Genomic DNA, 57,671 nt, shown 5'->3' on the forward strand with positions numbered 1-57,671 from the left:
GCCCTGGATGACGTTGTAATCCATAAAAGCGATGCTGACGCCGTACAGCGGCAGGTAGTCGAAGACGAGCACCCACAGCAGCGCGGGAAGCAGCAGCACGTACAGCAGCTTGAACTTCCAGATGCGGCGAAATCCGGGCCCCGCCTTCAGCCTCGTTCGTTCCGTCTTGCCGGCGGTCTTGCCCGTCGTCTCTCCGGCGGCCTTGCCGGGGGTTGCGAGCTCCATGCGGTAAGCCTCCTATCCTTCTCTCTGTCTCTCTGCGTATGACGCACCTTCGCTTTGAAAGTGCTTACAGTAGCCAGTTTATCGGATTGGACCGGGCCGGAACACCGGAGCGGAGAACGATATACCCGGTGAAAAGTCGCATTGTGGCAGGGAGATAGAACAGTGGAGTGGCGAGCGGCGCCAAGTGCTTAGCGGCGAGTGGTGCGGACTCAGAAGCCGCTATTTTGCCGAAAACCGCCGATTGCCGCTCGTCTCGGACCACAGGTCCGCTATTCGCGTATGAACGCCTCGTTTCTCGCCTTCGTAGCCGCAATAGCTTCCCAGGATCCGCAACCACGCCGATTATCGTTACTTTCGAGTAAATAACGGATCCTGAGTCCGCTAAGGTTGCGATTGGCTTTGCCGCCAACGCCCGGACGCAATCTCTCCCTACTTCCGCGTTAACGTCGCATGGCCAGCCGGCGGCACGTTCACCTTCACAATCCCTGCACGCGGCGCCCACGCGGAGCGCTCCACCGTTTTCCCCCGGCAATCCCGGATCTCCACTTCCCATTCGCTCTGCTCTCCGGTCGTCTCCACATACACACCGTCGGCGCGCGTGCCGTTGACGAGAATGACCGTCTGCGGCAGCTCGCGGTTCAGCGGAACGATCGTGCGAGGCTGATAGACGGCGGCGAGCAGCTTGGATGCGTTAGACGCGACGACGAGCGGATACAACAATTCCGGTTGATGCGGCTCCAAATGTCCGTCCAGCAGAACGTCCCGGTGTTCCTTCCAGAAGCCGAGCAGATAAGCGACCATCTCCGCATGCGCGGGCGGCAGGCGGTCGAGCCGCACGGATATTTGAGGCACCGCGAACAATACGTTGATCAGCTGCAGCGCCGCGCTCTCGGCCGGCTCGTCGGGATGCTACATGAGCATGTCGGCATGGGCCACCGTCTCGCCGCACAGCAGACGAATATCCAGCGTCCGCAAGCGGTTCTCGACTGCGTCGTTCGGACAGTCCGCCGCCCTGAACATGTTGCCGTACTTGCGCATATAGGGGCCAACATAGGCTTGGCGGAATTCGATCATCACGTCCGGATCGATCGCGGAGAGCCGGTTCATGATGTCCGACATAAGGCGGTCGAGGGCCTCCGGCACGGCATCGAAGTCGCGTCCGTCCCCGAACGCGAGCTCGCGGTCCGCGGGCAGGTTGAAGCTGTCGATGAAGTCGAGCTTGAAGCCGTCGAGCTTCCACTCGCGCATCGCCCGCTCGTAGATCCCGATCAAATATTCGCGTACCTCTGGGAACCGCGGGTCGACGATGCCCCAGCCGCGCTCCTCGACCGTGTACAGCATTTTGCCGCCGAACCGCTCCCATGCCCGGCTGTGCACGCCGACGAACGGCACGGAATACCACAGCATGTACTTCATCCCCAGCGCATGAACGCGCTCGATATGGGCCGCCATGTCCGGCATCTTCTCCGCGCAAGCCTCCCAGTCGCCGCAATACGCGTACCCGCGCTCGTTGTTCGCCGTCTGCCAGCCGTCGTCCGCGATCACCGTCCCACAGCCCAGCGCCGCAGCCTCGCGGCATTGCGTCTCGATCGCTTCGGGCGTCAGATGTTGATGCAGGCTGTACCAGGTCGAGTACATCGGCTCGCGCGCCGCAGCGGGCACCGGCGAAGGGGCATGGCCGGGAAGGCCGCTCCACCATTGCTGCACTTCATTCAGGCTGTCATAGTAAGGCAGCTCGCGCAGGTCCACCCGCAGCGTCGCCTCGTAGCGGTCCAGCGGGGCGCCCGGCTCCTCGAACAGCGTCACCGAGCAGTGGAATTCGGCCGTTTCTTCATGGACGCCCGCCTTGCAGACGACGGGATTCAGCGTATCGGAAAAGGCGAACGTCATGCGGCTCCGTCCATCCCCGCCGAAAAGGCAGACGACGGGCGCAGAGCTCGCGGCATTGCTGCGGTAGCCGGCGAACCAGTCCGGCGACAGCCCGCGGTTCCGGTAGCCGTTCGGATGCCAGACGCCTTGGACGTCGACGATCGGACGCTTCCAGGACAGCCGGATCGCCGGCGGGATGCCCGGACGGTCCGCCGATATTTTCAGATGCACGACTTCGACGCCCGCCTCCTGGACCTCGACGGCAAGCGTGGCGCTGAACCGGTCGTCCGCACCGGTTATACGGTACTCAAGTGTGCTTTTGTTGTGCGTTTGCTGCATCAGACTAGAACCTCCGCTATTTTTAGTTAATAAAACGAGCCGTAACGGCATTGCAGCATGCCCCCGACGCGCTGCGCGCCGACGGCATGCTGGCTCTGTTGCGACCCGGTATCCGCGCGTTGCGTCTTGAGACGTTCAAGCGGCGGCGGATCGCTGCTGTATTACACGTTCGGCATGACCGTCACGTCGTCCACGAGCAGCTGCACGGGCGTCGTACCCGCTCCCTTGACCGAAAACCCGATGCCGCCTGCGGTCAGCGAAGCGTCCGTGAACGTGGTCACCGTCGCGCCGTCAATCGACAGCTTGAACGCGCTGCCGTCTACCCTGATCTCATAAGCATGATGCCCCGTCATATCGAAGCCCGGAATGACGCTGCCGATATCGACGGTCGTCCCCACCTGAGCCGGCGTCGAGGAGCCCGCATACTTCCACAGCTCGACGGTATCCGTATTCTTGAACTCCATGAAGTAGTAGTTCGTGCTCGAGGAATACCGGAACAACGCCCGGAACCGGTCGGACTCGGCGCCGAAGGACAAGGTATAATTCTGCGCGCTGTATGGGAGGACGGACGTCTTGGTCACGGCCCGCTGGGGACCGGTCGATGTCGTCGTGCCCTTCAGCACGGCCGCCTGCCCGGTGCCCTGAATCTCCCAGGCCGTGCTGCCGAACAGATCCCAATTGCCGAGGCCCCCGGCAAACGTATCCTGGAACAGCGGCTCGGTGGTAACGGTGACCGTGGCGGTCGCCGTAAAGGCACCGTCCTCCGTCGTCGCGGTAATAACGGCGCTGCCCGGCGCGACGCCCGTCACCGTGCCGCTGGCGCTTACCGTGGCGACGGATGGGGAGTTCGAGCTCCACAGCACCTTCTTGTTCGATGCGTTCGCGGGCGAGACGACCGCGGTCAGCGTGGCGGTTTTCCCCGCACCTACCGTCAGCGTCGAAGCGCCGAGCGCTACGCCGGATACCGGCACCTGCACGGTCGGATCGCTGGCTGTGATCGTCCAGTTGCCGAAGTCGTAGGTCAGCCGTTCATTGCCCTCGGTTGCCGTAAACGTCGTCGAGCCGCGTTCCTGCTGCAGCCATGGCGTATCGAACAGCTTGAACGACGCATAGTCGATCGGCTGGCCGTTCACCTTGTGCGTGCCGGCATAGGCGCCGGAAGCACGATCGAAGGTGATGTCCAGCGTATCGCCGCTCAGATTCGTGTAGATCAGCCGCGGATTGCTCTCGTCGATATGCGAGCTGTCGACCGTCGTGCCTGTCAGTACGGCATTTTTAAACGCCGCAAAGTCTGCATATTCGGAGGTGCCCGCCGTCTCCAGCACCCAACCGTTTTTGTCCGCCTGGCTGCGCAGGATGTTGTAGCTGTAGGACAGCTGCGCGGTCGGATGGAGCTGCGTCGTCGTCTTCACCTTGTTGGACGGATCGGTCGGCGACTGCGTATACCAGGCGTACGGCTTGATCATCTTGAAGGCGAAGTACATCGGACCTGTCTTGACGAACACCCAGCCGCCCTGCTCTTCCTTCGCGAGGATCGACCCTGTATCCGGGAACATGGCGTTCAGGTAGTTGTCGGTCGCGCCGGCGCCGCTCAGCGATTTGTAGACGCCTACCGCCGTTTTGCCGTCCTGCATGATCCGGTGATTCTCGATCTGATCGTAGTTGCCGATCGGGCTGTTGCCCTGGTCTGCATTAATTCGAAACAGGCTGTCCGGCTTGTCGGACTGCCAGCGCAGCACCGCCTGCATGTTCTCGATCCAGTTGTCGACCCGGTTGTACGTCACCTCAGTGGCAAGACCCCAGGTCGGCTTCACGTAAGCTTGACGGTATACGTTCATGGCGCGCCCGCTGGAATTTTGCAGATTCGTTTTGCGGGACTCGTAATCCTTGTCGGTCTTCTGCCCGATCCGAACCGCCATCGCGGGCGGCGAATAGCTCATCGAAGGCGCGAGCACCATCCCGACGTACTCCAGGAACGGCCGATAGGCTGCCGGCACGCCCGCGTCCGTGTCGCCGAATCCCTGCTGGGCGCGGTGCGCGCCGAAGTACATCCAGGACAACAGCGTATGGTCCGCGCCTCTCCAGGTCGGGTCGTTGGCCGAGGTAGCGTCTCCCTTGGACCGGCTCGTGCTGGAGATGAAGTTGCCGTCGATCCAGTCGTTCGCCCACTCGAACCACATGACATCCATCGCCATCTTGACCTTTTGCTTGAAGTCCGGTTCGTCCGAATACTGGTAGAGCGCGTTCAGGCAAAAATACGTCATAAACGTATACTCCGGACTCTCGTACTCCGCCCAGCCGCCGCGTACCGCCGCATCGAGCATCTCCTCGATGTTGGCTCGGTTCGCGCTCTTCAGCGCCGCGCCGGACGCGCCGTTCAGGTCGACGACGTCGGGCAGCAGCTGGCCGACCAGATAGCCCGCCGTATAGTTGCTCATCCGCAGGTTCTCGGTCTGCGGCAGCTTCGCGTACGCGTAACCCGCGAAGTAGCTTTTCACGTGGCCGATCATCGTGCTGTCCATCTTGTCTTTGGCGAGCAAGTAGGCGTACATTTTGCTGACTGTCTTGTACTGCTCCCAGTCGTAGGTTTGGAACATCGTGTCGAGCTTCTGCAGGTTGACGGCGACATTCTGACTGTCCACGAGCTGCGCCGCGATCTGCGCGATGTTGGTCACGCCGCCCATCTCGGACATCGATTTGGTTTTGTTCCAGATCCACTGCTTGCGCGTCTCGACCGTGCCCGGGAACGGCGCGTAGTTGGTGTCCGCCGGCGGAACCTCGCCCACCATGACATGGTCGAACTTCGTCGTGCTGAGCCTGTTGGCGTCATGGCTCGTCAGCGCCAGGCCGATGTATACCGTTTCGGGCAGGTTGACGGCCTCTCTCTTAACGAGATTCCAGGCGACTCCGTCAGAAGACTCGTAGCCGCTGATAACATTGCCGACGCGGGTCAACTTCACCCAGTAAGGCGCCGGGGACTTGGTGCCGGACGTCAGCACCGTGGCCCCTCCTTGCGTCAGGCGATCCTCGAAAATGACCCCGTTCGTCGGCGATACCGCCATCAACGCATGCGGGGATTGGCTCGTAATATTGGCTCTGATCATGACGCCCGCCTTGGTCCAGGCGACGGTATTGGTCATCTCGCCCACGCGCGCCACGATCTGGCCGTCTCCCGTCCACGGCCGGTACACGTAGTGAAACGCGTCGTCCGTGCCCCAGATATCGACGCCCGAAGCGCTCACCGTGAACGATTCGTCCGCCGCCGCATAGCTCGCGCTGCCCGGCACGTTGACGGTGCCGACATCGCGGTCGCCGAACGGCTCCGGCAATCCCGATGCAGACGGGTTGGTCGTTACCGCCAGCGCGGCGCTCTGGGCTGAGGCGTTGCCGGCCGCGTCACGCGCCTTGACCGTGTATTGATAGGTCTTTTTCGGGGTGAGGCCGATGACGCTATAGCTCGTCGCGGTTCCGGGCGCGGAGCCGGCGAGCTGGCCGTCCTGATAAACGTCGTAGCGGTTCACGCCGACGTTATCCGTCGAAGCCGTCCACGAGAGGCTGACGCTCGTATCGGTCTTGGAAGCCGCGGCGAGGCCGGTCGGCGACGACGGCGCCTCGGTGTCCAGGCCGACGTCGTGCGTTGCCTCGTACAGGGCCAGATCGTCGACGACGATGGCTTCGTCGGTGCCGCCGGTATTGACCCGTACGCCAAAGGCGATCTTGATCGAGCTGACGAGTCGTTGCCCGCCGTTCGGCACGATCTGGAACCGGTAGGATGCGATATCGTGATCGTTAACCGTCTTCAGTTCGTTCGGCGTCGTATTGAGATAAGCCGCCGTCCCCGTGATCGTTTGCTTGTCGGGCACCGGAAACCGCGGGACCAGCACGTTGTCGTAGTTGCCGAATTGCAGCTGGCTGTAAATATCCGCATTGACCGGCTTGTCGCTCGCCGCGCTGCGTCGGAGCCGGTATTCGTATACGAACTCCACCGGCTCCGTCCCGGTTGGCAGCGAGTAGATCGCGTTGATCCGCGATAGGAGCGCTCCGCTCGACAGTTGATAGTAAAAGTAGCTGCCGGCGTTCGAGCCCAGCGAAGCATCGCGGAACTCGACCGCGTTGTTGCCGTTCACCTGCACCACGGACTGCGAAGTCCCCGCTATGTTCGCATCGTACACAAACGGGCTGACGCCGCTGTCGAACCCCGTATCCATATCCTGCTTCAACCAATCGACCAGTACCTCTTCTTCGCCGCTTGCGGCAGCCTTGCCTGTGGCCGGCCAATAGCCCAGCGCGAGCGCGCAGAGCAGCAAGCTGCAGACGGCTTTTCGGGCGATGGCGGCCCATGGGTTCGTTGTTAGGCTCATTTGTTCGGATAACCTCCTTCTGAATGGGTGTTACCGATTGCCGGGAAAGCGCTTACGTATAATGGCGGAAGCTGCTGGCTTTATCACCGCCCGGGGGCATAGAGGAAGAAAGTTCCTCTATGCGCAGTTTTCGAGCTGTCAGCTGGGGCATAGAGGAAGAAAGTTCCTCTATGTGGCGCTAGCGGTCCATCGGCGGGGGGTATAGAGGAAGAAAGTTCCTCTATCGCCTCCCAAACCAGCCACCTAGGGCCTGATAGAGAAAAAAAGTTCCTCTATGCGCAGCTTTCGAGCCTCTCGCCGGGGGCATAGAGGAAGAAAGTTCCTTTATGCCCATCTTTCGAGCTCCTGCCGGGGGCATAGAGGAAGAAAGTTCCGCTATTCTCCCCCGAGCGGCCCCGTGGCTTGGTTTGCGCTAATGCTGCTCCACGCGCAAGTTTAACCAGAACCGCCGTTCCTCCTGCGGGGCCAGCGAGATGCAGTTGCCGTGGCGCATACAATCTTCGATATCCGAGTACCATGATGTCGACGGTTCGAGCGCCACCGTGTACAATTCGTCGTCGGTGTTCGACCAGTATCGAAGGCACGGGAAGACGCGGTGGTCCCATTCCAGCGTCAGCTTCACGTTCAGCGCCGGCTGATAGATGCCCGCATAGCCCTCCTCCAGATTGTTCAGCGGCATGTAGCAGGTCTCGCCGTCCGAAGCTGGCGGGTCGACCACTCTCAGGTCCTTCTTTTTCCCGCTCGGCAAGCTTACCGCTTCCACAGGCTCTGCGAAGCTTGCGGCCGAAGCTTCCCGATCGCGCTCGTATCGCAGCACGTTAAACGCGCGACAGCCCTTCGGCAGCAGCACCTCGGCCCTTTCGCTCACCAGCGGGCTGCCGAATGCCGGATGATGCGTCCATATAAAATGGACGTCATCGCGCCCGACGTTGACGACGCGCTCGGCGATGCGCAGAACGCTGTCGCCCGCCGCCAGCGAGATCGTTTTTTCCACGGCCAGCGGCGCAAAAGGCAGCGTCAAACGACAGCGCAGCGTCACGCGCGATCCGCCTTCTTCCTCGATGGCGTACGTCCAAGGCACGCCGGCCGATTCGCCCTCCCGGTCCCGTCCAACCTCCAGCCGGCCCTCGTCGAACGAAGCCCGGTTCGGCAAAATTTCCTGCCAGCCGCCCGGATAGCCTTCGGCGTAATGCCTCAGTCTGTTTTTCCTCAAATCCCTCCCTTCGCAGAGCGACAAGCCGGCCCTCGTCTTCATCAACAGCTGCAAATTCAGCGGCTTGTAAATCAGCTCCCAAATATCGGTGCCCTTGCCTACCAGAATTACGGCGCTCAGCCATTCGTTCTCCAGCCTCACCCCCTCGATGCCGTTTACCGCGACGGTCGTCGCGACGCAAGGACCTTTCATCCGGCTGTGCCTCCTTGGCGCCCTTCTCTTCCATTCAAATTTGGAGGGAATCCGGCACGAGCCGCTGCCGAATCCCCTTCCCATTGCGCGACTGCTTCGCAGTCGAATTCCCCGATGCCTACCGCTCCCGACGCCTTACTTCTTCTGCGCCAGGAAAGCATCAATCTGCTTTTGCAGCTCAACCTGGATCTTCTTGGCGTTGGCCGCGCCTTCCTTCTTCAGCGAAGCCCATGTGCTGTCCGGATCGGTGACGCCGTCGAACAGCGAGTTGTAGTACTTGGCCTCCGTCGCGTTGTAGAGCGAGATCTCGTTCATGACCGGGGTCGGATCGAACGAGAAGCCGGTGAGGATGCTCGGCGTCAGGTTGGCGGCGTCCTTGTTGAACTGGTAGTGCTTGATCGTCTCTTCGTCGAAACCGGCGTTCAGGCGGTCCGTCGTCGGATTCCAAACCCATGCGTACGGGAAATACGAATAGTCGGTGCCGATCTGCTTGTACTGGTCCTCGCCGACCGCTTCGTAGTTTTTGCCTTCGATGCCGTAGGCGAGCAGGTCGTAGTTTTCCTTCTGCGCGGTCCAGTTGAGGAACATCATGGCGCGCTCTTTGTTTTTGCTCACCTTCGGGATCGCCTGGAAGTTTGCCTGCTTGAAGTTGGTGATGTTCGCGCCCTTCTCCATCTTCATGAAGGTGACCGCCTCCAGCTCCGCGCCGGGTACGTTCTTGGCGAGCGCCGTGTTCAGGCTGGACGGCACGCCGAATTCGTTGTATACGGCCGCCCCTACCTTGCCGGAGTTGATGACCGAGTCGATGTCCTTGAGCGCCAGCACGTCCGGGTGGATCAGGCCGTCCGTGTACAGCTTTCTGGCGTCCTGAACCCAGGACCAGATCGTAGGCTCCATCTCGTCGAACAGGTTGTAAACCTTGCCGTCGTTGTTCTTGTAGTAGAGCACGAGGCTCTGGCCGAGCGCGTCGGAACGGATGAACTGCGGGTACTCCATGTATTCCCGGAATGCGCCCCAGGCCTGGTCCGTCGAAGCGCCTTGACCGTACGCGAGCAGCGGGATGACGTCTTTTTCGTTTTCCTTGACCTTGTAGGCGTATTGGATCAGTTCGTCGTAGGTTTTGATCGGCTGCAGCCCGTACTTCTCGCGCAAGTCCTTGCGGACGAGATACGTCCGGCCGGCCAGGTGCGTGTTGCCCAGAGGCAGGCCGTAAATCTTGCCCTGGAACTTGTTGGCGTCGAACATCTGCTGCGAACGCACCTTGATCGCGTCCTGCCCGTACTGCTGCAGCAGATCGTCCATCGGCTCGTAGTAGCCCGCGCTGATCATCTGCTCCATATGGAGCCACGGCGCGTCGAAAATCAAATCGACATTTTCGCCCGATGCGAGCATGACCTGCGTCTTCTGCGCGAGATCCGACCAGGGCACGAACACCAGGTCGAGCTTGACGTTGATATTGTCGGCCATGCGCTTCTCGGCTTCCTTGATAATGACGTCCATGTCCGCAGGCCGGTCGCCCGGCATGACGATCTTAAGCGTCACCGGATCCAGCTTGGTCGCCTTGCTCCCTTCGGATGCGGCAGCGGACGAGGCCGGGGCGGTGGACGAAGCGCTGCCGGCGCCCCCCGCATTCGAGTCGTTCGATTTGGAGCTGCAGCCGGCGAGGGTAGCCGCGAAGGCCGAGGCGACCATGAGCGCGGTCAGGCTTTTTCTGGTTTTCATTGCTGTGACCTCCTAGAGTGGTGGTGATCTATTCTCAACCGGATGTCTCCGAATCAAGACTAACCTTTCAGCGCGCCGATTGTAATGCCCTTGACGAAATATCGCTGAATAAACGGATACAGCAGGAAAATCGGTCCGATCGTGACGCATACGGTCGCCAGCTGGACGCTGTACGTCGGCAGCGGCTGTCCGTAGTTCGTCTGGCTGCCGCCGACATAAGCGCCGATGTTGATGTTGGAGATGAGCTGGCGGATCATGATCTGCAGCGGATGCAGCTTGTAATCGTCGATGAACAGGAGCGCGAGGAAAAAGTCGTTCCAGTATTGCAGCGCGTAGAATAGGCCTACGGTCGCGATGACCGGCTTCGAGATCGGCAGGATGATGCCGAAGAAGATGCGCAGATCGTTCGCGCCGTCCACGGTCGCGGCTTCGTTGATCTCGTAGGGCAGCGTCCGGAAAAACGACACCATGATGAAGGCGAAGAAGGGGTTCAGCAGGTACGGCAGAATGAGCGCCCAGAGCGTATCCTTCAGATGCAGCCAGTTGGCGATCAGAATGTAGAAGCCGACCAGCCCCGCGCCGAAAATCATCGTGAAATAGGTCAGGAAGGACAGCGCGCTGCGGTACTTCACTTTCGGATGCGCGAGCACGTAGGCGTACATGGCCGTGATCAGCACGGCGAGCACGGTGCCGGCTACCGTGACGGTCGTCGAGACCATGTAGCTGCTGGCCACCTGCTTGCCGCGGAATAAGAACTCGTAGGCGCCGGTGGAGAAAATTTTAGGGATCAGCTGATAGCCGTAACGCTTGATCGCGGACTCGTCGGCGAACGAGTTGATCGCCACGATCCAGAAGGGCAGCAGACAGACGAGCGCGAACAGCCCGGTGAAGGCGTAGATGAAGCCCACGAACGCCTTTTCCGACGGGGAGCGGTCCGCCTTGATCTTCATGGCCTTGCCGGCTCGGCCAAGCTTGCCGGATGGGGCCTGGGTGATGGAGCTTTCCATGCGTGATTGCCGCCTTTCTATCGGAAAAATCCGGAGTTTAAAATAAGCTGGAGTCTTTGTCGATCCGTCTGGCGATGGCGTTAAAGATCACGATCGTCACGAGCCCCATCACCGACTGGTACATAATGATGGCCGAGGACTTGCTGAAGTCGCCCAACTGACGTAGCGCCCGGTACGAGTACGTATCGATGACGTCCGTCGTCGGATACAGCGGCGCGGTGTCGCCGACGATGCCGTAGATCATGCCGAAGTCGCCGTAGAAGATCCGTCCGACGCCGAGCAGCGCGAGCACGATGAGCACGTTGCGGATGAGCGGTATGGTAATGTGGATAATCTGCTGGAACCTGGTCGCCCCGTCGATCTTGGCGCTCTCGTAGTACTCGCCCGAGATGCCCGTGATTGCCGCGAGGAAGATGATCGAATAGTAACCGGCGAATTTCCACACATAGATGAATGTCAGCACGCCCGGCCAGATGCCCGGCTTCAGATACCAGTTCTGCGGATCCATCCCGTTGTCGATCAGCAAGCTGTTCAGGATGCCGTCCGTCGTATTGAGGAAGGCGAACGTCATCATGCTGACGACCAGCCATGAGATGAAGTAGGGCAGGAAAATGAGCGACTGCGCGATCTTTTTATAAAGCCGGCTCTGAATCTCGTTCAGGAAGATCGCCAGAAGCAGCGCGATGCCGAGGCCGCAGACGATAAACAGTCCGTTCAGAAACACCGTGTTGAACGTCACCTTGTACCAGTCGCTGCTCATGAAGAAAAATTTGAAATTGTCGAAGCCGACCCACTCGCTCCCCCATAGTCCGTCGGCGAGCCGGTATTTTTTGAACGCGATCAGGTGGCCCGCCATGGGCACGTAGGCGAACACGATCAGAAACAACAGACCGGGCAGCGCGAGCACGTATAAATATTTGTTGCGTACGATTTCTCTTACGATGGGCACCTTGAATCCCTTCTCCTCTCCTGCTGGCTGCGTTTGATTGGCGATGTCCCAAGAATAGGGCGCGCCGGAGCGGTCTGTATAGTTCTCGTTCGGGAAGTCGGGCGGAAGCGGCGTGCTGCATGCGGAAAAAGCCCGCGGCGGCGCGGGTTCGTCAAGGTGCTGAATCCGGAAATCGGGTTCGCAAACGGGAAATCGGACCGGAAATCCGAGCCGTTCGAGCTTAAATCTGTACCGCATCCGTACCGAATCTTTAGAAAACCTTTAGAAGTCTCCCCCCTCGCGCCTTATTTTTGACGGTTAAGCTGAAGACCGACAAACAGAAGGAGGTCGAGCGGAAATGGGACTGTTCAACGAGGAGAGCCGCGCGTTCGCGCGCAAGTTCATGGAGAATCCGGGGCAGGTCGGCAGTCTTGTGCCGAGCTCCGCTCGCCTGGCGCGGGCCATGGCCGGGGAGATCGATTGGGGCAAAGCGCGAGCCGTGGCGGAGCTCGGATCGGGGACGGGCGCGATCACGCGGGAGATCGCGAGGCGGCGGGAGCCCGGCACGAGCATCTATCTGTTCGAAAAGGACGCCGAGATGCGGCGGCGGCTCCGCGAACGCTACCCGGACTTCCGCTGCTTCAGCGACGCGGCCGGCATGGCGGATACGCTGAGACGCGACGGGAGCGGCGGGCTGGACGCCATCGTGAGCGGCCTGCCGTTCTTCAACTTTCCGCAGCCGCTGCGGGACCGGCTGCTCGCGCAGATCGTCGATTCGCTGAAGCCCGGCGGCCTGTTCGTAGCTTTCCAGTATTCGCTCCAGATGCGCGGACAGCTGGCCCGGCGGCTTGCGATCCTGCGCATCCGCTTCGTGCCGCTCAATCTGCCGCCGGCGTTCGTCTATGTGTGCCGCAAAAAAGATGACGGCGATGAGTAGCCTTCCGTTCCTCCCTTATATCGAGCAATTCGGCTACGCCGCGCTGTTCTTCGCGCTGTGGCTCGGCATGATCAGCCTGCCGATCCCGAACGAAGCGATCGTCGTCGCGGGAGGCGCGGCCGCGGGCACGGGCCTGCTCGCTCCGCTGCCGGCGCTGGCCTTCACGGCGCTCGGCATTGCCTCGGGGTTGACCTTTAGCTATTATATGGGAAGAATCGCCGGTCCCGCCGTGCTCGGGCGGTTCGCGCGCGGCGGGCGGCGGGCGAAGTATGCGGCTGCCGCGCGCGGAATGATCGCGCGGCACGGCAGCCTCGCGCTTTGCTTCAGCTACTTCCTGCCGGTCGTCCGCCATCTGCTGCCGTTCACGGCTGGCGTGAGCCGCATGCCTTACCGCCGCTTCGCCCTGTACGCCTATCCCGCGGGCGCGCTCTGGACCTGTCTCTACTTCGCTTCGGGGCTTGCCCTGGGCGGGCAGGCCGGACGGATCGTCGGCTTCGCGCAGCGGCATGGTCCGCAGGCGCTGTGGCTGGCGTTTGCGCTGACGGCGTCGTACGTCATCATCAGGAGAGGAATGCCGGCCCATGAATAACGGCACGATACTGGTCGTGGACGACGACCCGGAGATCCGGGACGTCGTCCACGTATATTTGCGCAACGAAGGCTACCGCGTGCTGGAAGCGGAGGACGGCGCGCAGGCGCTCGAGGCGTTCGGCAGCGAGCCGGTCAAGCTCGTCATTCTGGACGTCATGATGCCGCGGATGGACGGCATCGAGACGTGCATCGCGCTGCGCAAGCGGTCCAACGTCCCGATCATCATGCTGTCGGCCAAGGAAGCCGACATCGACGTGATCGCGGGCCTGTCCATCGGCGCGGACGACTATGTGGCCAAGCCGTTCAGCCCGCTCGCGCTCATGGCGCGCGTGCGCGCCCAACTGCGCCGGCAGAGCATCGGGACCGGCAAAGAGCAGGCGTCCGTGATCGAGATCCATGATCTGACGCTCGATATTCCGCAGCACCGGGCGACGCTGCGGGGCGAGGAGCTCTCGCTCACGCCGCTGGAATTCGCCATTCTGGAGCTGCTGGCCACGCACCGGGGCCAGGTGTTCCACGCGGACCAGATCTACGAGCGCGTCTGGAAGGAAGCCCGCGGCTTCAGCGACAATACCGTCATGGTGCACATCCGCAACATCCGCGACAAGCTGGGGGATCATCCGCGGGATTCCCGTTATATCAAGACGGTGTGGGGTGTCGGCTATAAAATCGAAAAGTGACCGGCTGGCCCGGCTGATCGGCATCGGCAGCATCCGCATCCGGCTGCTCTGGACGTTCGCGGCCAGCATCGCGGCGGGCCTGGCCGCCGCCTATCTCGTGCCGCTCCTCCTTCCGCGCGTCCCGCACTACGGCGTCTTTGCCGTCCCTCTGTCGTTCACGCTATTCGCCGCCGGCTTCCTCGGCGCCTTCTACGGGCTGACGCGCGGCAGCATTCGCTACCTGCTGCGGCTGAAGGACGACCTCGACGCGATGGCCGGCGGCGATCTTGCGCACCGCCTCGATGCCGGACGACGCGACGAGCTAGGCTACGTAGCCGGCTACATCAACGCCATGGCCGAGCAGCTCGAGACCCGGATCCGGGCGGAGCGGCAGAGCGAACAGGCCAAGCTCGAGCTGATCACGGGCATCTCTCACGGCCTGCGCACGCCGCTCACGAGCATGCTGGGCTACCTGGAGTTGCTGCGCGGGCGTGCTTACCGGGACGAGGAGGAGCGCGAGCGCTTCCTCGCCAACACGTACAGCAAGGCGGTCCAGCTCAAAAGCCGCATCGACGACTTGTTCGACTATACGCGGCTGTCCGCCAGCGAAGCCCGTCTGCAGCCGGCCCGGATCGACCTGCGGGAGCTCGTCCGGCAGCTGCTCGCCGAATTCGAGCCGCTCGCCGCCGAGCAGGGACTGTCGGTGGCGGCTCGTCTGCCCGCGGACGGCCTGGAGCTGACGCTCGATCCCGGTCTCGTGAGCCGCGCGATCGACAACCTGCTGACCAACGCCCTGAAGTATGCCGACAAGCCCGGCATCGTGCGCTTGCGGCTGGCGGCAGCGGACGGCCGGGCGGTGCTCGAGGTCGAGAACCGGGGCGCGCCGATCGGACCGGAGCAGGAGGCGCGGCTGTTCGAGCGCTTCTACAAGGCGGATGCGGCGCGCAGTCCGGCGTCTTCCGTTGGCGGACCGGGCGGCGCGGGACTCGGCCTGTCCATCGCCCGCGAGATCGCGCGGCTGCACGGCGGCCGGCTCGGGCTGACGTACCGCGACGGCAACTATCGCTTCGCGCTCGAGCTGCCGATGGACTGAGCGCGCAGGCGTCCCGCCATGGCGAATCGCGCGCAAAGAGGCCGAACGTCAAGTCGCCCCTGCGACTCCGCGTCCGGCCTCCTCCCTTGCTCTCACAGCGCCGTGTCCCTGTACTGGCTCGGCGTCAATCCCGTCGCTTTTTTGAAAATCGTAAAAAAGTGGCTCTTGGTCTGGAACCCGGCTCGCTCTCCGATATCGGTAACCGTCCAGTCCGTCGTCGCGAGCAGCTCCTTCACCTTGGCGATGCGCTCCTGCAAAATATATTCGGACAGCGTCACGTCGAGCGATTCCTTGAACAGCTGCCTCACATGCCGCGAAGAGAGCGAGACGTGCTCGGCGATCTCCTCGACGGTGAGCATCGGGTCGTGCAGATGGTTGCGCACGTAGTCCACGATGTCCGTCACGATCTCGTCCCGGCGGCTCGCGCCCTTCTTGCTGCTCAGCTCCTCAATGATGACGAGCAGCTCGCGCTCGAGCCAGGCCCGTACGCCCGCCAGCGTGTCGAAGGACGCGAGGATGCTCTCGATCCCCTCGATCGACGCCACCGAAGGCAGCTTGTTGAACGTCTTGAACAGCGTGTACAGCATAAGCGACAGCTGAATCTTGCTCTGCGCGTAATGCATCGTCTGCATGTGGGCGAACAATCGGTCGAGACCCGCCGCCGTATCTTCGGGCTTGCCCATGCGCACGCTTTTGATCAGCTCGTCGAGCAGCTGATCGTCCGGCAGCGGCTGCACGCTACGCATATAATTTTCAAAATCCCGCTCCACATAAATCTTGTCTTCGCCGGAAACGAACTTCAGCATCGTCAACTCGAGAATGTGCTGGTACGCCCCCCGGATATCGTCGCCGAACGCCCGCGCCTCGCTGACGGCGACCGTCACCCGAATCTGCGTCCACCGGTCGATCTGCGCCTTGACTTCCTCGAGCAGCCCGGTCAGACGCTCCGTCGACATGCCGTCCCCGGAGAGCAGCAGGACGACATGATCGCTTCCCAGATCGACCCCCTCGGCGGCTCCGTCCCGGCGCAAAATCTCCTCCGCGATATTGCCCATCGCATACTTCATCAGCTTCCGGGAGGCGAACTCGTACTTGTCCTTGAACGCGCTGTACCCGTCGATGCGGATCGCACCGATATACAGCTCGCCGTACGCGAACAGCCCCGAGTGCTCCCGCAAATACTGCTCAACAGGCGGGATCAGCTTGCCTTGCAGAATCCATTGACGCAGGTATTCCGTCTTGATGACGTCCCGGTGCTCCCGCATCGAAGAATCGAGCGCCACCATCCGGTTCTCGAGCAGCTCGATGCCGTATCGGATCACACTGTGCTCCGTCAGCGGCTCGCCCGTCTGCCCGCGCTGCAATGAGGAGCCGAGCTTGGTTTCCAGCTGGCTCGCCAATTGGGAGAACGGCCTGTAGGCGCGCCTCGAATTCCAGAACAGGATGGCAAGGAGCAGCGCCACGAGCCCTGCCAGCACGACCATCAGCTTCGTCCGGAACGCGTAAAAGTCCGCGTTGATGCCTTCCAGCTTGGCCATCTGATACAAGGTCCAGCCCTGCGGCTCGATCCGGGCGTACTGTACGGACCAGGATTCGCGATCGTAGCGCTGCTTGAAGCTGCCCGAAGCGTCTTCCGCACGCGACGCCAGCTCCTTGTACAAGCCTTCGTTCGAAGCCGCGGACGTCTCCGCAGCGGCAGTCGCACGATCCGCCTCGTCCGGACCGAGCATCATCCGTCCTTCATCGTCGAGCATAAAGGAGATGAATCCGGCGGCCTTATTTTCCTTGAGCAAATACTGCTTCATCAGCGCGTCGTCCAGGAGCAGCACCAAATATCCGTAGGAGGGCTGACCGGAAGGCACGGTCGGAATCATCAGGGCGAGCGAACGCTCCCCGTCGACGCGATGGACGAAGAAGCGCTGGTACGCTTTGGCCGGCGCCTTGGCCAGCCGCAATATATCCTGGTCCGCGAACTCGGCGAACGAAGTAATGCCGTACGCGATGTCGATTACGTGCCCGGTGCGCATATTGAGCAGGTACGCGTTTTTGAGAAACGGCTCGGTCGTCCTGTACTTGGCCGCGGCGGCGATCGCCTCGATCTCGCGATCCTGCGTCTCGACGTCCGCGGTCATCCAGGCCTGCACGCTCTTGTCGGCGTACATGGTGAACCCGTATGCGATCAGCTTGTCGAGGATAAACTCGGCGTTGTCCCTGGAGTGCGCAAGCTCGGTCTTGTTCACCTTGTCGATCTGGTTGAGCGCATAGTTCGAGAACTGCCGGGTCATGAAAAACACGACGGGCACGGAGACGAGGACGAACAGCAGGCACGAGCCCAGGAAAATCCGGATATGCGTCCTTCTCGGCATCAGCTTCTTCATCGACGTTCAGTCTCCCCCGCGCGCTGGTCCATTCATTTTGCCAATGAACCCTTGTTCTTTTAGAACATTATCGCATGAAAAACAAACATTACAATCCCCCTAAAAGTCGTCCTTCCACGCAAAAAAGACTTCGCTCCGCTTGTGCCGGAGAGAAGCCTCTATCGCATGCCGGCCCTGTCGCCATTTCGGCGAATGAATCGCAGGTGCCAACGCAGGAATAACAAGCCGAGCGCGTACACTGCTGCCGAATAGAACAGCGACCACCCTTTGTATACGAGATAGCCGGCTTTGAGCGACAACCATTCAAAAAACACCGCCGAGGCGATAGTGAGAATCCAATAGGGCACGAACAGCTTTTTGCGACGCGGCATATAGTTCAGGATCAGAACGCCTGCCGTAGGCGGGAGCACAAGCTGCAGGATGAGGTCCGATAGCGTCATGTCCGGATTGATGAAGTCGTATAGATCGAGCAGAAGTCCGAAAAAGAGATCGGTATAGATCGTAAGAGCGATCATAGCGAAGTACGTCGCGTATATTTCCAGCTTCGTCAGCCGCTTCGGCGAAAAAATCAGCGCGGCGACGGCCGCCACTGCGCTGGCGTAGGCAAACCAATTCCCGGCTTGCATGGCATCACCTCTCGATAGGATGTCGGTTATTTGGTTTTGGCCAATCCGAGCGCCTTGTGATCCCACAAAATATCGGCCGCGATCTTGGCTTTATCCTCGTCGCAGGTGACGACCAGGATGACTTCCCCCCGCTTGCCCTTAAGGATCGCAGTCCTTTTTTTGCGGCGTTTCCTCAAATAAAGGAGCCCATTGATCGCTACGCCGAGGGCGAAGCCGGTCCCTGCGCCGATAAGCCCCCAGATCACAGGTCCCCATGTCCAGACGAAGCCTTTGCTCGCTCCGATCGTCGCGAACATGAACGCCAGAACCATGCCTTTATCGATAAAAGACAAGCCGTCCGCACGGTGCATGCTGTCCAATAGGCGGGGCTCTTCCTTGCGCAGATCGAGCGGGACGGCGTAAATCGATGAAATGCCGTGCGCCTCCAGCTCCGTAATGGCAACCTCGAGCAGAGTCGAGTAGTCGAACGTCGCAAAAATTTGCATCAGTCTACTTTGCTCCCGATCGTTAATGTGACGCCTGGCGGCTGATAGTTTCGAAGGAGATGATTTTTTAACGCATGGTCGAAAAGCTTGTTGTTCTCCACCGTGCTCACATACGCATCGTACACGGTGAAGCAGTAAAAGGAAGGAATATACAACAACCACTGGGCGTCGACGACTGCAGCCGACGAACGGATGTCGCCCAGAATAAGATCGTGCACGGCGAGTATGATATGAGATTCGTACACGAGCACGATGGTGCTGATCAGGATAAATGTCGCCAATATAATGCGGTGTAGGTACAACTGTCCGACGCTCGGAATACCCATCGACCAAACGACGGCGATCCACGGCTTGCGCTTGTCGAGATAATTCACTTCGAGCGCGCCGATGCTGAATTCGCCGAACGGAGCGTTTTCCCTGCGCGCCAGCGCGTACACCTTGTTCATATCGACCGTCGTCCGGTAACTGTCCCAGATCGCGAACAAATAAACGGGGATGTACAGAGACATGAATCTGGGGTCCAGCACATCCCGGGCCGCCTGGAACTGACCGTTAAACGAATGGACCATAGCAAGATTCAGATGAATTTTCTGATTGATAAAAACCTCCCATAAAACGAGCGCATATCCCCGGATGTACTTGTTCAGCAGAAGATGGCCAAAGCCCGGGAACGCCGTCGACCAAAACGCGATCGTATACGGGCTCCGCTTGTGAATCTGCGTCGTTCCGAACATGCTGACGAATGCGAGGTAGCGTTTGGCGCGAAAGGGATCGGAAAAATTGTTCATCGGTTCACCTCGAGACCATGTCCTTCGTCAAGCGACAAATCGCGATTCGCCGCGACTGCGCAAGTGTAGGTTATCCCTCGGCAGGAACATTTATCCGCAGCAAAAAAGCGCGCCGGCTCCTTGGGTTGCCGACGCGCTCTCGCAGTCAACCTTGTTCGCTCGGATACTTGAGCCCCCATGGCTCGCGGACCCGATCGAGCGTCTCCATGATGCGCACTGTTTCGTCTACGGTCATGATCGCGCTCTCCTTGCGGCCCGCCCGCAGGCATTCCATCGCTTCGATCGCCTGGTAGAAGTGGCCGGACGGCTCTAGCTCGTGCTCGAAGACGACTGGCTCCGCCCCTTTCACGTGCAGCGTCGCCGCCTTCGCGAACAGGAAGCCCGGCACCTCGATCCGCCCCTTCGTGCCGTAGATGACGGCCTCGTTCGTCATGGACAGCCGCACCGAGCCGTGCAGGGAAGCCGTGCGCCCGCCGCCGTATTCGAACAGCAGCGAGAACTGCTCGTCCACGCCGGTCTCGCCGATGACGACGGCGCTCTCGATTCGGGCGGGCTGCTCCCCGCCGAACACCATCGAAGCGAACGACACCGGATAGATGCCGGCGTCGAGCAGCGTGCCGCCGCCTTTTTCCTTGTTAAGGAGCCGGCCCTCGGGATTCCAGCCTGCGTCGAAGCCGAATTCGGCCTTCACGATACGCACATCGCCGATGACGCCGCTGTCCAGCCATTCCCGCACCTTGGCGATCGCGGGCAAGTAACGCGTCCACATCGCCTCCATGAGGAAGAGGCCCTTCTCGCGCGCCAGCTCCGCGATCTCCCGGGCCTCGGCGGCGTTGATCGTGAACGGCTTCTCGCAGAGCACGGATTTGCCGCCGCGCAGCAGCGTCAGCGCGTTCTCCTTGTGAATCGGGTGCAGCGTGCCGATATAGACGATCTCGACGTCCGGATCGGCCGCGAGCTCCTCGCAGCTGCCGTAAGCGCGCGGAATGCCGAACTTGTCGGCGAACGCCTGCGCCTTGTCCAGCGAGCGTCCGGCGACGGCGACGAGCCGGCCGCCCGGCGCGTGCGGCAGCTCCGTGGCGAAGTTGTCCGAGATGCCCCCCGGTCCCATGATGCCCCACTTTACGATGCGTTGTTCCGCCATGATCGAGTCTCCTTTTTCCATCGGATAACTTTACCTTAACCCGTAAGACTTGAGATTGCAATTGCTATAAACGCGCGTTTATAAATATCGCAAAGCCGCCGCGTGCTCGACGACACCCCAAGTATCGATCTACGTTCATACTTGGACCCCCGTGCGCTCGCCAACTCGCCAGGCGTGAAGCTGCACGCACGATCGCCCTACGCATATCCCGCATGCAGCCTCCGATAGGCCGCGGGCGACATCCCCGCTTCCTTGCGGAACAGGCGGGCGAAATAATTCGGGTCCGCGATTCCGACGGCCTCCGCGATTTGCTTCACGGATAGCTCGGGCGAGTGCTCCAGCAGTCTGCGGGCCCTTTCCACACGGATGTGGCGCACGTACTCGACCGGGCTCATGCCGGCGTACCGCTTCATGCAGCGGGCGATGTAGTCCGGATGAAAATGAAATTCCCGCTCCAGCGACTCCATCTCGAACGGCTCGAAGGCGACGCGGCGCAAATACGCGGATACCTCCTCGGCCAGCCGGCTTGACCGGGTCTCGGTCGCCGATCCCCGGACGAACTGCTGCATGACGGACAGCAGCTGCACGAACGCGGCCTGCAAGCGCCATACGCCCTCGACCGTCAGCCTGTCGTGCAGCTTGACCAGCCGATCCAGCGCCGCCCAAGCTTCGTCCATCCGAAACGCCCCGAACTTCGGAATATAGGCGGGCTGCATGCCCGGCTGAAGGTCTTTGTCCGTTCCCTGGCGCAGCACGAGCGACCAAGGGATGTCATCGGAGGCGACGACCCGGTGTTCGGAATCGTGCTTAACATGAAACCAGTATAGCTCCGTCTCCGCTTCGCAAGGCCGATACCCCTCATGCACCTTCCCCGGCTCCAGCACGAGTAAATGATGGGGACCGATCGCGTATTCCACGCCATCCTCCGCCATATACAAGCATCCCGACTTGACGAATATGATGTCGTAAATATCGAAGGAGCGCCTGAAATGCTGCATGCCCGAACGCCATGTTCCATGCCCCGCCGTCACCAGCTGAGGCATCGGCGGCATTTGCCACTGGATGCAATCCACTTGCGGACCTCCCATTCCTACCGTTTTATCCATCATAAACGCTGAAGTCGGTTTTGTGCTAGAGGTCGTCGGTTCGATGCCTATCCGCGGGAGCCTGCCCGCATTACACTGAGGGCATACCAAGTATCCCAAGGGGGCTGCACGATGCGATTTCGCCAGGTACATTTGGACTTCCACACGTCGGAGCTGATCGAAGGGATCGGCTCGTCCTTTTCGGCCGAGCAGTTCCAGGCGATGCTGAAGCTCGGACATGTCGACTCGATCACGGTGTTCTCGAAATGCCACCACGGCTGGGCGTACCATCCTTCGACCGCAAACGAGATGCACCCGCATCTGACGTTCGACTTGCTCGGCGCGCAGATCGAAGCCGCGCATGCGATCGGCGTCAAGACGCCGGTCTATCTGTCGGCAGGGCTTGACGAGAAGCTCGCCCGCGTTCATCCGGAATGGCTCGTTCGCCGCGCCGACGAATCGACGCAATGGGCGCCCGATTTCCTCTCGCCGGGCTATCACGAGTTTTGCATGAACACGCCCTATCTCGATATTCTCGTCGCCCAGATCGAGGAGGTCGTGCAGAAGTACGACGCGGACGGCATCTTTCTCGACATCGTCGGCATCCGCAAATGCTACTGCCAATTTTGCGTCCGGTCCGCGCGAGCGGAAGGCATCGACCCTCGCGACGAGATCGCGATGCGGCCTTTGCGCGAGCGAACTTACCTCCGTTATGCTGAGCGGACGAACGAGGCCGTCCACAAGCATCGTCCCGGTCTGCCGGTATTCCACAACGGTGGCCATATCCCGCAGGGCAGACGAGACCTGGCCTTCCTGAACACGCACCAGCTGGAGCTGGAATCGCTGCCGACGGGCGGCTGGGGCTACGACCACTTCCCGCTCTCCGCGCGCTACGTTCAGCAGCTCGGCCGTCCTTTTCTCGGCATGACCGGCAAGTTCCACTTGTCTTGGGGCGAATTCGGCGGCTACAAGCATCCGAACGCCCTTCGGTACGAGGCCGCGCTGAGCCTGGCAAACGGCGCGGGCTGCTCGGTCGGGGACCAGCTCCATCCAGATGGCTTGATGGACGAAGCGACGTATCGGCTGATCGGGGCGGCTTATAAGGAAGTCGAGGAAAAAGAAGCCTGGTGCGCAGGCGCGGCGAACGTGGCCGATATCGCGATCTTCGGCGTAGAGGCATCGGGCCGACACCGCGGCACCGGCACCAACGTCGCGGACGCCGACAAAGGCGCGGCGCGGATGCTGCTGGAGACGAACCGGCTGTTCGACGTCGTCGACTTGGAGTCGGATTGGACGGCCTATCCCGTGCTCATCCTGCCGGACCTGATCCCCGCAGACGCCGAGATCGAAGCGAAGCTCGCGGCTTACGTTGGCCAGGGCGGTCGGGTGCTCGCCACGGGAAACGCCGGCCTTCGCCCCGACGGCTCCGGCTTCGCTCTCGACTTCGGCGCGCGCTGGGTCGGCTCCAATCCGTACCGTCCGGACTACTTCGTACCGGCAGGCCCGTTCGGTCCGGGCGAAGGCGCCTCAGCCGTCATGTACGGCGAAGGCCAGCGCATCGAAGCCGCCGGCGGACGCGTGCTCGGGTACCGCGAGAATCCGTATTTTAACCGGGACGCCTTCTCCTTCTCGTCGCACCTCCATACGCCGAACGACAGGCAGAGCCGCGAGCCCGGCATGATCGAGCACGACGCCGGCATCTACATCGCCTGGAACGTCTTCGGCGCCTATGCCGAACACGGCAATCTCGTGCTGCGGCAGATGGTGGATTACGCGCTCGACCGCCTGCTCGCCGCCCCTACGCTCGAGACGACGCTGCCTGCGCAAGGCGTGACAACGCTGCAGGAACAGCCCGCCCATCGCCGTCTCGTTCATCACCTGCTGTACGCCGCCCCCGTCCGTCGCGGAAAAAACGTCGAGATCGTCGAGGACCTGGTCCCGATCCGGGACGTCGCGTGCACTGTGCGCACCGACCGCCCGGTAGGAAGCGTCTACCTGGCGCCGCAGATGACCGAGCTGCCGTTCACGACGCAGGATGGCAAGGTCAGCTACACAGTCCCCGTCGTCGAATGCCACCAGATGGTCGTGCTGCAGTTCGAGTAACTCGGAGAAGCAGCTGTAAGCGAGGTTTCCGCGGCTGCAGCGCGAGATGCGAGCTCGGCGCCGGCTGTAAGCGAGAAATGTGTGCTTGCAGTGCGGATGATCAGCTGTAAGCGCGCATTCCGCGGCTGCAGCGCGAGACGCGAGCTCGACGCCGGCTGTAAGCGAGAAATGTGCGCTTGCAGAGTCGGCCGAGCAGCTGTAAGCGAGGTTTCCGCGGTTGCAGCGCGAGACGCGCGCTCGACGCCGGCTGTAAGCGAGAAAGGTGCGCTTGCAGGGCGGCCGAGCAGCTGTAAGCGAGGTTTCCGCGGTTGCAGCGCGAGATGCGAGCTCGGCGCCGGCTGTAAGCGAGAAATGTGCGCTTGCAGGGCGGCCGAGCAGCTGTAAGCGAAGCGAGGTTTCCACGGTTGTAGCGCAAGATGCGAGTTCGACGCCGGCTGTAAGCGAGAATTGTGCGCTTGCAGAGCGGAGAAGCAGCTGTAAGCGAGCATTCCGCTGGCTGCCATAAAAAAGATCGCCCTCCACTCGGCCAAAGGCCTTGCGGAGTCGGCGATTTTTTTACTGTCTATTGACCGTATCTTTTCCTATCAATAGACCGTATCTAGTTAATCGTCAAGTTAAAGCCCGGCTGCAGGTAGTACAGGCTCGGATAGGCGACATTGCTCGTCGTGAGGCCGTTGAAGGTCGCCGAGCCATTGCCGGTGTAGGTGAAGATCGCGGCACCTTGGTGCGGTCCGGAGAAGCGCGACGTCGTGACGCCGTCCAGGCCTGTGCCGTTGATGTTGATGTTGTTGAACACGATATTCTGGAAGCCGCCGCCGTAGCCGAACTGGATCGCGTCGCGCTGCGTGTTGAGGATATCGATGTTCGTGAACGTGACGTTGCGGATGGCGTCGTTGGACGCTTCGAGGTCGATCGCGCCGCGCTCGCCGTTGTACAGATCCTGGCTCGTGCCGCTGTTGATGATCGTCGTGTCCGAGAATACGATGCCGGTGTTGTTCTGGAAATGGTAGCCCGGGAACACGGTGTTCATGCGGATGCCGGAGCCGCCGACCGTGTCGACGATCAGGTTGTGGTCCGCCTTGTGGCCGCTGCCGCCGAAGAAGGCAATGCCGCCCGCGCGCCAGTTGTTCTCAATCGTGTTGTAGGAGAACGTATTGTTCACGCCAGCCGGCGCGCCGTTCGTGTCGCTGGTCCAGACGGCGAGCGCGTCGTCCCCGTTGTTGCGCAGATTGCTGTTGCGAACGATCGAGTTGCTCGTGCCCTGGGCGAAGTTGACGCCGTCGGCCAGGTTGTTGCGGATGCGGCTGTTCTCGATCGTCAGCCCGTTCGCGTAGATCGCCGGCGTATGCGCATAATCGCCGACCCAGAAGCCGCATTCGAAGTGCTCGACCCATACGTCGTGAATTGTGGAGTTCGAGCCGAAGTTATCCATGAAACCTTTGTAAATCGCATTTTGGCCGTAACGAGACCGAAGCTTGGAGTTCATATACACGTTGCTGAAATCTAGCTTGCCGGAAATGCGCAGCGAGATACCGCCGCCCGCCGCGTTCGGGTTCGTGAACTGAATGTTCGTATGCCAGATGCCTGCGCCCGTCACGGTCAGGTTGTTGATCATATTGTTCGCCGAGCCGATCTCCCACATGCTGCTCAGGTTAAACGTGCCCTCAGGAATATACAGCGTCTTGCCCGCAGAGACGGCCGCCGTCACCGCGGATTTGAACGCCGCGAGATCATCCTGTCCGTCGTTCGCCACCGCACCGTAGTCCGTCACCGATACGGCGCCCGACGGACGCGCGATCGCTGTCGGCACCGGCTCGATCTCCAGGAAGTCGACGCCGTATTCGATGCTGTCTCCGCCCTTTTGGATCCGGATCGTATCACCGGGTTGAAGCGGCGTATCCAGCTTCCAGTGCACTTCGTCGAAGCGGAAAAGCGGACGTCCGCCGCCCGGCGCATCCGCCGGCATGTCGCCGGAGAAGTACTGCCAGTTGTAATACGACGATAGCGATACCGTCTTTACCTTCGTCCCGTTGACGTACACGTCAAGCGAGCCGTTCAGGCCCATCCCGTCGCCGGAGTCAGGCATCGTGAAACGCATCGTGACGCCCGCGCCTCCTTGTCCCTGGCGTACGGTCCATTGCGCATAGGAGCCGTTCGACGGCAGCGCCACGTATTTTTGCCCGGACGCTTCCGACGCGATCAGCGCCTGGTCGAAGTTCGGCGCAGCCTGAAGCGTCGCGCCGCCGCCTCTCGTCGCGTCCTCCGTGTCGTAACGGAAGTACGGCATGCTGGCACCGCGTGCCGCATAGACGGTCAGATTGGCGGTACTCGTATTGTTGGTCTGTTTGGTCGGGACTTCGTTCCCGTCCGCTGCGACCGTGGTCGTCACCGTATAGCTGCCGCTGCCCGCCGTCCACGTACCCGGGATGGCGACGTTGGCGGAAGCGCCCGCTGCGAGCGATCCGCTGTAGGAGCCGTTCAGCGTCTGGACGGTCGTGCCTGCCCCGTTTTTGATCGCAACCGAGATCGCATGAGCGCCGGCGGCCGAAGCGATTGTGCCCTGGTTTTTCAGGTTAACCGTAAAGCTGACGGCGTTGCCGACGGTCGGCGTGACCGGCGACCAGGAAGTCACGGCGACCAGATCCGAGCTGGAAACTGGCGCGACCGTAAGCGGCGCGGCGTTCGTATAGCTGTTGTTCGCTTCGTTCTGTTCGATGACGGCGTTGCTCTCGTCGACCTTGGCCGAGAGCGTATAGGATGCCGCGGTCTTGGCGCCTGCGCTCACCGACACGTTGGCGGATGCGCCCGCGGTCAGCGCGCCGACCTGCGCGGTGCCGGCGGCGTCTCCGTTCAGGTAGAAGTTGACCGTCGTCGCCGCGGATGCCGCGGTGCCGTTGTTTTTAACGGTCGCGTTCAGCGTGATCGCATCGGTCTCGATCGGCGAGGCCGGCGACCAGGACATGCCCGAGCTCGTCAGGTCGGGATTGGCGGCCGGCGTGCCGAACACCTGGAACTCCGCGACCTGGCCCGCAGGCGCGCCCGTATTCGCCGTAATGTTCAACTGCAGCCGCTTCACCGTCGCCGTCACGGGGATCGTCACCGTGTTGCCGGATGCGGGGTTGAACGTATACGTCTGCGAGGACACCAGATTCGAGAAAGTCGTCGTCGACTGATTGTGGCCGAGCACCTGGATTGTCTGGGTGCGTGTGCCCCACTCCGTCGCGGGGTTGAGCTTGAGTACGATGGACGTGATGTTCTGGTTGGCGCCGAAATCGAGCGTCAGCGTGCTCGGATTGCCACCGCCTTCCCAGTACGTGGCGGTGTTGTTGTCGTTCGCGTTGGTCGCCACGAAGGACTGGGTGTTCGAGGAAGCGACGATCGGCTTGCCGATCGCGATGTTGCCGCCCGGCGGCGGCGTAGCTGTCGGCGTTGCCGTTGGGGTGGCCGTAGGCGTCGCCGTCGGGGTCGCGGTTGGCGTTGCTGTCGGGGTCGCCGTAGGTGTCGCCGTCGGCGTGGAAGTCGGCGACGTGCCCGCATCCACCGTGATCTGATCCAGATTTACGTTGGCAGAATCGCCAGCGTCGTATTTGTAGGCGATCGTATTGCTGCCGGCGTTCAAGGTCAAAGCCTCCGTCTGCGTGGCCCAGGTGTCCCAGTTAGCCAGACTTGCGAGCGTGGTCTGACGAATCTTGGCGCCGTTCACATAGATGGACAGCGTTCGGGCGGCGCCGTTCGCGTTGGCGTACTTCAGCGTCACGTTCCGGCTGCCCGCCGCTGCCGTGTTGACCGTGAAGGTGGTCGTCGCGCCCTGCGTCCAGTAGCCGTCGACAAAGCCGGTGCCGGCATAGCCCGCATGGTCCGTGTTCACCTTGGCGCCGCCCGAGAGCGCGGCAGACTCCGCTTGATACGTGCCCGGCGGCGGCGTTGGCGTTGGCGTAGGCGTCGGTGTCGTCCCGCTCGCGCCATAAATTTCAAGCTCAGATAGCTGAGCCGCAGGCCAGCCCGTGTTGGCGGTGAAGCTCAGACGAACGTAACGGGTCGACGCCGCCGTGAAGTTGATCGTAACCGAGTTGCCCGCTACGGCCGGATTAAACGTGTAGTTGGCGGAACCGACGATGTTGGCAAACGTCGTGCCGTTCGTACTGCCCTGAACGGCCAGCGTCTGCGTGCGCGTTTCCCAGCTTGACGGCAGCTTCAGCACGATCTGATCGATGCTGACGCTCGCGCCCAGGTCGACCTGTATCCATTGCGGAAATGCGTTGTTCGTACTCTCCCAATAGGTGCTTGCATTGCCGTCCTTCACGTTGTCGGGCGCGTACGTCTGCGATTGACCGCTCGCGGTAATCGTCTTGCCGATCGTCAGATTCGCTCCCCCGGCCGCGAACGCGGGAGAAATGGAGCCTGCGGCCGAGATCCATCCGGTCATCAGCAATAGGAGAGCGAGCGTCCATGCTGCGTGCTTGTGTCGCATTATAGTCCTCCTCAAAATGGTTTTGAAGCCGATGTTGCGAAGTCTCACGGAATGATAGCGGTTACAATTAACGTCGAACCGATCAGCTGCCGACTGCTTCGTCTACCTTGGCCTGCGTCCGTCCACCTTCCCTTCCTGAACTTAAAGTACAGCTTTATTATAGTGAGGCGCTCCCCTCGCCTATAAGGCGTGATTTTACGAAGATGGTAGTCGATTCCAAGCACCTGCGCGATTCAAACGCAAACAGGCCACCCAGAGCTTCCTGGCTGACCTGAACAGAGCATTCGGTTTGTCGGCGATTTACTGCAGCGCTTGCGACTGGTCGATCCAGCCAAGCAGCGTCTGCACATACCGTTTTAAATACTTAAGCGTCGTCTCGTCCGTCAGACGGCCGCGTTCGGCGTCGACCTTGTCCATGACCTGCGAGATATACATCTTCTGAAAAGGCAGCACCCACGCCTGCGTGGCCTCCAGCGTCTGCCGGATTTGCTGCTGAGACAGGATCGTGCCCTTCGGGCCCGGCGTGGCGCCGACGATGCCGACGGGCTTGTGAATGAGCGCGGCCGTCCGGGTCGGCGTCGACGCCCAGTCAAGCGCGTTTTTCAATACGCCGGGAATGCCCGAATTGTATTCCGGGCTCACGATCAGCAGCCCGTCCGCGCCGCGGATCGCCTCGCGATAGAGCCGCACGGCGTCGGGACCGTCGCCTGCGTCGACGTCCGCATTATACAAAGGCAAATCCGCGATCGATATGTATTCGTAAGCGGCTTCTTCCGCCAGGCCTAGCTCCGGCACGGTGGCCGCAATCATGCGATTGTACGACTGCTCCCTCAAACTCCCCACGATAATGCCGATTTTTTTCATCCCCATACGCCTCCTTTGATAGAGAAAGGGACGACCGCCTGACCGGCCGGCCATCCCTTCGTTGCATTAGCGATTCGCGAGGTACGCCGCGACTTCGGCAAGTCTCGACGCGTAGCCCCACTCGTTGTCGTACCAGGCCGCGATCGACACGATGTCGCCTTGTACCTGCGTCAGCGGCAGGTCGATGATCGACGAGTGCGAATCGCCGACGATGCGCGAGGACGCCCATTCGCCTTCAAGCACGTCCAGCACGCCCTTGAGCTCGCCTTCGGCCGCCGCGGCGCGGAACATGTCGTTGATCTCCTGCGCGGTGACCGGCTTGTCGGTGATCAGGTTGAGCTCGGCGATGCTGCCGGTCCGGGTCGGAATCCGGTACGCCTTGCCCGTGATCTGCAGGTCCGGCCAGATGAACTTGAGCGCCTTGGCCGCGCCGGAGGACGACGGGATAATGTTCTCGGCTGCCGCCCACGAGTCGCGGCGGTCCTTCATCGGCTGATCCGTTAGCGACTGGGTGTTCGTGTAGGAATGGACGGTCGAGAACAGGCCGTGCTTGATGCCGTAATTCTCGCGAACTAGCTTGACGACCGGCGCCAGCGCGTTGGTCGTGCAGCTCGCCATGCTGATGATCTTGTGCTTGTCCGGATCGAAGTGGTCGAGGTTGATCCCCTTCAGCAGCACGGCGTCGCAATCGTCGAGCGTCTTGCTCGGGCCGCTGACGAGCACGCGCTTGGCGCCCCGGTCCAGGTGAACCTGGGCGACCGAACGCGTCACGGCGCGGCCGGTGCAGTCGATGACCAGATCCACGCCGAGCGCCTGCCAGTCCGGCACTTCGCTCGCGGAATTGATGTACTTGATGTCCCGGCCGCCGATGACGATGCTGCCTTCGCTGCCGGATACCGCCTCCGGCCACCTTTTATAATTAGTGTCGACTTCGAACAGCGCGGCCAAAGTGGCCTCGTCCTTAATGTCCGAGATCGACACCGGCACGAAAAGATTGTCTTGAAGAGCGACCCTGAGCAACTGCCTGCCGATGCGTCCGAATCCGAATACCGCGATTTTGCCCATGTTTGCCCTCCGATAGGTATGAATTTAATTTGACTGCGCGTACCTCTCCAATTTACACCTTATCCGGGTCGGATTGAAGAGCCTGCGGAATTAATTCGCGCACTTCGATCGGCAGCAGGTTCGCTTCGATCTGCTCGCGGTGCGGCTCGTACCAGGAAGGGAGCATCAGCTTGCCGCCCAAAGCGTCGGCCGGCTCGTCGTTCGCGAATCCGGGCGGATCCGTCGCGATCTCGAACAGAATGCCGCCGCTCTCGCGGAAGTAGATCGCGTTGAAGTACTGGCGGTCGATGACCTCCGTCGGATGGAAGCCGGCTTCGCTGACCGTTTGCTGCCACTGTACGTGCTCTTCGAAGTCCTTCGCTCTCCAGGCGATATGGTGAATCGTGCCGGCCCCCGGCGTTCCCCACGGCATATCCGCAGTCGGCACGTCGACGATGTTGCCGATGTCGCCGAATGCCCGGAAGCGGGTGTAGCCGTCCCCTTCGCCGACGCGTTCCATGCCGAGCACATGCTCGAGGACCGCACCGGTCTGCTTGACGTTCGCGCTGAACAGGATCGCGCCGCCGAAGCCCTTGATCGCCTTATCGGGCGTGATACCGCCAAACGACCATTCGCTGTTCGCGCCTTCTTCGCGTTCGACAAGCTCAAGGCGCAGGCCTTCATTGTCTTCGAACTGCACGAAGCTCTCGCCGAAGCGCGACGTCTTCTCGAACGAGATACCGAAGCCGGCGAGACGCTCTTCCCAGAAGCTCAAGGCGCCGACCGGCACGACGTAAGTCGTCACGCCGACCTGGCCGCCGCCGACCCGTCCCTTGCGGGAGTTCGGATGCGGGAAGAAGGTGATGATCGTGCCGGGACTGCCGGACTTGTCGCCGAAGTAGAGGTGGTACACCTCGGGAGCGTCGAAGTTGATCGTCTTCTTGACGAGCCTAAGGCCCAGGACGCCGGCGTAGAAGTCGACGTTTTCCTGCGGGTTTCTGGCGAATGCGGTGATATGGTGGATGCCTGCGGTTTGGATCGCGGTCATGATGGAATCACTCCTTGTTTTTATTTGGGAAGCTTCGCTTCGGTTTAATTTAGTTGGTTAAAATAAGTTGAGCGCGCTGTCGAGCGAATATGCGCCTGCCCCGGCGAATGCCACGCCGATCGCGATGGCGAGCATCACGAGCGGGTACTCGTAGCCATTGGCGGTCGACCATATTCCGTTGGGTGCGTGGACTTTGATAGCGCCGATCATGGCGAGCGCGATCAGGACGGCGGCGACTGGCGTCAGCAGGCCGACCGCGAACAATGCGCCGCCGATTAACTCCATCAGTCCGGCGATCACGGCCATCGCGACGCCCGGCTTGATGCCGACCGACTCCATCCAGCCGCCCGTCCCCTTCGGTCCGTAGCCGCCGAACATCCCGAACAGCTTTTGGGCACCGTGCCCTACGAACAACAAACCTACAACGATTCGAATGATCAGCAATCCCGTATCCATCATAATAATTCTCTCCTTTAAAATGTTAATTTTAATTTTCTTTAATTGAAGATATTAGTGCGCGAAAACTTCGCCTTCTAAATCGGCTCCCGCCAGCTTTGGCCTTGCTTGAGCATCGGAAGCTGCGTCGAGCTCGCCGTCATTTTCCTCTTAGTTCCCTGTGCGCCGGTCATTTGTCATTCCTCATTTCGCGAGTGTTGATGGGGTGATTTTGTTTGGTTCGTTTATGTCTTGAATTAAAGATAATTGATTTCGAGCGATTTGTCAATACCCCTTTTAGAGAGTTTTGGGAAGGCTATTTCTTGCGCAAGATTGGTTTGTTTCTAGGTGGGACTTCTTGAGATGTGGTGGCGTTCTGGAGGGCAGATTTGTTTCTCGGCGGGACTTCCTGCGATGTGGCGGTGTGCTGGAGAGCTGGTTTGTTTCTCATTGGGACTTCTTGCGGTGCGGTGGTGCCCAGGAGAGCCTGTTTGTTTCTACATGGGACTTTCTGCGGTGTGGCGGTGTCCAGGAGAGCCGGTTTGTTTCTATGTGGGACTTCCCGCGTCATGGCGGTGTCGCGGCGAGCCGATTTGTTCTTCGCCGGGACTTCTAGCGGCGTGGCGGTGTCGCGACGAGCCAGTTTGTTTCTAGGTGGGACTTCTAGCCACGTGGAGGTGTCGCGGTGAGCCGGTTTGTTCTTCGCTGGGACTTCCAGCAGCGCGGCAGTGTCCAGGAGTGCCGGTTTGTTTCTACATGGGACTTCCAGCAGCGCGGCAGTGTCCAGGAGTGCCGGTTTGTTTCTACATGGGACTTCCTGCGGCGCGGCGTTGTCGCGGAGAACTCGTTTGTTTCTAGATGGGATTTCCGGCGGTACGGAGGTGCCCGGGAGAGACGGTTTGTTTCTCGTTGGGACTTCCATCGGCATGGCGGTGTCGTGGAGAACCAGTTTGTTTCTAGATGGGACTTCTAGCCGCGTGGTGGTGTCGCGGTGAGCCGATTTGTTCCTCGTTGGGACTTCCAGCGATGTGGCGGTGTTGCGGAGAGCCGGTTTGTTTCTACATGGGACTTCCTGCGGCCGGATAGCGCTCTGACGTAAGCATTCTCACGCAAAAAACGCCGCTGGGACCGTCCATACGGACGGCCGCTCGGCGGCGAATGGCTGGACTACATAGTTAGCCGTGATGCTTGGGGATGAGCGTGCACAAGCGGCTGGAGAATCGGCTGCCCCAGACGGCGACGGCCAGCAGAACAAACACGGCCGCGGCCGACAGGACCAGCGGGCTCAGCGCATGGGAGAATGCCGCAAGCGTGCCAAGGACGACAAGCCCCGTCACATGCGGAACCGCGAACATGCGGGATACGATCCAGATAAAGATCGCGTTGCTCAGCAGATAAAGGGCCGGGGAACCCAAGATGACCAATGCCACGCCCGGCTCTAAGTGCCCGGCAGGATGCGCGAGCAGAAATTCGTCCGCGACGGCCGAAAGCACGATGCCTCCCGCCAGCAACAAGTGCGTATAGGTATAGGCCGCCCTCGCCAGCTCTCCGGGGACTCTCGCGTTCACGATATAGTGATGGCCGATACGAGACGTGGTCTCGAAGTAAATCCACCACATGGACACCGTGCCCAAGAACGAGACGAGAAACGCCAACACCGTCTCCGTATTCCTTTCCAATCCGGCAAAGGTGGCGCCCATGACGATAATGGACTCTCCGAGCGCGATAATAATGAACAAACCGGCGCGCTCCGCCATATGCGCCCCTTCGACCGCCCAATCCTCGGCCGTCGAGCGGCCGATTCGCGGCACCCAGAAGCCGAGCGACGGCGCCACATAGTCGATGAGCAGAGCCACGCCCCACAACGCCAGTCGAATCTCTCCCTCCTGCGTTCCGCCCGCGACCCAAAAGACGCCGGACAAAATGAGCCAGCACAATATTCGCACCAGGTTGATCTGATTGACCGGCGCGCCGTGCCCGAGCGCCCATACGGTAAAGGCGGTGCGCCCAATCTGGAACGCGGCGTACGAGATGCCGAAGTATAGTCCGGCGTGCTCGAAAGCTTCGGGAATGGACGTGGACATCACGAGGCCGACGAGCATAAGCGAGAACAGCATAATACGCACCGGAAGCGCGTCCGGACTTAGCCAGTTGATGACCCAGGTCGTATAGTTCCACGCCCACCATACCGCCATCGTCAGCATCGCCGTATGAAGCGCGCCCATCCACGTGAAGTTCTCGAGCAGCGAGTGGGACAGCTGCGTAACGGCGAATACGAAGATCAAATCAAAGAACAGCTCGATAAACGAAACTTTGCCCGAATTGCTAAGGCCTCTGCTGCGAAAAAGCTCGGGTCTGTGATGCGCTTGCGCCATGCCGGCGATCCTCCTCTTCGCTCTCTTCTCATTTAAAGCTGAGTATAGCAGAGAACGCCGGCTCTTGGGCTAAAGTTTCGCGCGCGGCCGCGCCGCCCTGCCCATCGGAACCACGAACGCTGCGAGCAAACTGCCGAACAGCAGCACAATACCCGCCGACTGCAGCCCATCCGGCCGAAAGCCGTCGACGAGGATATCGAGCAGGATGGCCACCGCGGGATCGACGAAAACGAACACGGCGACGACCGGAGACGGCAAGCGGCGGATGCTGCCGAAAAAGAGCAGGTACACGAACCCCGTATGGACGATGCCTGTCGCGACGGCATACATCCATTCGCCGCGCACGAGCTTTTCATAAGCTCCGAAATGCACGAACGGCAGCAGCAGCGCCAGCCCGATCGCCATCTGGATGAACGTCGTCGCGTACACGCTCGTCTGCCGGACGCTTCTGCCGAGCAGCATCGTCGCCGCGTAGAAAAAGGCCGCCAGCACGCCGCAAAGCATGCCTGCCCAACTGGGAGCGCCGCCGAGGCCGCCCGCGCCCATGATAAGCATCGTACCCGCGAAGCATCCCGCGAGCGAGAGGATCGCCGCCCTGCCGAGCTTGTCCCGGAAGATCAGGCCGCCTGCGACCAGCGCAAAAATCGGAGCCAGATGATACAGCGAGATCGCGATCGTCACGGATATGAGCCTGAACGCGGTGAACAGAAATACCCAGTTGAGCAGGTTGGACACGCCGCACGCGACGACAACAAGCGTCTCTCTGGCGTCCCAGCGCTCACGCTTAAAGCTGCCGGTGAGCAGCCAGGCCGCCAGCAGGATCGCAAAGGCGCAGACGCAGCGGACGAATACCAGCTCGACGGCCGGGAGGCCCGTCCGCGAAGAAAAAAAGCCGACCGATCCGAAAATGGCCATGGATACGATTAATTGCGTTAAAGCGGACTTATGCATGATTCTGGATGTGTCTCCCCGGTGTCTGATGGACCTACTCTACTATAGATTCGGGGATGGGGACAACGCGGGAATCTGTGCCAGGTCCGGATCGATCGGTTAAATCCGTTTTATTGCGAATCCGTCCCCGATTCCGGCACCGGCCCCGGCACGGAAGCCGGCGTCAGACCCAGCTTCGGGTCGTCCAGCTCCAATCGGTACATCATCTGGTTGTAGTTGTAGCGCGGCGTCGGGGCCGCATTCGTGAAGGTGTTCGTATAAGTGCCCTCGAAGTAAATGACGCGCCCGCCGTCCTTGTCGAAAAACTCGTCGTGGGCGACATTGTAGAAGGTGTAGTTGTTGTGCGTCACGATTTTCTTGGCGGTCGTCCACGGTCCTTGCGGAGCGGGCGCTTCTGCATACCAGACCTCGCCGAGCCCCGACGGGCTGCCGCCCACCTGTTGGCCGATCAGGACGTACTTCTGCCGGTAATCGTTCCACTCGACCGTGCTGCTGGCGAGCTGAACTTCCGCTCCGGTATCCGTATCTTTCAACTGGAAATAATGGGGGTCGTCGGCGCCGATCAGTCCGAGACGGATCAATTCCTTCTCCTCGTCCTGCTTCAGCGGAGGCGTGTTCTTCTTCCAGCCCCACACCAGCTTGCCGTCGGCGTCGCGCTCGAGCGTCGTGTTTGCGCCGTCGTAGGTCGTGCCCGGCGCCAGGCAGGTAAATGCTTCGTACTGCGTGTAATCGGCAATCGCCGCGTAGGAGGCAGCCACCCGGAGATTCGGCGCCCGGTGCTCGGTGAACAACCAATAGCCTTGGCCGTTCTCTTCGTAATAGGTCGCTTGGCCGCCGGGATGACGCCAGTCGTTCTTGTCGGGGAACTGGACGACTTGCTCGAACTCCTGCTTGTCGTCGTTGAAGACGAGAATGCCGAAGGCGGTCGTCTCCGGATTGTGCGTGCTGTAGCCGGCGAGCAGCCGCTCTTTTCCTTGTGAATCCTTGGCCGTCATCAGGCCGAACACCCAGGCGATCCCGGCTCCGTCGGGCAGCGGCGGCACCAGGCTCTTCGCGAATCCTTCGTCGTTCGTTATATACGACAGGTTCACGCCGACGTCAGGATCGAGCCCGCCCTTCTCCGGCAGCTTCGATGTAGCGCCCGTGACGCGGAAGTTCCCGAGCGGGTAACTCGGTCTGTCCGTGTCGCCCCAGAACCAGTACAGACGGTTGCGATATTTGATCGTCTGGACGGAGTCCGAGCCCATGACCAGACCGTTGATCACTGGCTCCTTGATCGGCGCCTTGAGGCCGAGGAGGGTGCTGTCCCGATAGATGCCCTGGCCGGTAATCCGGTATAGCCGCTCCGCGATATTGATGCGGTTCATCGTCAGCGTCACGCTTCCGCCGGGCGTCACATCGACGGCCTGCCCGCGGTTGCCGAAGAAGTCGGCCGGGTAATCGTAGCCATGGCTGGACAGATGGAAGAAGACCTTCTGGTTCATCAGTCCCGGCTCGTCAAAAGCGACATAGCCAGCGCTGTCGGTGTAATACAGCATGTTGTTCGTCGTCTTGAGCTCCACGGCCGGAATACCCCGCCCCGTCTCGGCGTCCACGACCTGGATCTTGAAGGGTTCCTGCTTTTTCTTGGCCGCGACAGCGGTGTCCGTCTGCGCCGCCCCGGTGCCGTCCGCGGCTGCGGCCGCCGTCACGCCGGGCGTCATCGCCGCCAAGAGTACCGCGCAGGCCCACAGACCTGGTCTTTTCCACGAACTCGTTTTCATCTTGATCCCTCCAATGAGATACATTTTTGTTGCGCTTTTTGTCGGATCCGAGATGTAATTCGCCCCTCGTTCCCTTTAGAACAAGCGGTGCCGTCACCCCCTCTCGCTGCTGCCCTGCGGCGCCTTGGCAGCGCATACAAGATTCTCTGAATCCGGATGCGCTGCTGCAGGCTGTCCGTTAAGGTCCGGTTTACGACTGCTTCGTCAAAAAGGCGTCAACCTGCTTCTGCAGCTCGTTCTGAATCTTCTTGAGCGGCGCTTCGCCTTCCGCCTTGAACTTGGCGAAGTATTCGTCGGGGTCGAGCGCGCCGTTGAACAGGCCGTTGTAATACTTCGCCTGGATCGTCGAGAACTGGGCCACTTCGTTCTTCACGGGCGTGGGATCGAACGTAAATCCGGTCAAGACATCCTTCTGGAAATTATCCGCCTTCGCAATGAACTGGTTGTACTTCAGCGTCTCTTCGTCCGTGCCGACCCAGTCCCGCTCCAGCGTCGGATTAAGCATGAGCTGGAACGAAACGATGCCGCCGTCATTGTTCAGCGTATCGTACTGATGCTCGCCGACCGCCTTCCAGTTCTTGCCCTCGATCCCGTGCTCCAGCAGATCGTAGTTCTCCTGCCGGTTCGCCCAGTCGAGAAACATCATCGCGCGCTCCTTATGCTTGCTCGCTTTGACGATGGAGATGAAGTTATCCATCTTAAAATTGGACAGGTTGGCGCCCGGCGTCAGATCGAACAAGCGGACCGCTTCGAGCTCGCCGTCCGGCACGACCTGCTTGAGCTGGTCGTTAAACGGCTTGGGAATGCCGAAGGCCATCTGAGGCGAAGCCGCGACTTTGCTCTGGAGCATCATATCCGCCTGGGAGGTCTTGTTCGTTAATACATCCTGCGACATGACCTTATCGGTGAACAGCTTGCGGACGTCCTGAATATTGGACCAGATCTTGGGCTCCCGGGTGTCGAAGAAGTTGTACACCTTTCCGTCGTTGCCTTTGTAGTACAGCATCAGGCTGGCCCCGAAGACGTTGGTCGGGCGAATGCTGACGCTCGTATCGTCCCGAATCAGCCAGTTGACCCAGCTGTAGGTGACGTCGTCCCCGCCAGCAATGAGCGGCGTGATGCCCGGTTCCTTGTCGCGAACGGCGTAGAGATAAGTCTTCAGATCGTCCAGCGTCTTCACGGCCGGCACGTTCAGCTTCTCCCTCAGATCCTTGCGGATGAAGACAGATCGCGCCTGTGTGTAGGCGGCTCCCAGCGGAACGCCGTAGATGCTGCCGTTGATTTTGTTCGCATCCCACATCTGCTGCGGTCTCGTCTTGAGCACATTCTGTCCGTATTTGTTCAACAGATCGGTCAGTTCCTCGTAGTAGCCCTGGGCGGCCATCGAGTCCAGGTGAAGCCAGGGGGCGTCGAAAATCAGATCCACGTTCTCTCCCGAGGACAGCATGACGTTCGTCTTCTGGACGATGTCGGCGAAGTCGATGATCGTAAATTCGACCGTCGTGTTCAGTTCGGCCTTCAGGCGCTTGTTGACTTCCGCCAGCACTTCGTCGAAGTTGGCTCCTTTCCCGCCCGGCACAACGACCTTCAAGGTGACCGGATCCAGCGACTTGTCGCCGCTGCTTGCGGAACCGGAAGGTGCAGAGGTGCTGCTTCCCGAACCGGAAGCTTCGGGGGCGTTCCCGCCGCCTGCGCAGCCGGATATCGCACTCGCCAGTACGAGCAGCGCAGCCGCCGCGAACCAACCTTTGGGTTTGACCATGTAAAATACCCCTTTCAAATGGTAGCGATTTTTTATATAAGCGGCACGACCGCCTATTTCGATTGTTATCCCTTCACCGATCCAAGGGTCAATCCTTTGACGAAATACTTCTGAACGAGCGGATAAACAAAGATGATCGGACCGATCGTCAGGCATACCGTCGCCAGCTTGACCCCTTCCGCAGGCGGCAGCGTCAGGACGTTGCCATGATTAAGCGACGTGAGCTGCATCTGCGACATCAACTGCCGAAGCAGCAGCTGGAGCGGATACAGGTCGCTGTTGTCGACGAACAGGAGCGACAGCCACCAATCGTTCCAATATTGCAGCGCGTAGAACAAGCCGATCGTCGCGATGACCGGCGTCGAGATCGGCCGGATGATCTTGTAGAAGATGACCCATTCGTTCGCCCCGTCGACGGTGGCCGATTCGTTCAGCTCGTGGGGCAGCGATCGATAGAACGAGACGAAGATAAAAGCGTAGAACGGATTCATAATATAAGGAAGCACGAGCGCCCACAACGTATCCTTCAGATGCAGCCACCGAACGACCAGCAGGTAGAAACCGACGAGCCCCGAGCCGAAAATCATCGGTACGTAGGTCATGAACGACAGCAAGCCTCCGTAACGGTTTTTGGGATGAGCCAGCACGTATGCGAACAAGGCCGTGACGACGAGGCCGGCGACGGTTCCGGCAATGGTGACGGTAGCCGTGACCCCGTAGCTCGTGAACATCTGCTTGCCCTGCAGGAGGAATCGGTACGACTTGAGCGTAAGCTCGCTTGGCCATATGGCGTATCCGTTGAGCGCCAGGCTTCGGGTTCCGGCGAACGAGTTGACGACCATGAGCCAGAAGGGAAACAAGCACGCCAATGCGAACAAGATCAGAAACAGACCGATCAGCGGCATGGCGATTCGCTCGGATAGTCCGCCGCCCCGCCATTTCCGCTCGGGAGCGACCGGTACAATCGGATGATTCATTTGAAGCTCACCTCCGTTACTTTCCGCCGAATTAGAACAACCTCGAGTCTTTGTCGATTTTGCGAATGAGCGCATTAAACGAAACGACGGCAATGAGTCCCATGACGGATTGATAGAGCACGATCGCCGAGGACATGCTGAAGTCGCCCAGCTGCCGCAGCGCCCGATAGGAATACGTGTCGATGACGTCTGTCGTCGGAAACAGAATCCCGTTGTCGCCGATAATGCCGTAGATCATGCCAAAGTCTCCGTAGAAGATTCGACCGACGCCCAACAGAATCAGAATGATAATCTGAGGCTTGAGCAGCGGCAGCGTGATGTACTTCATCTGCTGCAGCCGGGTAGCCCCGTCCAAGCGCGCGCTCTCGTAATAATCGACCGACAAGCCGGCAATGGCGGCGAGCAGAATGATCGATAGATAACCCGCACTCTTCCAGATGCGCGTCAAGGTTAGAATGATCGGCCATACCCACGGCGTCTGATACCAATTGAAGGCTTCCAGACCGAGCTGCTTCAGCAGATGGTTAACCAAGCCATCCGTATTGTTGAACAGGACAAACGTCATATACCCGACGACGACCCACGAGATGAAGTAGGGCAGGAACACGACAGATTGGACTGTACGTTTAAACCACTTCAGGCGAATCTCATTCAAGAAGATTGCGATGAACAGCGCGAAGATCATCTCGAAGATAATGAACAGCACATTCAGATAAAGCGTATTGAACGTCACCTGGATCCAATCCTTGCCGGAGAAGAAGAAGCGGAAGTTGTCCAATCCCGCCCAGTCGCTGCCCCATATGCCCCGGCTGATCTGGAAGTTTTTGAACGCCAGCAGATGTCCGACCAGGGGGATATAGGAGAAAACGACGAGGAAGACGATCCCCGGTATGGCCATCGAATACAAGTAACGGTTTCTGACGAAGTCCTTCAACAAACGCTTCATGCTCCCGGTTCACTCCATTTCGTCCGACGCGTGCCGTATCCCGACGATGTTCATTATGAACGGCATCGGGTTGACGGAATAGTCTTCATTCTGTCGCTGCGTGTACTGAGATTGTCATTTTTGCGAGGATAAGCAGCTGCGATCAGGTCTTTATTCGGGGAGTTATAAAATGAGGACTTCACAGGAAATGCCGCACATGGTTAAGTAGAAGCAAGTATTTGGGCGAAGGTATCCGGCCCTTCGGAGGGTTATGAATCAGGGGAGCCTGTGGTATGCTGGGGGTGCTCGCAGGCTGGGAGTGATCATTTAACACGAGGTGCTGATTCACGATGATCAAGCTCTTTTTTAAAAAGACTTATATCCGCACCTTTCTTTTTCTCACCGGCATTCTGATCTGTTCGATCATTCCGTTCGTCTACTTCCTGTCTGCGGAATTCTCAAAATACTCCATGCTGGAGGTTCGCGGCAATTCGCAGCACGAAGCCGACAATCTGGCTTCAAAGGCCGAGACGATTCTCGGCAACTTGAGAGCTTACGGACTGAGCATGTACGCCGACCAGAATATCCAGAACTGGTACTTCAATACCCGCAAAGATCCGCTCGTCGACCACGCGGCGCTCGTCGCCCAGTCCAACTTCATGTCGACGGATCCTCTGATCAGCCGTTCTTATTTGATTAATCTGAAAGACAGCCTCGTCGTCGATTCCAAAGCCGGGATCGTGCCGTTCCGATCGTTCGCCGACCCGGGCATGCTGGAGCGGGTGAAGGTCTTCCGCCGTCAATACATGCATTTTTTCAACCATACTTTAAATGGCGCGGACAGTCTTGCGCTGCTGCTGCCGGCAACCCCCGAGAAGCCTTCGGACTTCTATCTCGTGCTGCTGATCGACAAGTCTCAGCTGTCCAGGCTGCTGTTCGGCGAGACCGTCTCATCGGAGCAGAACATTGTCGTTCTCGACGAGAACGGCGGCTTGATTCTGGGCAAGCCCGATCCCGGGCTGACCGATCGGCTCTATGAAAAAGCGCGCAATCGGCAGGGGGAGAGCTTTCAAGTCCGGCTTCCGAAACAGAGATGGTTCGTGAATACGGCCGAACTGTCGTTCGAGAATTGGACGGTATACTATTCGAACGAATATCGTATTTTGACCCGTCATATCGACTCTTACAAGCGAAATTTGATCGCATATACGCTGCTCCTGCTCGGTATCGTCTCGGCGCTGTTCTTCTGGAGCTCGCGGCGTTCGCTGCGGCCCTTGATGTTCCTGTCGGAGAAGCTCCGGCGGAAGCTCCCGCTTCCCGATTCCGCCTCCGGCTCAAAGCCGGATATCCAGTGGATCGACGACGGCATCGAAGCGCTGCTCACGAACGTGGAACAGCTTCATGCTTCCATGCGAAATCACTCCGAGCTCTTCCGGACGGAGGCCCTCACCCAGTGGGTGCTGCACGGAACGCCGGGCATCAAAAACTATGAATACATCCAGCGTCAGACCAGGCTGGCTTCCTGCGATGCCCTGTACTTGGCCGTCATTCGGATCGATGCTTACCCCGTCTTCTGCGAACGTTACGACTTCCTGTCCCGGAAGCTGATCAAGTACGCCATTCGCAATATCGGCGAAGAAGTGCTCGGCGCCGGCTCCTTCGCGTCCGAAGGCCTGGACATGGGCGGCGATCATCTCGTGCTGCTCATCGGCGGCCGTAAATCCGACGCGGATTCGCTTCAGACGCTGCTGCAGGAAATACGCGAACAGACTATGCGCATCCTGAAAGTCGAGACAACCGCCGCAATCAGCAATGCTTACGATATCGACGCGAATATCCGAACCGTATACGATCATATTTACGAGTTGACGATGCTGCGATTCCTTAATGGGGAGAGACGGATCTTTTTGGAGAGCGATTATGAGGCGTTTATGGAAGGCTATCCCGTCGCTTCCGAAGCGCTGGATCCGGTAGACGTCATCAAGACGATCCGCATCGGCCGTCCAGAGACAGCCGTCGCCCTGCTGCGCCAGCAGATGAAACACATTCAGGAGATGCCGTATCGGGACTGCAAGCTGTATCTGACTTACTTTACCTACGATCTGCTCAAGAGCTTCAACAAATCCAGCGTCATCCAGGAGGTCGGGAGCATCCATCATCTGCTCGACCGGTACGGCACGCTTGCCGAATTCCAGGCTTGGCTGGAATGCATCGTCGTAGGGCTCGCGGCAGAGATCGATGTGCCGAAGTCGCCGACCCGCAAGGAGGAGATCGTCCAAGAGATCAAGGCGTACGTGGACGACAATCTGCACGACAATCAATTGTCGGTCGAAGGGATCGCCGACAACTTCTCCCTCTCGGCCGGCTACATCCGTCAGCTGTTCAAGGAGATTATGACCGTCTCCTTGGCCGAGTACATGCTGCAGGAACGCGTCGAGCGGGTGAAGGCCAAGCTGATCTCCACCCCGCTGTCGGTCATGGAGATCGCCGATCAGTGCGGCTTCATGTCCAAGGGACACTTCTTCGCCGCGTTCAAGAAGTATACGGACCTGACGCCAAAGCAGTACCGGGAGCTCTACGGGAAAACAGGAGGGGAAGGTGCCTCCGCCACGGGGTAGGTTAAAGCGTACGCCGGAACACTTCCGACAGATGGATGGCAAGGCACGGCACCGCCGAGGAGACGATCTCGTCCTCCACCGTCCAGGTCTTGACGAGCCGGTACTCGCCATCCGTCAGCACGAACTGATCGACCAGCCGGTACTCGGGCTCGACCAGCCAATATTCGGCGACGCCGAACCGCTCGTAGGTCGCCTTCTTAATCGTTTTGTCATTGCGGGCCGTGCTGTCAGACAAGATCTCGACGACCAGGTCCGGCGCGCCGTAGACGTAGCCGTCCCGGATGATGTCGCTGCGCTCTCTGCTAATATAGAGCAAGTCCGGCTGCAAAATGTTTTCCTTGTCGAAGTGGACGTCCATCGGCGCGAGCAGGATCACCCCGTCCTACGCGCAGGAGGCATGGAAGGCCAGGTGAAGTTGTCCGAGCACATCCTGATGCACGAACTTCGGCGAGGTGAGGAAGTCGTACCGTACGCCGCCGATGATCTCGTAGCGTTCGTCGATAAAATACGTGCCGTGCGTCTCCTTGACCTTGCCGTTGCCTCCGCTTTTCTTTTCGCTCATTTTGCCATCCCCCTCACGCAGAACACCCCGCAAAGCCCCGCGATCCATCGCGCGCGCTCTGCGGGGTGCTTCCCCGATTATTTTCCCTCATTATGGTCGAAAAAGGGCGAAGTTGTCAATCCCCTGCGACGGGGTCCCGCTCTACTTCGCCAGCTCGCCGAACCGCGAGAACACTGCCAGCGCCGGATCGATCGGCACTTCCGCCCGCTGCAAGCCTTCGGGCGTCTCGATCGTCGGCGTCGGCCGCGGCAGGCGCCCTTCGAACTGCGGCAGCCACTGCTGCTGCGCGGTCAGCATCTCCGTCACCATGTCGCGAATCTCCTTCAGCGTCAGCACCGACGACGTGAGCGGATCGAGCGCGATCGCCTGCACGACCGTCTCCGGGTCACCGGACTTGGCCGCCAGCACGGCCAGCCGCTGCACGTTGATGTTGGTCATGTTGAGCGCCGCGCACTGCGGCGGGATGTCGCCGATGACGGTCCGGTGGATGCCCGTACGGTCCGCAAATACGGCGCCTTCGGCGCAGCAATCGGCCGGTAGGTTGGAGATCATGCCGTTGTTGCGCAGGTTGCCGCTGAACTTGAACGTTTTTCCCGTTTCCAACGCCTCGATAATATAAGCGCAATACTCCACGCTCCGGGGCGGCAGGTCGTACGATTCGTCCGCCAGAATGTCCTGGTCCTTGTACTTCTCGGCGACGTACGCGCACCAAGTATAGTACGCGCCGGATTCGCCGCCGAAGGAGGGCTCGTCGCAGTACAGGTCGAGCGCCTTTTGGTTTTTGCGGAACCAAGGTACGTACTCGGACAGATGCCCCGTCGACTCGGTCATGAAGTAGCCGAAGTGGCGGAACACCTCGCCGCGCACCTTCTCGTTGACGTAAAATTCAGGCTGCTCGAACTTCTCGCGGAGCACGGGGTACAGATCCTCGCCCTTGTGGGAGAGCTTCGTGAACCAGCCCATATGGTTGATGCCGGCGGATACGTAGTCGATCTCTTCCTTCGGTACGCCGGTATAGCCCGCGATGAGATCGAGCGTCGTCTGCACGCCGTGACACAGGCCGACATATTGAATGTTGGTCTCGCCGAGCGCCCAACAGATCATGGCCATCGGGTTCACGTAGTTGAGCAGCGTCGCGTTCGGGCACAGCTCCTCCATATCCCGCGCCACGTCCAGAATGACCGGGATGCTGCGCAGCGCGCGGAATACGCCACCCGGGCCGAGCGTATCGCCGATGCACTGGTCGACGCCGTATTTCATCGGAATCTTGTAGTCCAGCTCGAACGCGGAGACGCCGCCCACCTGGAACGACGTGATGACATAGCTAGCGCCGGCCAACGCCTCCCTGCGGTCGGTCGTCACGAGCACGCGCGACTTGAGCCCGTTTTTCTCGATGACCTTGTCGGCGAACGCTTTGACCTGCGAGGTTTTGCCGGTGGAGGGGGCCATCAGCACGAACTCGGTGTCCTCCAGCTCCGGCGTCGCCATAATGTCGAGCATAAGCGTCTTGCAGAAAACGATGCTGCCGGCTCCGATGATCGCCACTCTTCTCATCGTACGATCCCGTCCTTTCGCGGATTATTGGTACTGCTGCATGAGGCGGATGTAGTCTCTGGCGAGCTTCAGATCCTCGAGCGCTTCCTTCGACTCGCAAGGTGCCGGCCGTTCGCCCCGCACCGCGGCGATGAAGTTCATCGCCTGCTTGCGCATGGCGTGCAGGTTGGGCATGACCGGAATCTCGTAGGAAGGCGCGCCGTTGCCGTCTCGCATGATCGTGACCTTGCCGGCCTGCTGGCGGGCGAGCGGCGGCGGCAGATCGACGCGGACGAAGCCGCGCTCGAAGCAGACGAGCAGGCTCTCATGCCATTCGATCGACGTGTTGTAAGGGGACATCTCCAGCGCGACCGTGACGCCGCCGTCGCTCTCGCCGGCCAGCAGCACGCCGCGGCGATCCGCGAACGTGATCTTGTACGGCTCGCGCAGCAGGAAGCGGATGGCGTTGACCTGATGGATGTAATAGTTGACGAAAGCATCGAGGTGGCGGGTCTGCTCTTCCGTGAAGTAATCCGGGCCCGGCTCCACCGCGACGTCCGGATACGGTTCGTCCGAATTCAGCGGCGCGTCCGCGCCTCCGATCCAGTCGCCCGGCGGCATCGTCACGCGGACGTACTGCATTTTGCCGTACTCGCCGCTAGCCTTCCACTGCTCGATGACGGCGCTTGCGTGTTCCATCGCGGGATCAGAGCGCTTGTGGTAGCCAACCATGTGCAGCGTCTTGTATTCGTCCGCAAGCCGGACCAGCTCCTCGCCGGCTTCGACGGTGAGCGAGATCGGCTTTTCGGTGAACACCGGGATGCCCGCCTTCAGGATGTCGGGGATGAGGTTGATATGCGTGCGGTACTGCTGCGGCGCGACGATCGCGTCCACCTTCGCGTCATTCAGCAGCTCCAGATGATTGTTGTACACAGTGGGTACGCCGTAGCGGTCCGCCACCATACGCGCGAGCCCCGGGCGCACTTCGGCCAACGCCACCACCTCGCACTGGTCGCGCAATACCGCGTAGTTGGACAAGTGGGCCACCTGCCCCATGCCGCCGACGCCGACGAATCCGATTTTCAGCTTGCTCATCGCGCTCACTCCTTTGGTCCCAAATTTTCGAATAAATAAAGGCCTTCCGTGCCCGGCGCCACAATGTCGGGGTAGCCGTTGCCGGTAACGTCCTGAATCCACATGTAGATGCCGTTTCCTGAGCCTTCGCCTGCCGGGCCGTAATCGATGACATGTTTCTCGAAGGCGCCGCCATTGATCTTGAAGTAGTACAGGAACAGCGGATCGTCGAAGCCCGGATCGTTGTCGTGCGCCAGGTACCGCTTGCCGGTGACGAGCTCCAACTCGCCGTCGAGGTCGAGATCGACGAGCATCAGATCGTGATACTGCGAGGCTGTCGTATCGATGTCGTGGCGGATCCAGCTGCGGGAACCGTCCACCTCCCGGCGCTGCTCGTACCAGTGCAGGCCGTAGTCATGCGCCTGGCCGACGATCAGATCGCACAGGCCGTCGCCGTTCACGTCGTAGCCGAGCACCGGCACGCTGGCGGACCCGAGCGAGAACTCGGGGTGGAACGTCCACGGTCCCGCGAACGGATCCTCCGGCTGCTCCAGCCAGCCGTTCGACAGCACGATGTCCGTGCGCCCGTTGCCGGTAATGTCCGCAAAGCCCATGCCATGCCCGCTCGGACCTTCAGAGATGACGGTCTTGCTGAACTTCCCCGTCCCCTTGCCGTTCTCGTCGACGATCAGCTTGTAGAAGGTTTGAGGCGATCCCGGCGTGTTGGGAAAAATCTCGGGTACGCCGCAGCCGTCGATGTCGAAGTAACGAATCGTCTCGATCGGCGTGCTGGGGTCGATCTCGATCGTCTCCCATTCCGCGCCGGCGATCCCCGGGTTGCGTCTCCACTTGAGCGCGCCTCCCCACCAGGAGCCCGTCACGATATCGATCCGCCCGTCCCCGTCCACGTCCATCGGGAAGTCGGAGAAGTCGTCCCGGTAATGCGCGAAGGTCGCCAACTCGCAAATTTTGTGTTTTTTGACGAAGTCGGGGCCCTCGTACCAGTAGCCGCCGCTCACGATATCGAGCGTGCCGTCGCCGTCGACGTCGAAGACGGAGCAGGCTTCGAATGTCTCGTCGCTCAGCTTCCGCTTGTTGAATTGGATGGGCATGCGCATGTCCCTCTCTCCGCAAGTCTATGGATTCGTTGTGAAAGCGCTGTTGATTGTCTTGTCGCTTATAATCTACAATACAGACAGATCAAGGGACAATGCGGAGAGTTGCGGGATTTGGCTATTGAAAATTGGGATTCGGAGGAGAAATGATCATGCGGCATTCGATCGTTGCCGGGACGCCGGAGATTCTGAGCGGGTCGCTTATCTATGGCAGCAAGGACGCGCCCTTCTACTTCCCCCTTCACCAGCACGAGTTGAACGGCGAGATCTTCCTGATCACGGAGGGCGAAGGGGAATTTCGCGTGGACGGCAGGCTCTACCGCGCCAAAGCGGGCAGCCTGCTCATGTACAATCGGGGCATCTGGCATGAGGAACGATCGATCAGCGACAAGTTTGCCGCTGTCTACGTCGCGTATGCGGGCCTGCAGCTGCAAGGCATGCCGGCCGACTGCCTGTCGAGCGCCGCCCAGCCGGCCATGCTGGAGCTCGGCGAACACTTTTTGCCGGTGAAGAAGCTGTTCGTCGACATGATCGAGGAATGGAGCAGCCCGCTGCCCGAATCCGCCTTCATCGCGAACGGACTGCTTCACGCGCTGACGGGCAAGCTCGCGCGCCTGCTGCATTATTCGGAGGCGGACCAAGTGAAAAAGCGCCCGCACAAGGAAACCGTTCACCTGGCGAGGCGCTATATGGAGGAAAATTATCCGTTCGACGTGACGCTCGAGTCGCTGGCCAACCTCACCTATACGAATCCGTATCATTTTATCCACGTGTTCAAGGCGGAGACCGGCATGAGTCCGATCCAGTACTTAATCGGGAACCGCATCGAGGTGGCCAAGCAGTAGCTGGCGTCGACGCGGCTGGCGATGGCGGAGATCGCCGAGAAGGTCGGGTACAAGAGCGAGACGTACTTTCAGAACTTGTTCAAAAAGACGACCGGGATGTCGCCGGGGAAGTATCGGTCTGCGGCGCGCGGCGTCGAGTAGAGAGCGGTCCGCGCACGACCCGGCGCAGGGCGACCGCTCCGGCCGCCAACGAGATCGCGAAGCAGACGGCTGCTGCGATCGGAAGCGGCGACCACGACAGCAGCGCCTGGCCGTTCGCCGTCTGCCAGCCGATCGCGGCCAGGCCGAGCAGATACGCGCTGCCGGCGATATGGATTAAGGCGCGCCGCGCCCGGGCGTTCGCGTCGGTACGAAGGACGAGCCATGCGACGAGCGGCACGGCTTGAAGCGCATGAAAGCCGAGTCCGTGCAGCCAGATGATGTTGCCTTCCGCGCCGGTGAAGCGGCCCTGGTTGGCCGAGATCCAGATGCCGGCCGCGAACGAGACGGTAACGGCGATCATAGCGTAACGAACGCTGAGCGCCATCTCCGGACGCAGCTTGTAAACGCTCGACCGAAAAAATTGAATGCCCAAGTACAGGTAGAATAGCACGAGAAATAACGCGACGAACGTGAAAATGTTGCCGACCGCTTGATCAAAAGCGGCATCGCTATCGACGAATCTCGGATTGACGCCGCGGAAATTTTGAATCGTCTCCGCGCCGTAGGAATAAAGAGCGAGACCGATATAAACCCTTCTGAACCAAAACCGGCTTCGTTCGCCCAAGGCCGACAGCGGCAGAATCGCCGCTGTCGACAGCAGAAAAATGCCCAGCGCCGCATCGAACGAGAACGCCTTCGAGACGTCGCCTCCCGGCGCGACCTCGCCTCCGTTAATCAGCGTCCAGATGCCGCACACCGCCGCTAGCATAAATCCGAGAAGGCCAGTCAAGACCAGCCCCTTCTCGCCTTCGAACAATCGTCTTCCCTGCGTCGCCCCATATACCGTGTCCCTTTGCATAGCCGCCGCTTCCCTTCCCGTGAGTTGGTATCCTCACTTTACTGGAAAGGACTGGCATGCCGAAACGGTCTTGAGATGAGTTCGCGGCCGGACCGGAAGCGGTTCCGGTTATCCGCCGGAGGTCCTGCACCGGCGCCGTTGCGCGATTATTTTTGCTGGAAAAACGCCTGGTCGTGCAGCTCTACGCGGTAAGACAAGTCCTCCAAATATTCGAGCTGCGCGGTCTCGTACGCCGCATCCCGCTTCACGATCCGGTTGTTCCGGATAGAGAGCGGACGAAAGGAAATGCCGACCTGCCCTTTGTCCAGCGTAAGCTTGAGCAGGCCCGTGTCCGCCTTCTTTCCTTTGACATAATCGGGAAAAAGGAAGTTGCCGATGGAGTACGCGATCGGTTTGCCCTTATGAAACTCGAAGCCTTGCAGCACATGCGGATGGCTGCCGACGACCGCGCTGGCGCCCGCGTCGAGCATATCCGCCGCCAGCTTGCGCTGCCAGGGCTGCGGAGAAGTCGTATTTTCAACGCCCCAATGGATAAAAACAAGGACATAATCCGCCTCCTTGCTCGCGGCGCGAATCGCCTTCAGAATCTTCTCCGGCTCATAAGCGCTGGCGACGCCGGGCTTCTTGTCGGTCGCCTTCCAGGCGGTCGTCGGCATGAAACGCGTCACCGCGCCGATCTTCACCGTAGCACCGTTCAGCCGAACGGTCTCGAAGCGATACGCCTCCTCCTCGTCGAGGCCCGCGCCGACATGACGCAAGCCCGCTTTCTCGACGTTTTTGAGCGTGTCTCGCAGCCCCTTCTCCTTATAATCGAGCACATGGTTGTTGCCGAGCGATACCATATCGAAGCCCGCATGCTTGATACCGTCCAGCGATCCGGCCTCCGACTTGAAGTTAAAACGCTGATTCCGGTCCTTGTCCGCCGCCTCCGTGACGGACGTCTCCAGATTAAGCACGGCGTAATCGGCGGCGCTCACCTCGGCCTTGATCTGAGTGAACGGATAATCGGCGCCATGCCGGCGAATCGCGTCCTTGACGCTGCCGTCCATCATCGTATCGCCCGCGAAAACCATCTCGATCGGCTTCGTCTGCTTAACCGACAGCGGAATTGGCATCGCTTCGCCGGCCGAGTTGCCGGTCTGAGAGACGGCCTGGGAGATCGGCGCACCGGCGTGCGATGCTGGCGGCGTATGGGGAGCGCCTACGTGCTGGGCCGCCGAGCCGCCAGGCGGCTGCGCACCGCATCCGCCCAGCGCCGCGGCGACGGCCAATAGGCCTAAGGGTCTGCGCCAACGTTTCAAAGTCGATCACCTCGCAATCATTTTCTATCAATGTATCTGCGAGATATTTCAAAAATGCAGAAAGATTGTATCCATCCGGTAAACAATTAGACGCTACAAAACGCAAATGGGACGAAGCTAGGAATTTCCCGCTTCGTCCCGTTTGCCCGCATGCACACACATGCTGCCCACTCGCTTCAGGCTCAATCATAGCTCAAAAGTGCGCTATGCTCGCTTGCACGCACTTCAGTCGCCCGCTGCCCACTCGCTTCAGGCTCAATCATAGCTCAAAAGTGCGCTATCCTCGCTTGCACGCACTTCAGTCGCCCGCTGCCCACTCGCTTCAGGCTCAATCATAGCGCAAAATTGCGCTATGCTCGCTTGCACGCACTCAGTCGCCCGCTGCCCGCTCGCTTCAGGCTCAATCATAGCGCAAAATTGCGCTATGATGGCTTGCGCGCACTTCTGTCGACCGCCGCCCGCCCGCTTCAGGCTCAATCATAGCGCAAAAGTGCGCTATGCTCGCATGCACGCACTTCAGCCGCCGACCGCCGCCCGCTCGCTTCAGGCTCAACGATAGCGCAAAATTGCGCTATGCTCGCGACTACAGCTCCACCGTCATGCCGCCGTCGGCGACCAGCGTGGCGCCCGTCATGAACGAGTTGTCGGGGCTGGCCGCGAACATGACGACGGACGCGATCTCCTCCGGCTGCCCGACGCGGCCGATCGGCTGCGACTCGTCCCACTGCTTCATGATCTCGTCCCGCGGCGTATCGAGATTTTTGACGCTGCTCTCGAGCATCGGCGTCCGCACCGCGCCCGGCAGCACCGTATTGGCGCGGATGTTCTGCTTCGCGAAGTCGAGCGCGATCGCCCGCGTGAGCCCCGCGATGCCCGCCTTCGACGCCGCGTAGGCCGAGTAGCCGTCCAACGTCGCGAGCGCGTGCACCGAACTGACGTTGACGATCACGCCCCCGCCCTGCTCCAGCATGACCGGTACGACGCCCCGGCAAAACAGGAAGACTGACGTGAGATTGTTCGTAATGACGCCGTTCCACTGGTCCAGGCTCATGTCGGTCAGCCGGACCTGCGGGCATACCGCCGCGTTGTTGACCATGACGTCGATCCGGCCGAACGCTTCCCGCGCATCCCGAATGACACGCGTCACATCCGCCTCGGACGAAACGTCGGCGGCCATCGCGACCGCGCGTCCGCCCGCCGCGACGATCTCGTCGGCGACGTCCTGCACCTTCGCCAGCGTGCGTCCGACCGCGACGACCGAAGCGCCGGAGCCCGCGAACCGCATCGCGACCGCGCGTCCGATGCCGCCTCCGCCGCCCGTGACGATTACGACTTTATTTTCCCAGCTCATCGCCGCACCTCGCCGCTCATCGGATTCGCTCGGACACGAACGTATTGCGCAGCGTGCCGATCCCTTCGACCGTCGCCTCGACGACATCGCCCGGCTTCAGCCACACCTGCGGCTTCTTCCCCATGCCGACACCCGGCGGCGTCCCCGTGCTGATGATGTCCCCCGGCCGAAGCGTCATCGTGTTCGAGAGAAAAGAAACGAGGTACGGAACATCGAAAATAAGCTCCTTCGTATTCGAATCCTGCATCGTCTCTCCGTTCAGCTTGAGCGAGATGCCGAGCTTGCCCGGACCGGCGATCTCGTCGGCGGTCACAATCCAAGGACCCGTCGGCGCGAAACCGTCGATCGCCTTGCCGCGCGTCCATTGGGGCTCGTTCAGCTGAATATCCCGCGCACTCACGTCGTTCAGCACCGTATAGCCGAACACGTACTCCATGGCGGATTCAAGCGGTACGCGCTTGGCCGTCTTGCCGATAACGACCGCCAGCTCCACCTCGTAGTCGCACTGCGTCACTTCGGCAGGTATGGCCACTTCGTCCTCATGCCCGGTCAGGCAATTGTTGTATTTAGGAAACAGAACCGGTACCTTCGGCACCTGCATGTTGGACTCGATCACGTGGTCGTGATAGTTCAGCCCGATGCAGACGATCTTCTCCGGATCGGTGAGCGGCGACAGCAGTTTCACGTCCGAAAGCCGGTAAACCGTTCCTTCCTCAAGCGCCCGAACGTCTCCCGCCTCGATGACGTCCCGCATCGTCCCCTTCGCGTTCAAGGCACCGACCTCATCCTCGCCCCTGAGGACGCCTACCTGTATTTTGCGCGTTTCATCCTGCCTATCGTAAAATTGCACGAGCTTCATCCAAGCTGCGCCTCCTGTTCTAACGTTAGAAAAATCTTCGCGATTTTGCCCGGTCCGCCGATCAGCTTCTCGAAGGCGGCGCCGCCCTCGCCAAGCGGCGTCGTCTCCGTCCAGGGCAGCAGGTTGATCCGCCCCTGCCCGATCCAGCGCAGCGCCGTCTCGAAGTCGTCGCACGAGTAGGCGAACGCACCCTTCGTGCCGATCTCGGCGCGGATCATGTCGTTGACCGGCAGACGGCTGTCCGCTTCGTGCAGACCGGTGAAGACGACCGTCCCGCCCGGCCGCGCGGCCGCCGCGCTCCGCTGCCGCGTCGCCTCCGCGCCGACGGCGCCGATGACCGCGTCGAAGCCTTCGCCGATGCCGCCCGGCAGTTCGTCCAGGCTCGACACCGCGATGCCGCCGAGCTCCCGGGCGATCTCAAGCCGCGACGCGTTCAGGTCGACGACGACCGCATCGCGAATGCCATAAGCGGCCGCCGCCTGGAGCGCGAACAGCCCGATCGGACCCGCGCCGTAGATGAGCAGCCGGTCCGTCGGCGCGAGCGCGAGCAGCCGGCAGACATGGATCGCGCAGGCGTACGGCTCGGCGAGCGCGCCCTCGGCGAACGAGACATGGTCGTCCAGCCGGTACGCATTTCGCGCGGGCACCGCTACGAATTCGGCAAACGCACCCGGCCGGTGCGCGCCGAGCAGCCGGCGGGCGCCGCACAGCTGCGACGCCCCGTTCAGGCAATACCCGCATTCGCCGCAGGTGACGAGCGGATTCGCCGTTACGCGATCGCCGGCAGCCAAGCCGCTCACTTGCTCGCCGACCTCCGCGATCGTGCCCGCGAACTCGTGCCCCATGATCAGCGGCGGCTTGCGCAACGAATTGTGTCCGAGATATCCGCCCAGCTCGGAGCCGCAAATGCCCGCGTGCGACACGCGCACGAGCACCTCGTCCGGCTGCAGCGCCGGTCGCGGGACTTCCCTCATATTCATCGTGCGCGGTCCCTCGTAGACTAACGCCTTCATGTCCGTTTCCTCCTCACGATTCGACCGGCTCCCGCTTCTCCCAGCCCTGCTTGAACAGCGGCAGCCAGTGACCCGGCGCGTACGGATACTTGGCCGCTTCCTCCAAGTTGAACTCGACGCCGAGGCCCGGCCGTTCGGGCGGCTGGAGATACCCGTCCACGACCTTGAACGGCGGGCTGAAAATATCCTGGGCCCACGAATGGTTGAAGTCGTCGAAAATCTCGTGAATGAAGAAGTTCGGCGTCGCCATGTTGAGGTGGGAGCAGACGATCGAGCAGATCGGGCCCTGGGCGCTGTGCGGTGCGGTGACGCCGTTGTGCGCGTGGACCATGCCAGCGATCTGCTTGGAGGCGGTCAGGCCGAGGAATTGCGGCTCGAGCTGGATAATGTGCACGGCATCATGCTTCAGCAGCTCGGCGAACTGCTCGCGGTTGTAGTAGTCCTCGCCGCATGCGATCGGCACCGGACTGCGCTTCGCCACTTCGACGACCGACGAGACGCGGGACGGCGGCACCGGCGCTTCGAACCAGGTCGGGCTGTAGGGCGCCATCGCTTCCGCGAACTGAAGGGCGGTATGCACGCTGAATCGGTTGTGCCCCTCGATGAGGATATCGACGTCGGGTCCGACCGCCTGGCGGACGGCGGCGATGTTGCGAACGGCATTTGTAAAATCCGCCCGATCGACGGTGCGCCAGGCCGCGCCGAACGGATCGAACTTCAGCGCCGTGTAGCCTTTTGCGACGACTTCCTTCGCCTGGTTGTAGAAGCTCTCCTCGTCGTTGCCGCCCCGGTACCAGCCGTTCGCGTAGCAGCGCAGCTTGTCGTGGCACCTGCCGCCGAGCAGCTTGTAGACGGGCTGTCCGGTCGCCTTGCCCATGATGTCCCAGCACGCGGTCTCGATAGCCGCCAGCGCGGAGCCCTGCACCTGTCCGCCGTCCGAATAGACGTCGCGAATCAGCTTGAGCGAGATCGTCTCCACGTCGAACGGATCCATGCCGAGCACGAGATGCTTCAGCTCGTGGATCGCGGCTTCGACCGTTTTGGCCAGCCCGTTGAGCGTCCCTTCGCCCAAGCCGGTTAAGCCCTCGTCCGTATCCAGTTGCACGAACAGCCAGTTTTTCCACGGATTCCCCACGATATAAGTGCGCACGTCCGTAATCTTCATGCCGCATAACCTCCGCCTTCAAAAGGATGAGTTAAACGTAGCACGGCCAAATTAGACGCTCAAGATGTCGCACTTGTATACATCAGCGAGCGCTTCGGCACTTCAGAGCTTCAGAGCATGATCTGCTTCACGAATTCGATATGGTCGCGAATCAGTCGTTCGCTGAGCGACGGGTCGTCGCCGGCCAGCGCGTCCCGAATGCGGCGATGCTCCTCCAGACTGCCCCACAGCCGGCTTTTGTTTTTGTAAAACGTCGTTCGCACGGCCATCAGAAACTTGTCCTGAATACGGGACATCGCGTCCGCGTATTCTTCGTTGGCCAGCCCGGCGATGATCGCCTCGTGGAACTGCCGGTCCAGCTCGACATAGCCGACGATGTCCTCGCGCCCCGCCGCTTCCGCCTGCTTGTCCAGATTTTCGCCCAGTCTGTCGAAAAAAGCGCTGTCCATGTTGCCCGTCAGCCTGACGACCGCGAACGTCTCGAGCGAGAGCCGCAGCTCATAGATGTCCATAATCTTCTTCAGTGAAATCTCCTGTACGACAAAGCCCTGATTCGGCATCAGCTTCACCAGTCCCATCATCTCCAGCCGGTCCAGTGCCGACCGAATCGGCGTCTTGCTCATCTGCAGCGTCTCACTGAGCCTCCGCTCGGACAGGAACGTCCCTCCGCCCCAGTCGCCCTGCACGATCCGCTCTTTGATTTGCCGAAAAGCCGCGTCCCTTAAAGTCGTACCAATCTCGGGCATCGTCTCTCGATCTTCCTTTCCGATGGCGCATGTTCTATGATTATCATACTCGATTCATCGAATCTCGCGAGAGAGAAGGACTTGAAGTATGGGCAAACCGACCCTGCGCCAACAAGCTTACGCCCGCATCCTGGACATGATCGAGACCGGAGAATGCCCGATGGGCTCGGTCACGTCGGAGATTCGGCTCGGTCGCCGGCTCGACATGAGCCGTACGCCGGTCCGCGCCGCGCTGCAGCAGCTCGAGCTCGAAGGCTATGTGCGAATCGCCTCCAAGCACGGCGTGCTGATCCTCGACTCCTCGTCGCAGCGCGTCGGGGATCTGCTCGAGCTGATCGCCTCGATGGCGTTGTTCGCCGTCGGCGCCGCGTCTCCTGCCGAACAGGATACGCTGCGGGCGTGGTCGCACGGCATGATGGATACGTACCGCGCCTTGAGCGGCGGCGAGCCTGAGGACTGCGGCGCCTTGGCCGCGTTCGAATACGAGCTGCTGAACGGACTGATCCTGCGCTGCAACAATAGCGAGATGGCCAAAGCCTTTCAAACGTACGCTTCCCGCCTGTTCTGGCATCGCAACGTGGCGCGGTGGCAGGCGCCTCATGCCGTCCGGACCCGCGTGCAGGTCGCGAAGCTGATCGAGGCGGTCGCTGCCGGCCCGGAGCCGTTTCGGATGGCGCTGCTCGACTACGTGCATATGCTCAAGCTGACGTGGCGGTAGCGCGTTCGGGCGAATCTTTTTTTAGAAACACGTATATTGCGGCTTGAGCGCGGCGCGGCATGCATGTTAAGTTAAGCGCAAGCAATCATTTGTTCATGGAGGTTGGAGACGATGACCGCAGATGCGAAAATAACGGTCGAGCTCGTCAGCGACGCGCAAGCCCGGTTGGGCGAAGGCCCCGTATGGGACGCGCGCGACGGAAAGCTGTACTGGGTCGACATTTTGTCCCACCGCGTACATATTCATCATCCGCAGGAGCCGGCCGGCGACGGCGCGATGGAGCTGGCGCCCTATGTCAGCTCCATCGTGCCGCGGCGCTCGGGCGGGTTCGCGCTCACGCTGCAGGACGGCTTCTACGTCTGCGATTCGGCCGGCGGAGGACTGACGCGGCTCGCGGAGGTTGAAGCGTCCGTGCCCGGCAACCGGTTCAACGACGGCAAATGCGATCCCGCCGGACGCTACCTGGCGGGCACGATGTCGATGAACGACGAGCCGGGCCGCGGCGCGCTGTACAGCCTGGACGCCGGACATGCCGTCGCGACGCTTGTCCAAGACGTCGGCATCTCGAACGGACTGGCCTGGTCCGGCGACGGCGCCACGTTGTATTATATCGACACGCCGACGCAGCGCGTGGTCGCCTTCGACTACGACACGGCGTCGGGCGCCGTCGCGAATCGCCGCGTAGTCGTCGAGGTGCCGACGGACGAGGGCTCGCCCGACGGCATGACCATCGATGCCGAGGGCATGCTGTGGATTGCCCATTGGGGCGGCTGGCAGGTGTCTCGGTGGAATCCGGCGACCGGCGAGAAGCTGCTGTCCGTGCCGGTGCCCGCCTCGCAGGTGACCTCCTGCGCTTTCGGCGGCGAGCGGCTGGACCGGCTGTACATCACGACGGCGCGCGCCGGCCTCGGCGAAGCCGAGCTGGCTGAGCAGCCGCACGCGGGCGGGCTCTTCTGCGCCGAGGTCGGCGTGCGGGGACTGCCGACTAACCCGTATTTTGGCTAACCGGCGGGTGCCACGATATCGACAAAATGTCCGCTAGCTGTTGCGCATCCCACTACCTCGGAGCGGATAGCGGAAAAAGTTCCGCTACTGCACCCAAACCAACTACCTCGGAGCCGAAAGAGGAAGAAAGTTCCTCTATCGACTCACAAACCAGCTACCCGGGGCCGATAGCGGAAGAAAGTTCCTCTATCGACTCACAAACCAGCTACCTCGGGGCCGATAGCGGAAGAAAGTTCCTCTATCGGCTCCCAAACCAACTACCTCGGAGCCGATAGCGGAAGAAAGTTCCTCTATCGGCTCCACACGCTCTGCTCCGCGCCCCGACTCCTCCCCCATTGCGCACGCCAATAAGCCGCACGGTCCTCCGCGCGGCTCATCGTCTTGCTATTTCTCAAAGTTACCTACT

Annotated in this window: 46 protein-coding genes, 1 pseudogene and 1 CRISPR repeat array (1 of these 48 running past the window's edge); of the genes and pseudogenes, 9 read left to right on the plus strand and 38 right to left on the minus strand. The window is 60.7% G+C overall.

The window, feature by feature from the left end; translation table 11 throughout:
• The 9 genes and pseudogenes from KVT38_RS06195 to KVT38_RS06230 all read right to left on the minus strand — a co-directional run.
• Window positions 1-225: the 5' portion of an ABC transporter permease gene (locus KVT38_RS06195; protein ID WP_217592824.1), read on the minus strand. The gene continues 765 nt to the left of window position 1, outside the view; 225 of the gene's 990 nt are visible here — the first part of the coding sequence; the start codon lies at window positions 223-225; its stop codon lies off the left edge, out of view.
• A gap of 429 nt (window positions 226-654) precedes the next feature.
• Complete coding sequence (locus KVT38_RS06200) at window positions 655-1,062, minus strand: hypothetical protein (protein WP_217592825.1); 408 nt, start codon at window positions 1,060-1,062, stop codon at window positions 655-657.
• A 72-nt stretch (window positions 1,063-1,134) separates the two neighbouring features.
• Entirely contained in the window at window positions 1,135-2,433 is a 1,299-nt protein-coding gene (locus tag KVT38_RS06205) for a glycoside hydrolase family 36 protein (RefSeq protein ID WP_217592826.1), read from the minus strand.
• 161 nt (window positions 2,434-2,594) lie between these two features.
• Complete coding sequence (locus tag KVT38_RS06210) at window positions 2,595-6,794, minus strand: Ig-like domain-containing protein (RefSeq protein WP_217592827.1); 4,200 nt, start codon at window positions 6,792-6,794, stop codon at window positions 2,595-2,597.
• Window positions 6,795-6,892: 98 nt separating this feature from the next.
• Window positions 6,893-7,173: a CRISPR direct-repeat array (repeat unit 23 nt; unit sequence ATAGAGGAAGAAAGTTCCTCTAT).
• 33 nt (window positions 7,174-7,206) lie between these two features.
• Complete coding sequence (locus KVT38_RS06215; RefSeq protein ID WP_217592828.1) at window positions 7,207-8,199, minus strand: DUF4432 family protein; 993 nt, start codon at window positions 8,197-8,199, stop codon at window positions 7,207-7,209.
• A gap of 135 nt (window positions 8,200-8,334) precedes the next feature.
• Window positions 8,335-8,625, minus strand: coding sequence for a DUF3502 domain-containing protein (locus tag KVT38_RS35865; protein WP_483298163.1), 291 nt, complete (start codon window positions 8,623-8,625; stop codon window positions 8,335-8,337).
• Window positions 8,626-8,766: 141 nt separating this feature from the next.
• A pseudogene (locus KVT38_RS06220) lies at window positions 8,767-9,921 on the minus strand (ABC transporter substrate-binding protein); the annotation flags it as partial.
• Window positions 9,922-9,980: 59 nt separating this feature from the next.
• A complete protein-coding gene (locus tag KVT38_RS06225; protein WP_254639037.1) occupies window positions 9,981-10,928 on the minus strand; it encodes a carbohydrate ABC transporter permease in 948 nt (315 codons plus the stop codon).
• A gap of 37 nt (window positions 10,929-10,965) precedes the next feature.
• Window positions 10,966-11,877 carry an ABC transporter permease gene (locus KVT38_RS06230; RefSeq protein ID WP_368859058.1) on the minus strand — a complete coding sequence of 304 codons (912 nt, stop codon included), beginning with the start codon at window positions 11,875-11,877 and terminating at the stop codon, window positions 10,966-10,968.
• 337 nt (window positions 11,878-12,214) lie between these two features.
• Here KVT38_RS06230 and KVT38_RS06235 point away from each other — a divergent pair, with 337 nt between their 5' ends.
• From KVT38_RS06235 to KVT38_RS06250, 4 genes are read left to right on the plus strand one after another with little or no spacing between them, the layout of a single operon-like run.
• Window positions 12,215-12,793 (plus strand): class I SAM-dependent methyltransferase, encoded by a 579-nt coding sequence (locus KVT38_RS06235; protein WP_217592831.1) that lies wholly within the window; start codon window positions 12,215-12,217, stop codon window positions 12,791-12,793.
• Window positions 12,786-13,382 carry a DedA family protein gene (locus KVT38_RS06240; protein WP_217592832.1) on the plus strand — a complete coding sequence of 199 codons (597 nt, stop codon included), beginning with the start codon at window positions 12,786-12,788 and terminating at the stop codon, window positions 13,380-13,382. The genes KVT38_RS06235 and KVT38_RS06240 overlap by 8 nt, the downstream gene beginning before the upstream one ends.
• Window positions 13,375-14,064: a response regulator transcription factor gene (locus KVT38_RS06245; protein WP_217592833.1), complete on the plus strand. Its 690-nt coding sequence runs from the start codon at window positions 13,375-13,377 to the stop codon at window positions 14,062-14,064. Before KVT38_RS06240 ends, KVT38_RS06245 begins: the two co-directional genes overlap by 8 nt.
• Window positions 14,039-15,136 (plus strand): sensor histidine kinase, encoded by a 1,098-nt coding sequence (locus tag KVT38_RS06250; protein WP_368859059.1) that lies wholly within the window; start codon window positions 14,039-14,041, stop codon window positions 15,134-15,136. Before KVT38_RS06245 ends, KVT38_RS06250 begins: the two co-directional genes overlap by 26 nt.
• A 92-nt stretch (window positions 15,137-15,228) precedes the next feature.
• Here KVT38_RS06250 and KVT38_RS06255 read toward each other — a convergent pair whose 3' ends face one another.
• The 6 genes from KVT38_RS06255 to KVT38_RS35345 all read right to left on the minus strand — a co-directional run bounded on the left by KVT38_RS06255 (window position 15,229) and on the right by KVT38_RS35345 (window position 21,630).
• Window positions 15,229-17,514 (minus strand): helix-turn-helix domain-containing protein, encoded by a 2,286-nt coding sequence (locus KVT38_RS06255; RefSeq protein WP_217592834.1) that lies wholly within the window; start codon window positions 17,512-17,514, stop codon window positions 15,229-15,231.
• 158 nt (window positions 17,515-17,672) lie between these two features.
• Window positions 17,673-18,140: a CBO0543 family protein gene (locus KVT38_RS06260; RefSeq protein WP_217592835.1), complete on the minus strand. Its 468-nt coding sequence runs from the start codon at window positions 18,138-18,140 to the stop codon at window positions 17,673-17,675.
• A 26-nt stretch (window positions 18,141-18,166) separates the two neighbouring features.
• On the minus strand, window positions 18,167-18,625 hold the full coding sequence (locus KVT38_RS06265) for a hypothetical protein (RefSeq protein ID WP_217592836.1): 459 nt from the start codon (window positions 18,623-18,625) through the stop codon (window positions 18,167-18,169).
• A complete protein-coding gene (locus KVT38_RS06270; protein WP_217592837.1) occupies window positions 18,625-19,413 on the minus strand; it encodes a hypothetical protein in 789 nt (262 codons plus the stop codon). The genes KVT38_RS06265 and KVT38_RS06270 overlap by 1 nt, the downstream gene beginning before the upstream one ends.
• A gap of 145 nt (window positions 19,414-19,558) precedes the next feature.
• The gene (locus tag KVT38_RS06275; RefSeq protein ID WP_217592838.1) at window positions 19,559-20,557 is read right to left on the minus strand and encodes a Gfo/Idh/MocA family protein; all 999 of its coding nucleotides are present in this window, start codon (window positions 20,555-20,557) and stop codon (window positions 19,559-19,561) included.
• A gap of 197 nt (window positions 20,558-20,754) precedes the next feature.
• On the minus strand, window positions 20,755-21,630 hold the full coding sequence (locus KVT38_RS35345) for a helix-turn-helix transcriptional regulator (protein ID WP_217592839.1): 876 nt from the start codon (window positions 21,628-21,630) through the stop codon (window positions 20,755-20,757).
• Window positions 21,631-21,774: 144 nt separating this feature from the next.
• On the opposite strand from KVT38_RS35345, the gene KVT38_RS06285 reads away from it, so the two are divergent.
• Window positions 21,775-23,745: an alpha-amylase family protein gene (locus KVT38_RS06285; protein WP_217592840.1), complete on the plus strand. Its 1,971-nt coding sequence runs from the start codon at window positions 21,775-21,777 to the stop codon at window positions 23,743-23,745.
• 598 nt (window positions 23,746-24,343) lie between these two features.
• Here KVT38_RS06285 and KVT38_RS06290 read toward each other — a convergent pair.
• From KVT38_RS06290 to KVT38_RS06340, 11 genes are all read right to left on the minus strand, one after another.
• Window positions 24,344-28,216: a CARDB domain-containing protein gene (locus tag KVT38_RS06290; protein ID WP_217592841.1), complete on the minus strand. Its 3,873-nt coding sequence runs from the start codon at window positions 28,214-28,216 to the stop codon at window positions 24,344-24,346.
• Between the two features lie 300 nt (window positions 28,217-28,516).
• Window positions 28,517-29,080: an NADPH-dependent FMN reductase gene (locus KVT38_RS06295; protein WP_217592842.1), complete on the minus strand. Its 564-nt coding sequence runs from the start codon at window positions 29,078-29,080 to the stop codon at window positions 28,517-28,519.
• Window positions 29,081-29,146: 66 nt separating this feature from the next.
• Window positions 29,147-30,145 carry a type I glyceraldehyde-3-phosphate dehydrogenase gene (locus KVT38_RS06300; protein ID WP_217592843.1) on the minus strand — a complete coding sequence of 333 codons (999 nt, stop codon included), beginning with the start codon at window positions 30,143-30,145 and terminating at the stop codon, window positions 29,147-29,149.
• A 52-nt stretch (window positions 30,146-30,197) separates the two neighbouring features.
• Window positions 30,198-31,172 carry a ring-cleaving dioxygenase gene (locus KVT38_RS06305; RefSeq protein WP_217592844.1) on the minus strand — a complete coding sequence of 325 codons (975 nt, stop codon included), beginning with the start codon at window positions 31,170-31,172 and terminating at the stop codon, window positions 30,198-30,200.
• A 57-nt stretch (window positions 31,173-31,229) separates the two neighbouring features.
• Entirely contained in the window at window positions 31,230-31,631 is a 402-nt protein-coding gene (locus KVT38_RS06310) for a DoxX family protein (RefSeq protein ID WP_217592845.1), read from the minus strand.
• Between the two features lie 1,151 nt (window positions 31,632-32,782).
• Entirely contained in the window at window positions 32,783-33,982 is a 1,200-nt protein-coding gene (locus KVT38_RS06315) for a low temperature requirement protein A (protein ID WP_217592846.1), read from the minus strand.
• A 69-nt stretch (window positions 33,983-34,051) separates the two neighbouring features.
• A complete protein-coding gene (locus KVT38_RS06320; protein ID WP_217592847.1) occupies window positions 34,052-34,933 on the minus strand; it encodes a DMT family transporter in 882 nt (293 codons plus the stop codon).
• Window positions 34,934-35,043: 110 nt separating this feature from the next.
• Window positions 35,044-36,696 carry a hypothetical protein gene (locus tag KVT38_RS06325; protein ID WP_217592848.1) on the minus strand — a complete coding sequence of 551 codons (1,653 nt, stop codon included), beginning with the start codon at window positions 36,694-36,696 and terminating at the stop codon, window positions 35,044-35,046.
• 190 nt (window positions 36,697-36,886) lie between these two features.
• Entirely contained in the window at window positions 36,887-38,458 is a 1,572-nt protein-coding gene (locus tag KVT38_RS06330; protein ID WP_217592849.1) for an extracellular solute-binding protein, read from the minus strand.
• Between the two features lie 65 nt (window positions 38,459-38,523).
• Entirely contained in the window at window positions 38,524-39,435 is a 912-nt protein-coding gene (locus tag KVT38_RS06335; protein WP_217592850.1) for a carbohydrate ABC transporter permease, read from the minus strand.
• A 31-nt stretch (window positions 39,436-39,466) separates the two neighbouring features.
• Window positions 39,467-40,381, minus strand: a complete 915-nt coding sequence (locus KVT38_RS06340) for an ABC transporter permease (protein ID WP_217592851.1) — start codon at window positions 40,379-40,381, stop codon at window positions 39,467-39,469.
• A 329-nt stretch (window positions 40,382-40,710) separates the two neighbouring features.
• On the opposite strand from KVT38_RS06340, the gene KVT38_RS06345 reads away from it, so the two are divergent.
• Window positions 40,711-42,978 carry a helix-turn-helix domain-containing protein gene (locus KVT38_RS06345; protein ID WP_217592852.1) on the plus strand — a complete coding sequence of 756 codons (2,268 nt, stop codon included), beginning with the start codon at window positions 40,711-40,713 and terminating at the stop codon, window positions 42,976-42,978.
• Between the two features lies 1 nt (window position 42,979).
• Here KVT38_RS06345 and KVT38_RS06350 read toward each other — a convergent pair whose 3' ends face one another.
• The 5 genes from KVT38_RS06350 to KVT38_RS06370 form a co-directional block, all read right to left on the minus strand.
• Complete coding sequence (locus KVT38_RS06350; RefSeq protein ID WP_217592853.1) at window positions 42,980-43,354, minus strand: Uma2 family endonuclease; 375 nt, start codon at window positions 43,352-43,354, stop codon at window positions 42,980-42,982.
• A 6-nt stretch (window positions 43,355-43,360) separates the two neighbouring features.
• Window positions 43,361-43,540, minus strand: coding sequence for a hypothetical protein (locus KVT38_RS06355; RefSeq protein ID WP_217592854.1), 180 nt, complete (start codon window positions 43,538-43,540; stop codon window positions 43,361-43,363).
• A gap of 141 nt (window positions 43,541-43,681) precedes the next feature.
• Window positions 43,682-45,094: an alpha-galactosidase gene (gene melA, locus KVT38_RS06360; RefSeq protein WP_217592855.1), complete on the minus strand. Its 1,413-nt coding sequence runs from the start codon at window positions 45,092-45,094 to the stop codon at window positions 43,682-43,684.
• 24 nt (window positions 45,095-45,118) lie between these two features.
• Complete coding sequence (locus tag KVT38_RS06365) at window positions 45,119-46,168, minus strand: Gfo/Idh/MocA family protein (RefSeq protein WP_217592856.1); 1,050 nt, start codon at window positions 46,166-46,168, stop codon at window positions 45,119-45,121.
• A 5-nt stretch (window positions 46,169-46,173) separates the two neighbouring features.
• A complete protein-coding gene (locus KVT38_RS06370; protein WP_254639038.1) occupies window positions 46,174-47,265 on the minus strand; it encodes an FG-GAP repeat domain-containing protein in 1,092 nt (363 codons plus the stop codon).
• Between the two features lie 149 nt (window positions 47,266-47,414).
• On the opposite strand from KVT38_RS06370, the gene KVT38_RS06375 reads away from it, so the two are divergent.
• The gene (locus tag KVT38_RS06375; protein WP_217592857.1) at window positions 47,415-48,107 is read left to right on the plus strand and encodes a cupin domain-containing protein; all 693 of its coding nucleotides are present in this window, start codon (window positions 47,415-47,417) and stop codon (window positions 48,105-48,107) included.
• A 79-nt stretch (window positions 48,108-48,186) separates the two neighbouring features.
• On the opposite strand, the gene KVT38_RS34680 is transcribed toward KVT38_RS06375, so the two are convergent.
• From KVT38_RS34680 to KVT38_RS06410, 7 genes are all read right to left on the minus strand, one after another.
• The gene (locus KVT38_RS34680; protein ID WP_254639039.1) at window positions 48,187-49,107 is read right to left on the minus strand and encodes a hypothetical protein; all 921 of its coding nucleotides are present in this window, start codon (window positions 49,105-49,107) and stop codon (window positions 48,187-48,189) included.
• 146 nt (window positions 49,108-49,253) lie between these two features.
• Entirely contained in the window at window positions 49,254-50,408 is a 1,155-nt protein-coding gene (locus KVT38_RS06385) for a CapA family protein (RefSeq protein WP_217592859.1), read from the minus strand.
• A 583-nt stretch (window positions 50,409-50,991) separates the two neighbouring features.
• A complete protein-coding gene (locus tag KVT38_RS06390) occupies window positions 50,992-51,759 on the minus strand; it encodes an SDR family NAD(P)-dependent oxidoreductase (protein WP_217592860.1) in 768 nt (255 codons plus the stop codon).
• A gap of 16 nt (window positions 51,760-51,775) precedes the next feature.
• The gene (locus tag KVT38_RS06395; protein ID WP_217592861.1) at window positions 51,776-52,618 is read right to left on the minus strand and encodes a fumarylacetoacetate hydrolase family protein; all 843 of its coding nucleotides are present in this window, start codon (window positions 52,616-52,618) and stop codon (window positions 51,776-51,778) included.
• A complete protein-coding gene (locus tag KVT38_RS06400; RefSeq protein WP_217592862.1) occupies window positions 52,615-53,631 on the minus strand; it encodes a galactitol-1-phosphate 5-dehydrogenase in 1,017 nt (338 codons plus the stop codon). The genes KVT38_RS06395 and KVT38_RS06400 overlap by 4 nt, the downstream gene beginning before the upstream one ends.
• A 13-nt stretch (window positions 53,632-53,644) precedes the next feature.
• Window positions 53,645-54,796, minus strand: coding sequence for a mandelate racemase/muconate lactonizing enzyme family protein (locus tag KVT38_RS06405; protein WP_217592863.1), 1,152 nt, complete (start codon window positions 54,794-54,796; stop codon window positions 53,645-53,647).
• A 110-nt stretch (window positions 54,797-54,906) separates the two neighbouring features.
• The gene (locus tag KVT38_RS06410) at window positions 54,907-55,542 is read right to left on the minus strand and encodes a GntR family transcriptional regulator (protein WP_217592864.1); all 636 of its coding nucleotides are present in this window, start codon (window positions 55,540-55,542) and stop codon (window positions 54,907-54,909) included.
• A gap of 88 nt (window positions 55,543-55,630) precedes the next feature.
• On the opposite strand from KVT38_RS06410, the gene KVT38_RS06415 reads away from it, so the two are divergent.
• Both KVT38_RS06415 and KVT38_RS06420 read left to right on the plus strand, forming a co-directional pair.
• A complete protein-coding gene (locus tag KVT38_RS06415; RefSeq protein WP_217592865.1) occupies window positions 55,631-56,260 on the plus strand; it encodes a GntR family transcriptional regulator in 630 nt (209 codons plus the stop codon).
• Between the two features lie 111 nt (window positions 56,261-56,371).
• Window positions 56,372-57,265 (plus strand): SMP-30/gluconolactonase/LRE family protein, encoded by an 894-nt coding sequence (locus tag KVT38_RS06420; protein ID WP_217592866.1) that lies wholly within the window; start codon window positions 56,372-56,374, stop codon window positions 57,263-57,265.
• The last annotated feature ends 406 nt before the right edge of the window (window positions 57,266-57,671 follow it).

Source organism: Cohnella sp. GbtcB17, from assembly GCF_019091135.1.
Lineage (GTDB): Bacteria > Bacillota > Bacilli > Paenibacillales > Paenibacillaceae > Cohnella.

Coding starts and splice junctions, on each gene's coding strand:
- KVT38_RS06275 (WP_217592838.1), bottom strand. CDS start 20,557: ATGGCGGAACAACGCATCGTAAAGTGGGGCATCATGGGACCGGGGGGC.
- KVT38_RS06255 (WP_217592834.1), bottom strand. CDS start 17,514: ATGAAGAAGCTGATGCCGAGAAGGACGCATATCCGGATTTTCCTGGGC.
- KVT38_RS06310 (WP_217592845.1), bottom strand. CDS start 31,631: ATGATGGATACGGGATTGCTGATCATTCGAATCGTTGTAGGTTTGTTG.
- KVT38_RS06225 (WP_254639037.1), bottom strand. CDS start 10,928: ATGGAAAGCTCCATCACCCAGGCCCCATCCGGCAAGCTTGGCCGAGCC.
- KVT38_RS06330 (WP_217592849.1), bottom strand. CDS start 38,458: ATGGTCAAACCCAAAGGTTGGTTCGCGGCGGCTGCGCTGCTCGTACTG.
- KVT38_RS06370 (WP_254639038.1), bottom strand. CDS start 47,265: ATGCGCATGCCCATCCAATTCAACAAGCGGAAGCTGAGCGACGAGACA.
- KVT38_RS06210 (WP_217592827.1), bottom strand. CDS start 6,794: ATGAGCCTAACAACGAACCCATGGGCCGCCATCGCCCGAAAAGCCGTC.
- KVT38_RS06375 (WP_217592857.1), top strand. CDS start 47,415: ATGCGGCATTCGATCGTTGCCGGGACGCCGGAGATTCTGAGCGGGTCG.
- KVT38_RS06235 (WP_217592831.1), top strand. CDS start 12,215: ATGGGACTGTTCAACGAGGAGAGCCGCGCGTTCGCGCGCAAGTTCATG.
- KVT38_RS06240 (WP_217592832.1), top strand. CDS start 12,786: ATGAGTAGCCTTCCGTTCCTCCCTTATATCGAGCAATTCGGCTACGCC.
- KVT38_RS06295 (WP_217592842.1), bottom strand. CDS start 29,080: ATGAAAAAAATCGGCATTATCGTGGGGAGTTTGAGGGAGCAGTCGTAC.
- KVT38_RS06405 (WP_217592863.1), bottom strand. CDS start 54,796: ATGAAGATTACGGACGTGCGCACTTATATCGTGGGGAATCCGTGGAAA.
- KVT38_RS06365 (WP_217592856.1), bottom strand. CDS start 46,168: ATGAGCAAGCTGAAAATCGGATTCGTCGGCGTCGGCGGCATGGGGCAG.
- KVT38_RS06290 (WP_217592841.1), bottom strand. CDS start 28,216: ATGCGACACAAGCACGCAGCATGGACGCTCGCTCTCCTATTGCTGATG.
- KVT38_RS06205 (WP_217592826.1), bottom strand. CDS start 2,433: ATGCAGCAAACGCACAACAAAAGCACACTTGAGTACCGTATAACCGGT.
- KVT38_RS06335 (WP_217592850.1), bottom strand. CDS start 39,435: ATGAATCATCCGATTGTACCGGTCGCTCCCGAGCGGAAATGGCGGGGC.
- KVT38_RS06305 (WP_217592844.1), bottom strand. CDS start 31,172: ATGACCGCGATCCAAACCGCAGGCATCCACCATATCACCGCATTCGCC.
- KVT38_RS06395 (WP_217592861.1), bottom strand. CDS start 52,618: ATGAAGCTCGTGCAATTTTACGATAGGCAGGATGAAACGCGCAAAATA.
- KVT38_RS06355 (WP_217592854.1), bottom strand. CDS start 43,540: ATGAGCGAAAAGAAAAGCGGAGGCAACGGCAAGGTCAAGGAGACGCAC.
- melA (WP_217592855.1), bottom strand. CDS start 45,094: ATGAGAAGAGTGGCGATCATCGGAGCCGGCAGCATCGTTTTCTGCAAG.
- KVT38_RS06260 (WP_217592835.1), bottom strand. CDS start 18,140: ATGCAAGCCGGGAATTGGTTTGCCTACGCCAGCGCAGTGGCGGCCGTC.
- KVT38_RS06410 (WP_217592864.1), bottom strand. CDS start 55,542: ATGCCCGAGATTGGTACGACTTTAAGGGACGCGGCTTTTCGGCAAATC.
- KVT38_RS06315 (WP_217592846.1), bottom strand. CDS start 33,982: ATGGCGCAAGCGCATCACAGACCCGAGCTTTTTCGCAGCAGAGGCCTT.
- KVT38_RS06320 (WP_217592847.1), bottom strand. CDS start 34,933: ATGCATAAGTCCGCTTTAACGCAATTAATCGTATCCATGGCCATTTTC.
- KVT38_RS06390 (WP_217592860.1), bottom strand. CDS start 51,759: ATGAGCTGGGAAAATAAAGTCGTAATCGTCACGGGCGGCGGAGGCGGC.
- KVT38_RS06265 (WP_217592836.1), bottom strand. CDS start 18,625: ATGCAAATTTTTGCGACGTTCGACTACTCGACTCTGCTCGAGGTTGCC.
- KVT38_RS06300 (WP_217592843.1), bottom strand. CDS start 30,145: ATGGGCAAAATCGCGGTATTCGGATTCGGACGCATCGGCAGGCAGTTG.
- KVT38_RS06285 (WP_217592840.1), top strand. CDS start 21,775: ATGCGATTTCGCCAGGTACATTTGGACTTCCACACGTCGGAGCTGATC.
- KVT38_RS06215 (WP_217592828.1), bottom strand. CDS start 8,199: ATGAAAGGTCCTTGCGTCGCGACGACCGTCGCGGTAAACGGCATCGAG.
- KVT38_RS06270 (WP_217592837.1), bottom strand. CDS start 19,413: ATGAACAATTTTTCCGATCCCTTTCGCGCCAAACGCTACCTCGCATTC.
- KVT38_RS06325 (WP_217592848.1), bottom strand. CDS start 36,696: ATGAAAACGAGTTCGTGGAAAAGACCAGGTCTGTGGGCCTGCGCGGTA.
- KVT38_RS34680 (WP_254639039.1), bottom strand. CDS start 49,107: ATGCAAAGGGACACGGTATATGGGGCGACGCAGGGAAGACGATTGTTC.
- KVT38_RS06245 (WP_217592833.1), top strand. CDS start 13,375: ATGAATAACGGCACGATACTGGTCGTGGACGACGACCCGGAGATCCGG.
- KVT38_RS06400 (WP_217592862.1), bottom strand. CDS start 53,631: ATGAAGGCGTTAGTCTACGAGGGACCGCGCACGATGAATATGAGGGAA.
- KVT38_RS06420 (WP_217592866.1), top strand. CDS start 56,372: ATGACCGCAGATGCGAAAATAACGGTCGAGCTCGTCAGCGACGCGCAA.
- KVT38_RS06345 (WP_217592852.1), top strand. CDS start 40,711: ATGATCAAGCTCTTTTTTAAAAAGACTTATATCCGCACCTTTCTTTTT.
- KVT38_RS06340 (WP_217592851.1), bottom strand. CDS start 40,381: ATGAAGCGTTTGTTGAAGGACTTCGTCAGAAACCGTTACTTGTATTCG.
- KVT38_RS06415 (WP_217592865.1), top strand. CDS start 55,631: ATGGGCAAACCGACCCTGCGCCAACAAGCTTACGCCCGCATCCTGGAC.